A 57,500-nucleotide genomic window follows, 5' to 3' on the forward strand; every position below is an offset into this window, starting at 1 on the left:
TGATCCGCGATTACTAGCGATTCCAGCTTCACGCAGTCGAGTTGCAGACTGCGATCCGAACTGAGAACAGATTTGTGGGATTGGCTTAACCTCGCGGTTTCGCTGCCCTTTGTTCTGTCCATTGTAGCACGTGTGTAGCCCAGGTCATAAGGGGCATGATGATTTGACGTCATCCCCACCTTCCTCCGGTTTGTCACCGGCAGTCACCTTAGAGTGCCCAACTGAATGCTGGCAACTAAGATCAAGGGTTGCGCTCGTTGCGGGACTTAACCCAACATCTCACGACACGAGCTGACGACAACCATGCACCACCTGTCACTCTGCCCCCGAAGGGGACGTCCTATCTCTAGGATTGTCAGAGGATGTCAAGACCTGGTAAGGTTCTTCGCGTTGCTTCGAATTAAACCACATGCTCCACCGCTTGTGCGGGCCCCCGTCAATTCCTTTGAGTTTCAGTCTTGCGACCGTACTCCCCAGGCGGAGTGCTTAATGCGTTAGCTGCAGCACTAAGGGGCGGAAACCCCCTAACACTTAGCACTCATCGTTTACGGCGTGGACTACCAGGGTATCTAATCCTGTTCGCTCCCCACGCTTTCGCTCCTCAGCGTCAGTTACAGACCAGAGAGTCGCCTTCGCCACTGGTGTTCCTCCACATCTCTACGCATTTCACCGCTACACGTGGAATTCCACTCTCCTCTTCTGCACTCAAGTTCCCCAGTTTCCAATGACCCTCCCCGGTTGAGCCGGGGGCTTTCACATCAGACTTAAGAAACCGCCTGCGAGCCCTTTACGCCCAATAATTCCGGACAACGCTTGCCACCTACGTATTACCGCGGCTGCTGGCACGTAGTTAGCCGTGGCTTTCTGGTTAGGTACCGTCAAGGTGCCGCCCTATTTGAACGGCACTTGTTCTTCCCTAACAACAGAGCTTTACGATCCGAAAACCTTCATCACTCACGCGGCGTTGCTCCGTCAGACTTTCGTCCATTGCGGAAGATTCCCTACTGCTGCCTCCCGTAGGAGTCTGGGCCGTGTCTCAGTCCCAGTGTGGCCGATCACCCTCTCAGGTCGGCTACGCATCGTCGCCTTGGTGAGCCGTTACCTCACCAACTAGCTAATGCGCCGCGGGTCCATCTGTAAGTGGTAGCCGAAGCCACCTTTTATGTCTGAACCATGCGGTTCAAACAACCATCCGGTATTAGCCCCGGTTTCCCGGAGTTATCCCAGTCTTACAGGCAGGTTACCCACGTGTTACTCACCCGTCCGCCGCTAACATCAGGGAGCAAGCTCCCATCTGTCCGCTCGACTTGCATGTATTAGGCACGCCGCCAGCGTTCGTCCTGAGCCAGGATCAAACTCTCCGATAAAGTAGTTTGACTGACTACGCACATCGCTGTGCGATTTATTTAAAACTTTGAATTAACAGGTACGTTTTGTCTTGTTTAGTTTTCAAAGATCATTTTGTTCACTTTCTCAAGCAACTTTTTAAGTATATAATAAGTTTCTTTTAAAGTCAACATATTTTTTATAAATGGTGGAGCCTAGCGGGATCGAACCGCTGACCTCCTGCGTGCAAAGCAGGCGCTCTCCCAGCTGAGCTAAGGCCCCGAAGTGGTCGGGAAGACAGGATTCGAACCTGCGACCCCATGGTCCCAAACCATGTGCTCTACCAAGCTGAGCTACTTCCCGATTTTTAAAAATATTATGGCGCGCCCGAGAGGAGTCGAACCCCTAACCTTTTGATCCGTAGTCAAACGCTCTATCCAATTGAGCTACGGGCGCATAACAATGAATGCCGAGGGCCGGACTTGAACCGGCACGGTAGTCACCTACCGCAGGATTTTAAGTCCTGTGTGTCTGCCAATTCCACCACCCCGGCGCGGATGGTATAGTTGGAGCGGAAGACGGGATTCGAACCCGCGACCCCCACCTTGGCAAGGTGGTGTTCTACCACTGAACTACTTCCGCATACAGGATAACTATCCTGTATAATGCGGGTGAAGGGACTTGAACCCCCACGTCATAAGACACTAGATCCTAAGTCTAGCGCGTCTGCCAATTCCGCCACACCCGCGTAACATGGTGAGCCATGAAGGACTCGAACCTTCGACCCTCTGATTAAAAGTCAGATGCTCTACCAACTGAGCTAATGGCTCTTTTTAAAAGACTTATGTTATTATCTTGTCCAAAAATGGTGCCGGCCAGAGGACTTGAACCCCCAACCTACTGATTACAAGTCAGTTGCTCTACCAATTGAGCTAGGCCGGCAAATATGGTGGAGGATGACGGGCTCGAACCGCCGACCCTCTGCTTGTAAGGCAGATGCTCTCCCAGCTGAGCTAAGGCCCCGTATTGGGTAAAGATGGTGGGCCTGAGTGGACTCGAACCACCGACCTCACGCTTATCAGGCGTGCGCTCTAACCAGCTGAGCTACAGGCCCATCTACCATATGAAAGAATCAAAGTTCCTTCAAAACTAAACAAGACAGGGAACGTTCTGTTTATAAGACCCAAGGTCTTATATTCCGTTAAAATCCTTAGAAAGGAGGTGATCCAGCCGCACCTTCCGATACGGCTACCTTGTTACGACTTCACCCCAATCATCTGTCCCACCTTCGGCGGCTGGCTCCATAAAGGTTACCTCACCGACTTCGGGTGTTACAAACTCTCGTGGTGTGACGGGCGGTGTGTACAAGGCCCGGGAACGTATTCACCGCGGCATGCTGATCCGCGATTACTAGCGATTCCAGCTTCACGCAGTCGAGTTGCAGACTGCGATCCGAACTGAGAACAGATTTGTGGGATTGGCTTAACCTCGCGGTTTCGCTGCCCTTTGTTCTGTCCATTGTAGCACGTGTGTAGCCCAGGTCATAAGGGGCATGATGATTTGACGTCATCCCCACCTTCCTCCGGTTTGTCACCGGCAGTCACCTTAGAGTGCCCAACTGAATGCTGGCAACTAAGATCAAGGGTTGCGCTCGTTGCGGGACTTAACCCAACATCTCACGACACGAGCTGACGACAACCATGCACCACCTGTCACTCTGCCCCCGAAGGGGACGTCCTATCTCTAGGATTGTCAGAGGATGTCAAGACCTGGTAAGGTTCTTCGCGTTGCTTCGAATTAAACCACATGCTCCACCGCTTGTGCGGGCCCCCGTCAATTCCTTTGAGTTTCAGTCTTGCGACCGTACTCCCCAGGCGGAGTGCTTAATGCGTTAGCTGCAGCACTAAGGGGCGGAAACCCCCTAACACTTAGCACTCATCGTTTACGGCGTGGACTACCAGGGTATCTAATCCTGTTCGCTCCCCACGCTTTCGCTCCTCAGCGTCAGTTACAGACCAGAGAGTCGCCTTCGCCACTGGTGTTCCTCCACATCTCTACGCATTTCACCGCTACACGTGGAATTCCACTCTCCTCTTCTGCACTCAAGTTCCCCAGTTTCCAATGACCCTCCCCGGTTGAGCCGGGGGCTTTCACATCAGACTTAAGAAACCGCCTGCGAGCCCTTTACGCCCAATAATTCCGGACAACGCTTGCCACCTACGTATTACCGCGGCTGCTGGCACGTAGTTAGCCGTGGCTTTCTGGTTAGGTACCGTCAAGGTGCCGCCCTATTTGAACGGCACTTGTTCTTCCCTAACAACAGAGCTTTACGATCCGAAAACCTTCATCACTCACGCGGCGTTGCTCCGTCAGACTTTCGTCCATTGCGGAAGATTCCCTACTGCTGCCTCCCGTAGGAGTCTGGGCCGTGTCTCAGTCCCAGTGTGGCCGATCACCCTCTCAGGTCGGCTACGCATCGTCGCCTTGGTGAGCCGTTACCTCACCAACTAGCTAATGCGCCGCGGGTCCATCTGTAAGTGGTAGCCGAAGCCACCTTTTATGTCTGAACCATGCGGTTCAAACAACCATCCGGTATTAGCCCCGGTTTCCCGGAGTTATCCCAGTCTTACAGGCAGGTTACCCACGTGTTACTCACCCGTCCGCCGCTAACATCAGGGAGCAAGCTCCCATCTGTCCGCTCGACTTGCATGTATTAGGCACGCCGCCAGCGTTCGTCCTGAGCCAGGATCAAACTCTCCGATAAAGTGTTTGACTGACTACGCACATCGCTGTGCGATTTATTTAAAACTTTGAATTAACAGGTACGTTTTGTCTTGTTTAGTTTTCAAAGATCATTTTGTCTTTCGTTCAAGCGACTTTATTATTATATCTTATCAATCTCTTGAAGTCAACAACTTTTTAAATTTCTTTTTTCGTCAGCGCCTTGTTTAGCGGCAACGAATAATAATATACCACCTCACAAATAATAGTGCAATAGTTTTTTAAAAGAAAATCAAAAAAGTTTTACGAGCGGCTTGTTTCTAAAAAAGCGCCGTACTGCGATAAGCAGAAACGGCGCCTTCCCTTTTATTAGCGTTGTCTCATTTGAGGGAATAATAAAACGTCTCTGATAGACGGAGCATTTGTTAACAGCATGACAAGGCGGTCGATACCGATACCCAATCCCCCGGTCGGCGGCATGCCGTATTCAAGAGCTTCAACGAAGTCTTCATCCATCATATGCGCTTCATCGTTTCCTTCTTCTCTTTCTTTTAACTGCGCTTCAAAGCGTTCCCTCTGGTCAATAGGGTCATTCAGCTCCGTAAACGCATTAGCGTGCTCACGGCCGACGATAAACAGTTCAAAACGGTCTGTAAAGCGAGGGTCCTCCGGATTTTTCTTAGCAAGAGGAGAAATCTCTACAGGGTGGCCGTAAATAAATGTAGGCTGAATGAGTGTTTCTTCAATTTTTTGTTCGAAGAATTCATTGATGATATGACCCACCGTCATTGAGTTTGTGATCTCGATACCATGCTCTTTTGCATGACCGCGCGCTTCTTCAACAGTCATCTCATTCCAGAAATCTACACCTGTCGCTTCTTTGACCGCATCTACCATGTGGAGTCGTTTCCACTCAGGTTTCAGATCAATCTGCTCTTCGCCGTACTGGATTGTGGTGCTTCCAAGCACTTCCTGCGCAATATGTGCAACGAGGTTTTCCGTAAGGCTCATAATATCTTTATAATCGGCGTACGCTTCATACAGCTCGATCATCGTGAATTCAGGGTTATGGCGTGTAGAAACACCTTCATTACGGAACACGCGGCCGATTTCGTAGACTTTTTCCAATCCGCCGACAATCAGGCGTTTCAGGTGCAGTTCAATCGCAATACGCATATAAAGAGGCATATCGAGCGCGTTATGGTGCGTGATGAACGGGCGTGCAGACGCTCCTCCCGGTATGCTGTGCATCGTAGGTGTTTCAACTTCTAAGTATCCATGGTCATCTAAGTATCTTCTCATCGCTTGGATGATTTTGCTGCGTGTGATAAACGTTTGTTTGCTGTCAGGGTTTACGATGAGATCGAGATAGCGCTGGCGGTAACGCTGTTCAACGTCTTTTAACCCATGATATTTATCAGGAAGAGGACGCAGTGCTTTTGTCAGCAGTTCAAAAGATGTCGCTTTGACAGAAAGCTCGCCTACGTTTGTTTTGAAAACTTTCCCCGTGATGCCGATAACGTCTCCGAGGTCTGAAGATTTAAAGATTTCATATTGTTGTTCGCCGACACTGTCTTTTCTTACGTAAATTTGAATTTGACCTTCTAGGTCCTGCAGATGCGCAAAGCCGGCTTTCCCTTTTCCGCGCTTTGTCATCATACGGCCTGCAATGGTCACTTCGATCGCTTTTTCTTCCAGTTCTTCTTTAGAAAGCTCCTGGTAGGCGTCAATGATCTGTTGAGATTGATGCGTTCTCTCGAAACGTTCGCCGAAAGGGTCAATGCCGTTTTCTCTCAGCTGGTTCATTTTATCTCGTCTGACTTGCAGCTGGTCGTTCAATTCCTCATGATTTTGCTCTTCTTGACTCATTGGTATCACTCCGTTACATTTTGATTTCACGAAAAAGCAGAAAAACTGCCAGCGGTAAGCTGGCAGTGAGCAGCAATAGAGGGTGTATATTAACCTACTTTTGCATCTTGAAGCTCTTTTGCCTCTGCTTCGGCGGTAAATGCATCTAAAAGCTGCACAACTTCTTCACGCGTCTCACATTGGTTAATTTCGTTGCGTACATTCGCATTGCCTCTGACACCTTTCAGATACCAGGCAGCGTGTTTTCTCATTTCTCTGACTGCCACATTTTCGCCTTTTAACTTAATCAGGCGGTCTAAGTGCAGTTTGCATACCGACATTTTTTCACGGACTTTCGGTTCGTCTTTTAACTCGCCGGTTTCAAGGTAGTGCACCGTACGGTAAATCATCCACGGGTTGCCGAGTGCGGCCCGGCCGATCATGACGCCGTCAACTCCTGTTTCCTCAAGCATGCGTTTCGCGTCCTGAGGCGTTTTGACATCACCGTTTCCGATGACGGGAATAGAGACGGATTGCTTCACTTCTTTAATGATATCCCAGTTCGCAGTGCCTTCATACATTTGCACTCTTGTGCGGCCGTGCAGGGCAACGGCTTTTCCGCCGGCACGTTCAACGGCTTGGGCGTTTTTCACCGCATAAATGTGCTCTTCATCCCAGCCCATTCTCATCTTCACTGTAACCGGCTTATCAACAGCATCTACTACTGCGGATACCATTTCATAAATCTTATCGGGATCGAGAAGCCATTTGGCGCCCGCGTCACATTTTGTAATCTTGGGTACGGGACATCCCATGTTAATATCAATAATATCAGCAGTCGTGTTTTGATCTACAAACTTCGCCGCTTCCACAAGGGTTTCCTTTTTCCCTCCAAAAATCTGAAGGCTGAGCGGTTTTTCACGTTCATCAATGTAAAGCATCCCCATTGTTCTTGCGTTGTTGTAAAGAATCGCTTTGTCACTGACCATTTCAGCGCATACCAATCCGGCTCCGAATTCCTTTACAGTCAATCTGAACGCTGAGTTGCAGACACCGGCCATAGGGGCAAGCACAACCCGGTTTTTCAATTGAATATCACCGATTTTAAACATTTTTCCCCTCCTTTCATTTGTCTATTTTTCAGGCGGGGCCAATTCGTCCGCACTTATATTTAAAACATCTGCCGCATCTTGAATGATGGCATCTGACGGCAATCGGTTTCCGCGTTCAATTTCACCGACAATAGAAACTGATATACCTAATGCTTTTGCAAATCCTTCTTGAGTATAACCTTTCAGCTTTCTGAATGCACGAATTCGCCTACCCCAGATTTCTGCTTCCATACTCTTACACCTTCTTGGTTTGTTTCAGCGCTTATCGTGATATGATCCGCCTGCGGACATATTTCTTTTAACGGCGCAAGGACAAATAAGCGCTCATACATTCTCGGATGCGGAACAATCAGCCGCTCTGTTTCAATATTTTCACGATTATACAGCAAAATGTCAAGGTCTGCCGTCCGCGGTCCCCAGCGAATCTCTCTCGTTCTGCCTAATTCAGCTTCAATGCTCTGCGTTACATCAAGAAGTTCAAAAGGAGATAACGACGTTTTCACTTCAACCGCCATATTGAGAAACTGATCTTGATCCTCATAGCCCACGGGATCTGTTTCATATATGGAGGACACCTTTGACACCGTCACGCCATGATGCCGGCTGAGCATGGCCACTGCCTGACGCAAATAATGTTCACGGTCGCCCATATTGGAGCCGAGGCCGATATATGCCGTATTGTTCATGATTTCTTTCTCGTCATTTCTATGGCCACTGATTTATAATGGCCGGGAATCGGCGGGTCAGGCTTAACAACCTTTACCGTACATTGCTGCACCGGCTCAAATTTCTTAAGGACGGTGTCTGCGATCCGTTCCGCAAGGGTCTCGACCAAATTAACGGGCTCGCCCTCAACAATGCCGCGGCAGACACTGTACAATTCCGCATAGTTAATGGTATAAGAAAGGTCATCCGTTTTTCCCGCTTTGCTCAAATCCAGTTCGGCAGTCAGGTCTACTTTGAAGCGCTGGCCGAGTTTGTTTTCTTCTTCGAACACGCCGTGATATCCGTAAAACTCCATACCTTCCACATATACTTTATCCATAATGTACGCCTCCTTTGTTCAACATAGCATCCATCATCTTCGTCATTCTTGCGATCTCTTTGACATCGTGCACCCTCACAATATCGCAGCCTTTTTGGACGCCAAGGCATACTGTCGCTCCCGTCCCCTCGGCACGTTCTTCAGGAGGAAGGTCAAGCACACGGCCGATGAACCTTTTTCTCGATGTCGCCAGGAGCAGCGGATAACCTAACCCGCTGAACACCTCCAGCTTGTTCATGACAGCCAGATTGTCCTCATAGTTTTTCGCAAAGCCGATCCCCGGATCCAGAATCATGTTTTCATCTGTGACGCCGGCTTCCGCGGCAATTTTTACGCTTTCCATCAAGTCTGCAAGCATATCAGGAATAAGATCGTTGTAGTTTCTTTCCATGCGATTATGCATTAAGATAATCGGAACCCCGTGTGCGGCGGCTACTGACGCCATGTCAGGGTCACCTTTCGCCCCCCAGATGTCATTAAGGATAGAGGCTCCCGCCTTGACCGCTTCGTCTGCCACGGACGCTTTGTACGTATCGATTGAAAGCGGAATGTCCAGCTCGCTTGTGATCCGCTCTATGACTGGGATGACTCGTGACATTTCCTCATCAGCCGACACGAGTGATGCGCCGGGTCTTGTCGATTCGCCGCCGATATCTATGATATGCGCCCCTTCTTCAGCCATCTTCGCCGCATGCAGAAGCGCCCTTTCCGTACTGTCGTATTTACCGCCGTCAGAGAAGGAGTCTGGCGTTACATTTAATATCCCCATAACGAGCGTCTTCTCTTTATAGGACAGAGCGCCTTTTTTTGTATGAATCAGTTTAGGCTGTTCAATTGTTTGCTGCGCCATTTTGTTCCTCCTCCTGTACATTCGTTTTGTTTATTTCCTGCTGATAATGCTTACGGAGCAATTGCACCGTTTTTCCGCTCACTCCGGGCAGCGGCACTTCCTCTATTTTAGAAAACGGAATGATTTCAAGCACGGAGTTTGTCAACCATGCTTCATCCGCTTCAAGCATTGATTGAAAACGGAATCGGCCTTCGGTGACTTCTGTCCCCTGCCGTTTCAATTCATCAATGACAAACTGTCTCGTTACACCATCGAGAATTCCCGTATCCAAGGATGGCGTAAAGACCTTGTCTCCTTTTCGCCAAAACACGTTGGAGACAATGCCTTCCGCGACATCTCCTTCTCCGGTCAGGAAAATGCCTTCAAGATTGGGATCATTCCCGATCTCCCGTTTAGCATACATGTTGTTTAAATAGTGATGGGATTTTAACCGAAAAGTTCCTTCAGGCGTATTTCTCCTGATAGAGAGAAGCCTGCCTTCTTTTTGAACAGGCAGAGTTTCCGGATTGAGCCGGTTGACGAAACAAAGGACGGTCGGCTTTTCATAAGTCTGCGCGGCAAACCCTTTATCGCTGACGCCTGCCGAGATGTTAAGCCGGACACGCGCGCTGCCGTCCTTGATGTCATTGAGGAGCAACAGTCTCCGGAGCATATCAAGCAGCTCCTGTTTGTTCACCTCATATGCAATCTGCAGATCCCGAAGCGCCCTGTTGAGCCTGGCGACATGCGCATCCGGCAGAAACGGCCGGCCGCTGTAAAGCCTGAACGTCTCGAACGCGCCGATCCCGTACAGATAACCATGGTCAAAAGGAGAAAGCGCCGCTTCTTTCTCCTCTATATATTGACCATTCAAATATATAATCACACCGTCACTTCCTTTTTGCGGTGTGTCTCTATAAAGTTTCTGAGCATCTCTTTGCCGAAGGAGGTCATGATGGATTCCGGATGGAACTGAACACCTTCAACAGGCAGCTCATTATGGCGGATTGCCATAATTTCTCCTTCTTTGGTTTGAGCGGATACCGTAAAACAATCCGGCAGCGTGTCCGCTTTGACAATAAGTGAATGGTACCGGGTGGCGACAAGCGGATTTTGCAGGCCTTTAAAAATCGTCTGTCCGTCATGCATAACTTCTGACGTTTTGCCGTGCATGAGCCGCTCCGCTCTGACGACGTCGCCGCCGAATACTTGCGCAATCGACTGATGTCCGAGACATACGCCGAAAATAGGAATACTGCCGGCAAAATGTTTGATCGCTTCGAGGCTGATCCCCGCTTCATCAGGACTGCACGGCCCGGGTGAAATCATTAAGAAGTCCGGACCCAGCTCTTCAATCTGCTCAATCGTAATCTCGTCATTCCGTCTGACGATCAGTTCCTCCCCGAGTTCACCCAAATATTGAACCAAGTTGTACGTAAATGAATCATAATTGTCAATCATTAAAATCATCTCTGCTCACCTCGTCTGATTTTTTGTCTCTTCTTCGCTCAGCTCTAACGCCTTTTTCATCGCAAAAGCTTTTTTGAACGATTCCTTGTATTCATGCTTCGGAACCGAATCAATGACTACTCCTGCTCCGGACTGCATGAAAGCATGTCCGCCGGCTGCATAGATCGTCCGGATCACAATGTTAAACTGCAAATCTCCGTTGAATCCGAACCAGCCTATAGATCCAGTATAAAGCCCCCGTCTTGTCGGCTCAAGCTCTTCTATAATTTCCATCGTTCTCACTTTGGGCGCTCCCGTGATGGTGCCCCCCGGGAACACCGCATGAATAATGTCTGTCGCGTCATATCCGTCCTGCAGCTCTCCCTGTACGTTTGACACGATATGCATGACGTGGGAATACTTTTCGATCGCCATAAATTCGTTAACCCGCACGGAGCCGTAGCGCGATACGCGCCCGAGGTCATTGCGCTCAAGATCAACAAGCATGACGTGTTCCGCACGTTCTTTTTCGTTGTGAATTAATTCATCAGCCAAAGCCTTGTCTTCAGCATCGTCTTTTCCTCTTGAACGCGTACCCGCGATGGGTCTCGTTTCAAGCTTCTTCCCCTTCTTTGTCACCAATAGCTCCGGCGACCCGCATATCACTTGAAACCCCGGTGTCTCGAGATAGGCCATGTAAGGAGACGGATTGACGTTTCTCAAGTGTTTATACACCTCATACGGATGAACGGATAAGGACTGAGACTGCCTGATGGACAAATTAACCTGGAACACATCGCCGCTCGCGATATATTGTTTAATTTGTTCTACAGCCTGCGAAAATCCTTCTTCAGTGAACGGAGCGGCGTACGATCCGTCCCCATTCCGATTCAGCGGTGAAAAAGGCTCGTCCGCCGTTTGGAGGGAACACCACATGTCCTCTAAGCGGGACAGCTTTTCTTCCGCAAGATCCGCTTCTTCCGCTTCAGTATGGGTAATGAGCCATAACGCCTCTTCCTCATGGTCATAAACGGCCACATCATCAAAAACAAGAAAGTAAATATCAGGTGTTTCCAGATCATCTAACGACAGCATCTTAAAATTCTCAATATATCGGGCGTAGTCGTAACTGATAAAACCAATCGCACCGCCCTGAAAGTCCGGAAACTCAACGTTTGTTTCCGTTCCGAGCGTTCCAAACCATTCATGAAAGGCCCGCAGCGGGTCACCTTCTTTAAACAGTGTTTCCCCCTCATGCTTGATCGTTGTAATTCCGTCTTTCCCTCTGACGGACGCAATCGGATCTAGACCGGCTATACTGAATCTTCCCCCTCTCGCGCTTTCGAGCAGAACATGCCGTTTTCTCGATTTCGAAAGGTTTTCATATCGCTGTAAAAATGCTTGTTTCGTAAAAGGTATTTTTCTTCCTGCCGGTCTGCGTTGTGCCATCATATCAATCCTCTGCTTCGTTTTACTGTAGTTTTATTTTAAAGCAATCACACTGGTGAAAAAAGTGAATTTCACTTCCAACCATAAAATTCGAAACGTTTTTTGGATTTCCGATGCTTCAGGCACAAAAAAACTCCCGGATACAGCCGGGAGCCGTGTGTATGTCTCTATTCAAACTGATAAAGCGGTGTGCTTAAGTAACGTTCCCCGTTACTAGGGATGATCGCAAGCACTTTCTTGCCTTTCCCCAATTTTTTCGCGATTTCCAGTGCCGCGTAAATGGCTGCTCCGGAAGAAATGCCGCCGAGAATCCCTTCTTCTTTTGCCGTTTTACGGGCATATTCAAATGCATCCTCGTTTTTGACGGGAATGATCTGATCATAGATGTCCGTATTCAATGTTTCAGGGACAAATCCCGCTCCGATACCCTGAATTTTATGCGGGCCCGGTTTTCCGCCGGAAAGAACTGGAGAATCCGCCGGCTCTACCGCATAGATTTTTATGGATGGATATGATTCTTTCAGCACTTCGCCCGCTCCCGTGATGGTTCCGCCGGTACCGATTCCGGCCACGAACGCATCAAGCTGGTCGTCACCAAACTGTTCTACGATTTCTTTCCCCGTCGTTTGGCGGTGAATTTCCGGGTTTGCCGCATTGTTGAATTGCTGAGGCACAAAGTATCCGTGTTCCTCGGCAAGTTCTTCCGCCTTTTTAATGGCGCCCTTCATTCCTTCTGCGCCGGGAGTCAGCACAAGCTCCGCTCCGTATGCGCGCAGCAGATTGCGTCGTTCCATACTCATCGTATCAGGCATAACGAGAATGGCTCTGAGACCTTTAGCCGCTGCCACCATCGCAAGACCGATTCCTGTATTTCCGCTTGTCGGTTCAATGATTGTGTCGCCGGCTTTTAATTTTCCTTCTTTTTCAGCCGCTTCAATCATCGCCACTCCGATACGGTCTTTTACGCTGCTGCCCGGATTCATGTATTCAAGCTTCAGATATACATCTGCACTGTTTTCATCCGTCAGGCGATTCAATTTCACAATAGGAGTATTTCCGATTAGTTCAGTAATAGAATTTGCAATACGCACCATGTTGGACACCTCAATTTCCGACTAAATTTATTGGTATTATAAATATAAGTTATCAATTTCAAAATTTTTTGTCAATCATTTAGTTCTTTTTTCCCCGTAGAACCAAGAGACCCCCGCCTCTTTCCACAGCGTTTTGACTGTCGCCTTGTCACCTAATTGATCCATCGCGATCTGGCGTCTGATTTGGCTCTTCACTTCATTATATGAGAAAGTTCTCGATTTAAGCTTTTCTTTCAGCTGAATGACGGCGTATCCTGAAGAAACTTTAATCGGTTCAGCGGACCATTCATCTTCTTTAAGACTTTTAGCTTCTGTGATATATGCCTGCGGGATATTTTCCTGGTTTTCTGTCACAAAGCCGAGGTCTCCGCCATACTGAGACGTATATCTGTCCGTGGAACGTTCAGCGGCGACGGCTTCAAAGCTGGAACCGCCTTTCAAATCAGCAAGCACCCTGTCCGCCTCATCTTTGTTTTTGACGACAATGTGCCGGATTCTGTAGGAATCATCGAAATGGTACAATTCTTTATTTTTATTATAAAATGATTGCATTTCCTTATCCGATATATCGATGTCCTTCGTCAGCAGTTCTTCAAGAAGAATGTTGTAGCGGATCTGGTCTCTCCATTCTTTTTCGGTAATATGGCTGTCTTCATAAAATGAATTATCTACCGCTTTGATTAAAAGAAATTCCCGCTCCAATTCGCTGTTTGAAACTGTAAGTTTATTCTTTTTCGCAAGCTCTTCCACTACTTCCGCATTAATCATGTCTTCCAGAGTTGATTTTCCGTACTGGTCTTCCATCTTTTTCATCCAGTCTTGCCGTGTGATATGTTTATCACCGATTGTCGCGATGGATTCTTCAGATGACCCCGCGGCTTGGGATTTTGTTAACTTATACGCCACTGTCACACTGCATACTAACAGCGCCGCTACAATAATCGTCAAAAGTGTTCTCGATTTCAAAATCTACCCCATCCCTTTTATAAAATAGAACAACCCGCTAAAGAGCTAGCGGGTTGTTTCGTCACGAAGCTCTTCCAGTTCTTCTTTTGTAAATAAATATTTCTCATTACAAAAATGGCAAACCGCTTCGGCTTTTCCGTCTTCTTCTATCATATCTTGTATTTCTTTTTTGCCTAGTCCTAAAATGGCCGTTTCGAATCGATCTTTTGAACAAGAACAGTGAAATTTGACCGGCATTGTTTCGAGAACGTCCGGTTTTTGACCCAGAACTTCTTCTAAGATTTCTTCCGGTGTCAGGCCTTTTTGAATCAATTTTGAAATCGGTTCGATTTGAGATAATTGCTTTTCAATTGTTGAAATGGTTTCTTCATCAGTCCCCGGAAGAAGCTGAATGATGAATCCGCCCGCAGCGAGAATCGTGTTATCAGGATTTACTAGAACACCTACGCCGACAGATGAAGGGACTTGTTCAGAAGAAACAAGGTAATACGTGAAGTCATCACCGAGTTCACCCGAGACAATCTCTACTTGTCCCGTAAAATAATCACGCAAGCCCAAATCTTTTACGACACTGAGTGTTCCGTCAGTTCCGACCGCCCGTCTGACATCCAGTTTCCCTTGTTCATTGAGGTCAAAATGAACGTGCGGGTTTGATACGTATGCTCTTACCTCACCCTTTGCGTTCGCATCTGCGACAATGGCTCCGATCGGGCCGCCGCCTTCTATTTTGACTGTCAGCTTATCTTCACCCTTAAGCATCGCTCCGAGCATCAGAGAAGCTGTCATCGTCCGGCCGATTGCGGCTGATGCCGTCGGCCACGTGTCATGCCTTCTTTGCGCTTCATTAACCATATCTGTCGTTCTGGCTGCATAAGCCCGCACTTTACCGTCATATGCAATTGCTTTAATTAAATAATCCATCGTTTACCTCCTATACGTGACCCACGCGATTTCGCTCATAAATGATTTCCAGCCCTTTCAGAGTGAGAAACGGGTCAACAATATCAATACAGTCTGATTCGTTTGCGATTAATGACGCAAGCCCGCCTGTCGCAATGACTTTCGGTTCCTGTGTTGCCTGCCATTTCATCCGCTTTACAATGCCTTCAACTTGTCCGACATAGCCGAAAAGGATGCCGGACTGCATAGCGCTTACCGTGTTTTTGCCGATGATATTGTCCGGACGGGCAATTTCAATTCTTGGAAGCTTCGCCGCACGTGAGTACAGCGCTTCCGTCGAAATCGTAATGCCGGGAGCAATCGCGCCGCCCATGTATTGTTTGTTTTCATCAATGTAGCAATACGTCGTCGCCGTTCCGAAATCCACAACAATTAAGGGGCCTCCATACTGCTGGATCGCCGCAACGGCATTGACGATCCTGTCAGCTCCCACTTCTTTCGGATTGTCATACTTTATATTTAAACCTGTTTTCATTCCCGGGCCGACAACTTGCGGCTCGATGTGAAAGTATTTTGTGCACATTCTTTCTAAAGAAAACATAATCGGCGGCACCACGGATGAGATGATAATCCCTTCAATCTGTTCAAACATGAGTCCGGAATGTTCAAATAAGGAGCGGAGCAGCATGCCGAATTCGTCTTCTGTTTTGTGCCTGCTCGTTTCTATGCGCCAATGATATTCTAATTCCCCATCATGATATACACCAATCACGGTGTTGGTGTTCCCCACATCTATAACCAGTAACAACCTCTATCACCACTTTTGAATAGTTTCTAATCATAACATTTTCAACATTCTACAATACCATACACGATCTGCGGCTCTTTTGTAAACAAAACGAAACCAGTAAAAAAACCGCCGGTATATGCCGGCGGTTTTCATATCAGAAAGCGAACTATTCTTTCGGCTCGTCTTTCTTTTCGTCTTCTGTTTTAGACAGGATGTTTACTTTCACATCGTCTTTTTGAAGATGGTCATCTGAGAAATTGCGCTCAGGGAGTTTTCCGTGATCCACGAGATGCTTGATTTGTTCCGCATCTAATGTTTCCACATCAAGCAATGTCTGAGCAATCAATTCAAGCTTATCGCGATTTTCAGTCAGGATGGTTTTCGCACGCTCATAACATTCTTTAATGATGCGCTGAATTTCCTGATCGATTTCGTAAGCGATCTGATCACTGTAGTTTTGCTCGTTGTTGAAATCCCGGCCCAGGAATACTTGACCGCCTTGAGATTGACCGAACTGAAGCGGTCCGAGTTTTTCTGACATACCGAACTCTGTCACCATTCTTCTGGCAATGTTCGTTGCCCGCTGGAAGTCATTGTGAGCGCCCGTGCTGACTTCACCGAAGATAATTTCCTCGGCAACGCGTCCGCCCAGAAGACCGACAATTTTATCGAGAAGTTCAGGTTTTGTCTGGAAGTAACGGTCTTCTCTCGGAAGCATGACCGCGTATCCGCCAGCCTGCCCCCTCGGAACGATCGTTACTTTATGAACCATATCGGCTTCATCCAGCACAAGTCCGATAACGGTGTGACCGCCCTCGTGGTACGCCACGATATTGCGTTCTTTTTTCGATATGACGCGGCTCTTCTTCGCAGGACCCGCAATGACACGGTCCGTTGCTTCATCAATGTCGCGCATATCAATTTTCTTCTTGTTTTGACGGGCAGCAACGAGTGCCGCTTCGTTAAGAAGGTTTTCTAAATCTGCGCCTGAGAAACCGGGTGTTCTTGAAGCGATTGCTTTTAAGTTCACCGTTTCATCAAGCGGTTTGTTTCTCGCATGCACCTGTAATACGGCTTCACGGCCGATGACATCCGGACGGTCTACCGTAATCTGACGGTCAAAACGTCCCGGACGGAGCAATGCAGGGTCAAGAATGTCCGCACGGTTTGTCGCAGCGATAATAATGATTCCTTCATTCGCACTGAAACCGTCCATCTCAACAAGCAGCTGGTTCAGCGTCTGTTCGCGTTCATCATGCCCGCCGCCAAGACCTGCGCCGCGCTGACGTCCCACCGCGTCGATCTCATCAATGAAGATCAGACAAGGCGCATTCTTTTTCGCATTTTCGAATAAATCACGCACACGGGACGCACCGACACCGACAAACATTTCAACGAAGTCAGATCCGCTGATGCTGAAGAAAGGAACGCCCGCTTCACCGGCTGAGGCTCTCGCAAGCAGCGTCTTACCGGTTCCCGGAGGTCCGACCAACAGCACGCCTTTAGGGATTCTGGCGCCAAGCTCGGCGAATTTGCGAGGATCTTTCAGAAACTCAACAACCTCAACAAGCTCCTGCTTCTCCTCATCCGCGCCGGCTACATCTTTAAACTTCACGCGTTTCTTTTCTTCCGTATACAGCTTCGCTTTGCTCTTTCCGAAGTTCATGACACGGCTGCCGCCGCCCTGAGCCTGATTGAGCAGGAAGAAAAACAGAATAAAGATGATGACAAACGGAATGATCGTCGTTAAGAACGTCACCCACCCGCTTGTTTCCTGTGCGGGATCAACTTTTACGTCCGTCTTTTTAATTGCGTCAAATATCTGGTCTGCTCCTTTTCCTTCAGGAACATGTGTTAAAAAGTACTGGTCTTTGTCGTATTTTTTCAGCTGTCCTTTTACCTCATAAACACCTCTGACAGGCTGAACCGATACGCTATCAACTTTCCCTTCATCAAGGTTCTTGATAAACGTACTGTACGACATATTTTCTGTTTTCGGGTTTGAAGTCTGGAAGTAACTCACAACCCCGATTACTACTAATAAAATAAGTAAATAAAAAATGGTATTACGGAAGACCCGATTCATTCCTTACCTCCTCCCACAGTAAGCACAACTATGTTCAATAGTACCATAGAAAATCATTCCAATACAACCGATAACCATCTCGGAAGCAGGCAGCCGATCAGCTTTCATAAATCGCCGGTTTTAATACTCCGATGTAAGGCAGATTGCGATAGCGTTCGGCATAATCAAGTCCGTAACCCACAACAAACGCGTCAGGAACTTCAAAGCCTACGAAGTCTGCTTTAATGTCCGCTTTTCTTCCGCTTGGTTTATCCAACAGGGTAACAATCTTAATTGATTTCGCTTTACGATATCGGAAGAGTTCTACGAGATAGCTCAAGGTTAACCCACTGTCGATAATATCTTCAATGATTAAGATGTCCCGGCCTTCTACAGATGTATCCAAATCTTTGATGATTTTGACTTCTCCGGAAGAAACCGTGGAATTTCCGTAGCTTGATACATCCATGAAGTCCATTTCCAAATATGTATCAATATGCTTTATAAGATCAGCCATAAAAGGAAGCGCTCCCTTTAACACACCGATTGCCAACGGAAACGTGTCGCTGTACTCGCTTGTTAATTGTTCTCCAAGCTGTTTTACTTTCTGCTGGATCTCATCTTCTGAGATCAGCACTTTTTCGATATCCTGTTTCATGTTAATGCTTGCCCCCTACACTTTTCATGCTGTCTATATTGTAATACAATGCGGTCACTGTTTGAAATCACAAGATCGTCAAAGATGGATTTTTTCAAGCCAGGCAGCCAGATAATTTCACCGCTCGCATCCGTTACAATCGGCCATTCGTCCCGATCCCGCAGAGGCAGTTTATGATCAATAAATATATCTTTCACCTTTTTCGAGCCATTCATCCCTTTAAGTTTGATCCGGTCGCCGATTTTTCTCGTCCGGATTGTTAAAGGAAATTGCACCTTGTTTCTGCTTGTCATAAAAACAGCATTCCCATTTTTGATATGAGGGTCAGCCTGATCGGCCACCTCTATCATAAAGCCGTTGGGGAGAACAGCAGTCTCGCCTTCCGCTCCTTGCAGCTGCAGCTCAAAGGGAACTTTTTCACATTGCCATTGTTCAAATGTAAACAAACATGTCTGATATGATTTGACCACCTTCAGCCCTTTCGGAAAATCAAGCACTCCCGAGGCGCTTCCATTTTCCGCCCATTCGAGAAACTGCTGTATGTGGCGGGCGGAAAACGACGATGGAACGTTTTCATAAAGATAGTTTAATATTAGTTGAACTCCTCTTCTTTGTAAAGGTATCGGAAGGGCAAGCAATTGAGAGGAATTGACTTCAACCGATGTGTCAGACTTGCTTGTAATAACCTTATTCATTCGTTCTTTCGTTAATGACTGCAGGTATTGTTCGTCTTCTGTCAGTGCTTCACTCACCTTTTGAAACATTTTATGAACGTCAGGTGATTCATGTTTTAAAAAAGGAAGCACGGTCTTTCTGAATCTGTTTCTTGTATAATCGTCTTTTGCATTGCTCTCATCCGTTCTGTAGCTGAGCCCTTCTTGACGGCAGTATTCAAGGATTTCATCCTTTGCCGCATAGAGGAAAGGCCTGATCAGCCAGCCGGATGCAAATTCGCGGACGGGCTGCATTCCCGCAAGCCCTGCCCCGAGCGTACCTTTCGCAAGCCTCATGAGCATTGTCTCAACCTGGTCATCGCCGTGATGAGCCAGCGCCAAAAACTTCGCTTGGTGTTTTGTCATCAGATCTTCGAAAAACTGATATCTGCAATCACGCGCGGCAGCCTGCTTGTTCAGCTTATTCTTCTTTGCGTATGCAGAAACATCAATCTGTACCGTTTCGCAGAGGATGTGTTCCGCTTCGCAATATGACTGCACAAACTTCATATCTTCTTCAGATTCAGGACCCCTGAACTGATGGTCGACATGCGCCGCTATGATAACGGAGGAATGCCCGAAGTGCTTATTCAGCATACTGAGAAGCGCCATTGAATCAGGGCCTCCGGAGACCCCGGCAATAATCGTTTCTCCCTCCGCCTGAAGATGATATGTTTTGAAAAAATCTTCCACGCTTTTCACAATGTCCCCCTCACAATGAGCAGGTTTTTTAAAGATATACATATCCTATCACTTTCATTCCCTCCAAGCAAAGAAGAAGCATGAGCGCAGGCGTCCGGCCGACACTAGATGAGAAAAAAGACGATGTAAGCGAAATAAAGGGCGAGAACGCTGATTAAAATAAGTGTTGTTTCAAACAAACCATTGTGCTTTGCGGGTTTTTGTTTAGGTTTATACCGCGTTTGAGATACAGTGCCCTGCCGCGGTTTTGATTGCGGCGGCTTAGGCTTGGCGGCGGCTTTCCTTTTGCTCCCGGCACTCTGCCCCGCCGTCAGGATGTCATGCTTCATGGCTTCCGCAGACGGATATTGGCCGTTTAAAGCAGAAAACAGAACCTTCTTATACTTATTCAGAAACGGGTGGCCTTCAATGATAGAACGAAGCTGTTCTTTCGGCTGTACTGACTTTTTGCACTCTTTCTTCTGGACACAGTGGATCATGATCATTGCGACAGCAAACAGGTCATAGGATGGTTCTGCTTTTCTTGTTCCATACCCCCAATAGCCCCTGTCGTAAAACTCCGTATACTCTTTAATCGCGCGGCCCTGTTTTGTCGTTCCCCCTACATCAATGCAGCGAATGGCAGCCGGTGGTCCGGTTACAATGAGATTGTCCGGTTTGAGGTCGCCAAAAACCCACCCTTGCTGATGAAGGACTGACAGGCTGGAAAGAAGCTGCACCATCAGCACCGGAATCCACTCCGCTCCCTTACTGCTGATATATTGCGGAAGAAGCGGCCCTTCTATGTACTCCATCACGTAAAAAGAGACATTTTTATTCAGCTGCGGAATAAACGCGTCGTCCGCATCAAAAAAAGAAGGCCCCATCGTTTGCGACCGGGCCTTTGAAAAGGATTTTAAGACATTCACTTCAGAGGTAACAGACATGCTGTCGCTGCTTATTTTCAAAGCGACCTGTCCGCCTGATGCTTCTGCCAGATATACAATACCGTTAGCCCCTTTTCCAAGCTGTTTGAGCAATCTGTAGGATTTGCCGTTCCATTTGCCCTGAATTGCCGTCCCCGGTGCCAGACTACATGCCAAACTCGTTAAAGCGTCGTTCATCATCTGCCAACATGCTCCTTCTTGAGCGGATTCTCTCAAACTGCTGCGTCGCTTCCCGGATAGCGGGGCCCGTAGGGGTGATACCGCCGGTCGACAGCTTCGCAAAGAGTGCAGAAAGGGATTCAAGCTTCGGCGTCCAATTCAGCACAAGCTCAACTTCCTGGCTTTTCCCGGGAAATATACACATTGCAAATTCATTTTGCCCGGCCCGGGAATTTAAACTGATGGAAAGATCGATCAGCGCTTCTTTCACCGTCGGCAGTTTCGGCGCCATACTGGCACTCGTATCAACCAGTACAAGCACTTGCAGATGAACCGTTTCGCCGAGTTCATCAACCACTTCCATCACTTCTCCGCGTTTTTCAGGAGAAAGCTCTTCCATTTCAACGTTTTTCCCTAAGATTTGTTTAAGCTCTTGATTGACGACACCTTGCAGCGTCTGGGTCATTGCTTTTTTCGTCACCATTTGAACCGTCTGAGACAATTGTGACGCATACACAACTTGATGGACGCCGCCTCCGGCCATGGCGATGCCTTCAACTTCCTTCATTGCCTCTTGGTCAATCGCGTTTTCTTCCATAATTCCTATAACATTCACCGTAATCCCCTGCTCCTTGGCGAAAGCCGCCATTGCGATCGGGTCTTCACCATGATTGGAGCAGCCATCTGTAATCAGCAGAACTTGATTTAAATGTCCCTTATTCACATACATTCCTCCCGGTGATACGATTAGTCCCATCTTCGCCAGAAGGAAAGTGATTTATACGAATGGATTAAGAAATCTCCTTTTTATTTTGGAAAACCGCCGGCACCGGTATGGAAGCCCATTTCGGCGTGTTGTGATCAATCCGGACAACAACCACTGTCATATCGTCTTCGATTTGGCCGGAACGCGTTCTGATGACCTCTTCCATTAATATATCAGCGATTTCCTGCGGATCTTCGGTTTTCAGCCCTTTCATTTTCCGCTTCATCCACAGGTCGTGGTTTTCAACGTGCTTCGGCCCTTCAAAAATACCGTCACTCATCATGACGAGCAGATCTCCCGCTTTTAACTGTTCACTTACAACCTCCACATCAAATTCATTGATGATGCCGATCGGCAGATTACTGGCCTGCACTTTCATGACTTGATCTCCCCGCTTGATAAAACTCGGCGTTGAACCGACCTTCAAGAATTTGCAGCTTGCATCCTGAAGATCAATGATAGAAAGATCGAGAGTTGAGTAGATTTCGTCTGTCGTCCGTAAAGACAGAATACTGTTGATCGTTTTGATCGCTATTTTTTCATCAATACCTGATTCGAGAATTTTTTCGAGCAGCTTAATCGTTTCATTGCTCTCATAATGGGCCCTCGCCCCATTGCCCATGCCGTCACTGATCGCGGCCGCATATTTTCTCGCCCCCAGTTCCATCATGCTGTAGCTGTCGCCGGAGACAAGGCCGCCGCCTTTTGCCGCATGAGCCGCGCCTGTCGATACCCGGTACGACTTGGTCGAACCGAACGCAACATGGCTGTAGCCATTCGGATGAGTCGAGTGCTGTTCGCTTTTGACAAGTATCTGCTCCTCAAGAATGTCAGACAGCATCGGGGCGATAATTTTCTCACTCTCGCCGTGTCCTCCGCTGAACGGGATTGTCATTTCGATATCAATATTGCCCTGCTCCAAGCTGTATATCTCGACATGCTGAATCTCGATTCCGAAATGCTGAAGCGCCTCTATCATTTGTTCTTCCTGAATAAAATGCTGCTCCCTCTCCCGTTTTATTTCCCGAGAAAAGTCCGCCATGACCTCAGAAACCCCCAACAGCTGCTCGGCAACAAGCCTTCTGCTGTCCTGAACTTTTCTCTTCAGTGTCAGATGGGCGTGATGGTGGGCAAGTTCGTCCTCAATCAGCTCTTCCACCTGTCTGGATTTGGAACAGTGCTGTTGAAACTCCTTTTTTAATCTGCGGTTTGAGGCATACTGTTTTTCTTCTGTTTCATGCATAACTTGTTTCATTAAGTCATATGTTTTATCAAAGTTTTGAACCCAGCATTTGCTTTTCTTATAGCAGGATTGGCAGGAATGCTCGGTGATTTTGCTTAAAAAGAGATCCACTTCCCCTTCTTCCGCCTGCTCATCAGAAGACGTCTGATGAAAGGTGGCGAAGCTCTCCGACAAGGCATGAAACACATTGGAAAACTGGTCTACTTTCTGGGCGGTGACATCTCTGATTTTCCTCGCGTACTGCTGCTGTTCCTGACTATGCTCAGCAGTGCCCGGTATGTATCGCGCCACCTTTTTCGTAATCGATTGGGGCGTAATCAAAAACAAAACAACGGCAATCAAAGATTCATAAAGAGTGGTCATTAATCCGGCAGACCCTTCTCCATATAATGAAATCAGCAGTGAGCCGATCACTAACCCGACTGCGGCTCCAGCTTTCTTTCCTTCTTTCAGCAGCCCGCCAAGAAGCCCGGAAAACGCAAGCAGACTCATTTGATAGAGATTCCCGATATTCGCAAGCCCGAGGATCAGTCCGGTCACCACACCGACCGTACAGCCGATGCTTGCCCCGCCGACAAAGGAAAAACTCAGCACGACATAGCGGGCCAGGATATGTTCAGCCTGCATTCCCTGAAATGAAACACCGGCAAGCCCGGTTAAAACGGATGCGATCAAGATCATAAAACAGATGATTTCTTCTATTTTTAACGATTGCTTCACTTTTTTGATCGTGAAGATCGGCAGGCTTTGCAAAAAGATCAGCGTCAAAATAAAGGCCAGGCCCGCCTCGACAACAGCCATCACATAATCATAGGTGGTAAAAGCGCCGCTCTCAAAATAAACAAATCCGATTCTCGCCGCAGCCATAGAGAAAAACACCACGATCGGCAGCATCTTCACCCGGTCCTGCACGATATATGTACCGATTTTTGAAAATAGAGTGAAGACGGCCAAAGCTGTGAGAATCAATAAAGAGTGTTTCGGCGAAATGGTTAAAGCGCCCGCAAGTAAAGACAGACAAGCATAGAAGGCTTTATCTCTTCTGATCAAAAGCATCGCTCCGAAAAACGGCAGCGCAAACGGAAGAACCTCAGATAATATGAAAGCCCGTCCAAGTAAAAAACCGATCACGACATAAATGAAACCCTTATAGAAAAAAAGTGAATGCGCTTGATGGACTGTAAGCTTTGCCGCCTTTTCAAAAAACGATTGCAGTTTTTCCAGAGCTTGTCCCGCCATCGGCCCGTTCACTCTTCTTTCCGCTTTTTCCATTGCTCTCATCCCCCACCTGTTTTATTCGTTGCTTGTCATTATAAATGAAAGCCCAGATAGGATTTTGTCAAAAGAAGGTAACAATTCCAAAGAACTCTTCGACGCTTTCTCCCTTGTTCCCCTTTCCTTTCGTATTTCCTCCGACATTTCTCAAAAAGTTGTCTAAATATGAAAAAATCGGCTTCTGCAACAGAAGCCGATTCGCTTGATGACCCGTACGGGATTCGAACCCGTGTTACCGCCGTGAAAGGGCGGTGTCTTAACCGCTTGACCAACGGGCCAGATATATATGGTAGCGGCGGAGGGGATCGAACCCCCGACCTCACGGGTATGAACCGTACGCTCTAGCCAGCTGAGCTACACCGCCATATAAGATGCTTATAAGCACAAGTTATATAATACAAAGGTTTCTTCATTCCGTCAACAGAAACTTTGAAGTTTTAATTTTCTGACTATAATGACGCATACAAAAAAAGCACCCGCTGGGATAGACGGATGCTCCATGTATTTATAGAAAGCAGCAAGTTATCCTCTTCTTGCTCCGCGCCCTCCACGTTTTGATTCCGTGTTTCGTTTTAAAGATGATAAGCGGTCTTCGCTATCTTTAAGAAACTTGTTCATTTTCTGTTCAAAAGATTCTTTCGGACGGAAATCATTTCTAGGTCTGGCTTGCGGACGGTCTTTAGCTTTTTTAATTGATAAACCAATTTTCCCGTCTTTTTCAACGTTGATGACTTTCACTTCAACTTGATCGCCGACTTTTAAATGCTCGTTAATGTCTTTAACATAATTATCGGCTACCTCACTGATATGAACGAGACCGGTTGAGCCTCCAGGCAATTCAACAAATGCTCCGAAATTTGTAATACCTGTTATTTTCCCTTGCAACTTGCTGCCAACTTCAATCGACATAAAAAAAGTGCTCCTCCTTAGGCTTATAAAAAGATCGTTTGTTTAATTATACCTAAATAAAAATTTAAGTGTCAACAAGGCTACTTGCTCTTCTTTTCTACATTGAAGAGTATCTCACCATTTCCTGACATAAACAAGTCTCTTCTGGCAAGCTCTGTGACGTAATCCTCATCCTTTAATTTGGAAATTTCATCTTTTAAATCAGCCTGTTTCGCGTTCAATTCTTTCACTTGTTTTTCCAGCTGAGCTTTCTTTTCTTCGTTTGCGCTAAGGGAAGAGGTCTGTGACCACAGAGAACCCGCTAAGACAATAGCCGTCAACAACACAAGGGCGCCGAATACGACCAACCGTCTGAAAAGCCCTTTCCGCCTTCTTTTCATAAGCTGGGATTGCCGTTCAACCTGCTCTTTATAGTCGTTTTGGATTTCAGTTATTGTACGTTCTCTAGATAGATTCAAACCAGACGGTCCTCCTTTCACCTTTTCAAAATACGTATCATGGTCGATCTGATTGTTATGATTAGTTTCTTGCTCTTTTGTAAAAATCCTGCACTTTTTTGAAAATATCGTTTGAAAGTAAGACGCCACTTTTCAGGAAGAAGTTTCAATAATTGTTTCAACAGGAAAAACAGCGGATACAGCAAAAACGTTACGATCTTAAAAAGACACTTCGCAAAAAAGGCACTCACCCGATAGGAGTATAAAGAAATAACCGTGATCAGCCCGATGAGCAGCTTAAAGAGCAGAAGCACCGGACGGAACAGCACGTGCTGAATGAGCTTTTTTGCGAATTGGTAAAGAGACACCGCAAGATGAATGGCAAATTTCAGTATTTTTATATACATTCGTTTAAACAGGCTTTGGTACGTCGCAATCCCCAGTAAGACAGCCAAGAAAATGTATACCCTGAGTTCCCCTTCATTCACGTTGAGCAGCACATAGAAAAACAGCAGACCTTGTACAATCCAAAAGAGAATGTCATGAATGAATAACAGCCATCTGGCCGTTTTGGCGCGGCTGACAAACAGCCTGTATGTATCAAGCGACGCTCCGAGCCAGGCGCCCATACCGGTCATTGCCAGCATCGTATAAAATTGGGTGGTCAGCGTCATTTAAACAACTTGCTAAAAAACCCTTTAGCTTTATCCCCTTGCTGCTCGTCTAAATATACAAGGTCGAACACCCTGCCTTTTATAGATACAATCCCTTTTTCCACATCAAGATTTTTCATCTGCAGGTTCTCGCCTCTGACGGAAAGCATTCCCATAACCGTTTCCAGCAAAAACTCTTCGTTGTCAAAACTTTCTACATGCTTGACGCCCGAAATGTCTAAATGCTTTCTCCCTTTCATCGTTACATCATGCTGTTCCGGAACAGAAGAAGAACCTTTTTGCTCATAATATGAATTCATCTATTCAGCCCCCATATCCTCGATACTTTTAGCATTATTACTGCATTGTATGAGGCGGGAGCCTTGTTTAGAACAAGCCTATTCGCCGAGTTTTTCTTCTTTGACGATTGTATACATGCCCGCGGCTTCTTCTTTTTTCGTTGTTTCTTTCAATTCGTTTACCTTCACGGTGACAAGCTTCTGGCCGAAGCGGACCGTCAGTTCATCACCGGCTTTTACGTCTGAGCTGGCTTTCGCCTGATTCCCGTTAACGGTGATTCTCCCTTGATCGGCGACCTCTTTCGCCAATGTGCGGCGTTTAATTAATCTGGATACTTTTAAAAACTTATCAAGTCTCATATCAGAATCTCCTCTCCATTTCTTTTGCTTCATCCCACAATTTGTCCATTTCCTCAAGTGACATTGCGGTCAATTCAAGTCCCTTTGCTGCCGCTTCTTTCTCAATATAAGCAAAGCGTCTGCGGAATTTGTCATTTGTCATGGCGAGCGCTTCCTCAGGCTCAATTTTATAGTATCGGCCGATATTGACCAATGCAAATAAAACATCGCCGAATTCAGCTTTTAAGCTGATTTCATCTGCTGATTCGGCGGAAGCCTCTGCAGAAAATTCCTTCAGCTCTTCATTTACTTTATCCCATATATCCTGAACGTCATCCCAGTCAAAGCCGGTTTTTGCGGCTTTTTTCTGAAGCTTGACCGCTTTTGCAAGAGAAGGCAGTGTTTTCGGCACGGCATCCAGCAATGAAGAGGATGTTGTTTGCTTTTCCGCCTTTTTGATTTCTTCCCAGTTGGCGACGACATCATGTTCATCCTGAACCTTAACATCCTTAAACACGTGCGGGTGCCGTCTGACCATCTTCGCACTGATGTCTCTGATGACATCATCAATTGAGAAATACCCCTCGTCTTCTCCGATCTGGGCGTGCAGCATAACCTGAAGCATGACGTCCCCGAGTTCTTCTATCATGTGACCCGTGTCCTCTTCGTCAATGGCCTCAAGCAGTTCGTAGCATTCCTCAATCATATATTTCTTTAATGACTGGTGTGTCTGCTTTTGATCCCACGGACAGCCGTTCGGCCCGCGAAGCTCGCGAATAATACTTCGGAATGCAGAAAATTCCTGGTAAAGGAGTTCTTCTTTTTTAATCGGCGGAACATACACGCTTGTTAAGTTATTTATTTCTACATTGCGGTCAAGCTCAAACAAAGGCACCTTGGTCATCTTTTCTCCCTTGCTTCCGGCTGCCGTGACGATGACCACTTCATAGTCGTCAGGCAATTTCTCCATAAGCGTCAGCTTGACCTCAGAGGCCGTCATTTGGTCATAAACCTGGCAAATGATCAGGTGATGGCGGAGTTCGAGCTCATCCGGCGTCATTGTTTGCGCATCCGTAAATTGAAACCCTTCAATCGGATCAATTCGCAATGCATTAAAAGTGGCATCCAAAAAGCTTTGCCCTCCGGCAGTATGAACAGCTGCCTGTTGTTCTTCCCGGCGTTCAAATAACAGCTGAACGGTTTTCTCAGCGACAAACGGATGCCCGGGCACAGCGTAGACGACATCCTCTTGCTTCGCTTTTTCAAACAGAATGTCCGCGATCTCTTCATAGACCGCTTCAAACTGATCATGTTTTTCATAAATATCATCAAAATACCGAATGTCCGCTTCCGTCTCTTGCTCTAATTCCGGAATCAAAGGGTGGTCTTTCGTTCTTATATATAAATGCTTCGCCTGAGTCAGCAGCTTATGTACGCCCACTGTCAACTGATCCATGTCTCCGGCGCCGAGGCCGACGACCGTAATGTTACCTGCCATGTTTTTCTCTCCTCTTTTTCAATTTGCTTAAAGCACTGCCGAAAGGAAGGCCGCTCAGCTCTTCGTCCGTGAAAATCTTCATTCTTATCATACAATAAATAAACAATAGCCCTCCGATGACTGACGCAGACAGACTCTCACATACAGCTCCGGCCCTGCTGACGGGAACAAATAACTGCCATAGCTTCATATATACGAGCAGAAAGAAGACCATCAGCAGACTGCACCAGCACAGACGGGCAATCACGCCGCCGATATTCGTCAGCCAGCCCTTCGACCAAATTCTCCGGAAATTCAGGCACGCAACTGCGGCAAATGCCAAGACGGTCGCCAGTGCCGCTCCTGTAATACCCCAGCCGGGGACCAGCCAAACATTCAGCACCCATTTCAGCGCCCCTCCCGCCAAAACGGATACGGCGGGGAAAACGGTATGTCCCGCTCCTTGCAGAATCGCGGCTGCCGTAAGCGCAATCGAGGCAAAAAAGATAGATAAGCTGAATATTTGTAAGGTCTGCGTCCCCTCACTGTTTTGGAAAAGCATGATATTCACCGGCTCTAGAATGCAAAAAAGCCCGGCTGATGCACCGATCCCTACCGCAAGGCAGAGCTTGACGGCTGATGTCGCTTTCTCTTTTATGATAAACGGCTTATTCTCATGCACCGCTTTTGAAATTGAAGGAACCAATGACGCGGCGATACTGACGGCAAACACGGTTCCCAGCTGAAGGAGCGGCTGTCCGCGGTCATATATGCCTTTCAGCTGTTTCGCGGCATGGCTCTCCGTCCCGTCTGAAAGCAGTGAATATAAGTTTAAGGCGTCTACAAGCTGAATCAAAAGCATGAGTACACTGCTGATACAGATGGTGACTGAATAAAGCAGCAGCTTTTTTACAATGACGGCCGTTTCGATATGTCCGCCGTCTTTCTTGGTTTCTTCCCGCTTATACCAGAAAACAGCCAATACACAAAGGGCTGCCAAGCTTCCGGCAATTGATCCCGAGGCCGCCCCCGCACCAGCCGCGTATAATGAACGGCCGCTTTTCAAAAGCCAGAAGGATAAACCGAGAAGCACCGCCACGCGAAGAAGCTGTTCCGTAATCTGGGATAAGGCTGACGGCATCATATCATGCACGCCTTGGAAATACCCCCGGAAAACCGCCGTAAACGGAAACAGTATGAAAGCGAACGCCGCGACCCTTATCAGCATCACAAGGCGGGCGTCACCCATAAAACCGGCCAACGGCGCCGCGCCGGCATACATGAGCGCAAACAGAACAAGTCCGGCCGCCGCGACATAAAGGGCGGAAATTTTCAGTATTTTTTGTTTCTGATCGCTATAATCGTTCATTAATTTTGAGATGATAACCGGAAAACCGGATGTTGACAGCATGACCGCGATCCCTAAAAACGGATACACCTGCTGATAAATGTAAAATCCGACGTCACCGACAATATTCTGAAAAGGAACCCTGTACACGGCGCTTAATATCTTCGTTACGATACCCGCAACGACGAGCACAAAAGCACCTTTCCATGCCGATTGCCGCTTGGCGCCAACTGAATCGTTCATCCAAAAGCTCCTTCCAGCCGCTAGAAAATTACGTCTATAAAACGAGCTTATTATATCACAATCCTAACGGCCGAACCGATAGAGAGCACATATGAATATGAAAAAGAACAGCACTTGTATAAGAGCTGCTCTTTCTCCGTTTTCTTATTTCAATAATGGTAATAAGACCTACTGCTCCATTTGTCTCGCCAAAAAACTGGCTGCCGTTTCTACTGCTTTATGTTCTACTTCTCCAAGTGCCTGTTCCTTGGAAAAGATGACCACGGCACCGATAGGATCGCCATTTGCCACGATCGGAGCTATTGTATAGGAGCTCATATCTTCATCAATGTCATTAACAAGCTGCGCGGACTTCACGTCGTTTTCTACCACTGAGCTGCGCTGATCCATCGTTTTTTCGAGCAAATCGCTGATGGCTTTGTTCAGAAATTCTTTTTTCGAACTGCCTGAAACGGCAATATACGCGTCACGGTCGCAAATCAAGACGGAATGGCCGAGACTGTCATACAAAGCATCTGCATATTCCTTCGCAAAATCGCCAAGCTCACTGATAGGAGAATATTTTTTCAATATAACTTCTCCGTCGCGGTCAACGAATATTTCAAGCGGGTCTCCTTCCCTGATTCGCAGTGTTCTCCGAATTTCTTTAGGAATGACGACCCGTCCTAGATCATCAATACGACGTACGATACCTGTAGCTTTCATCTCTCTGGTGCCTCTCTTTCATGTGATGATATTTAAGGGAAAGTACTAAAGCTCTTTACTTTATGTAGCTTCCGCCACTCGCTTGAAATTAGTATCCGTCACATCAAATGTAATATACACCAGAGAGTAACAATTTTTATGAAGACGCGATTGTTTCTTTCTTCACATCCTGAAGGCCTTTCAGCATGCCGAGCACGGTCTCCAGCCACTCTTCCGTTTTGCGGCCTTTCGTCTGTACTGAGATTTTCAGCTTTTTCCCTTCCATTCCCAGTCCGATCTGCCGGCCGTATTTATTGCCGAGTTCGAACAATTTCTGACCGTCAATCTGTGCGCTGGCCTCTTCAGAAATGGTAAATCTGATCGCGTCTTTATCCTGCTTGATGAGTTCGACGCGTTCATATTTTCCGTATACCTTCATCTCAGCAACCGTAAACAGCCATTCAACTTCTTTAGGGTAGCTGCCGAACCTGTCGATGATTTCATCTTGAAGCTCATTTTTCTCCTCAATTGTGGCGATTGACCTGAACCGTTTGTACATGTCGATTTTTTGCTTGCCGTCTTGTATATAGTTTTCAGGAATATACGCGTCAAGCTCGATATCGATTTCTGTCTCAAACTGTTCGCTTTTCGGAATATCGCCTTTCCGCTCTTCAATCGCTTCCTTGAGCATTTGCGAGTACAGGTCAAAACCGACTGAGTCGATAAAGCCGTGCTGCTGGGCGCCGAGAAGGTTCCCCGCTCCCCTGATCGTCAAGTCACGCATGGCGATTTTAAAGCCTGATCCCAGCTCGGTAAATTCTTTAATCGCCTGCAGCCGTTTTTCCGCCACCTCAGTGAGCACTTTGTCTCTGCGGTACGTAAAATACGCATAAGCGACGCGGTTGGAACGGCCGACCCGTCCTCTCAGCTGATACAGCTGAGACAGCCCCATTTTGTCTCCGTCGAACACAATCAAGGTATTGACATTTGGTATATCTACGCCTGTCTCAATAATAGTCGTGCTGACAAGGACGTCTGATTCCCCTTCCAGAAAATTGAGCATGACGCTTTCCAATTCATTTTCGGTCATTTTTCCGTGGGCATATGCCACTTTCGCATCGGGAACAAGCATGGAAATTTCATCAGCCTTCCGCTCGATGTCATCCACGCGGTTGTACAAGAAATATACCTGTCCTCCGCGCGCCAGTTCTCTTTCGATGGCTTCCCGCACAAGCGCGCCGTTGTATTCCACGACATATGTCTGAACAGGGAAACGGTTTTCCGGCGGCGTTTCAATAACAGATAAGTCCCGCACACCGAGCATGGACATATGAAGCGTGCGCGGTATCGGCGTCGCTGTAAGAGTCAGCACATCGACATTGGCTTTGATCTGTTTGATTTTTTCCTTATGCGTTACGCCAAAGCGCTGCTCTTCATCAATGATGAGCAAGCCGAGATCTTTATAGACGACGTCTTTAGATAAGAGCCTGTGGGTTCCGATTACGATGTCTACCGTTCCGTTTTTCAGGCCTTTAATCGTTTCATTGGATTCTTTTCTCGTTCTGAATCGGCTGAGAAGACCGATGTTAATCGGATAGTCCTGGAAACGCTCCATAATGGTTTCATAATGCTGCTGCGCGAGTATTGTCGTCGGCACAAGAAGCGCGACCTGCTTTCCGTCTGCGATCGCTTTAAAGGCCGCTCGGATGGCTACCTCCGTCTTCCCGTAACCCACATCACCGCAAAGCAAACGGTCCATCGGGCGCTCTCTTTCCATATCCTTTTTAATCTCCTGAATGGAACGGAGCTGGTCCTCTGTTTCCTGATAAGGGAAAGCAGATTCGAACTGCCGCTGCATTTCATGATCCGGCGAGAACGCATAGCCCTTGCTTGCTTCCCGTTCCGCATAAAGCTTAATCAGATCATCGGCAATATCCTGAACGGAGTTTTCAACTTTTTTCTTCACCCGTTTCCATTCACTGCCGCCCAGTTTATAAAGCTTCGGTTCTTTTCCTTCAGAGCCGACGTACTTCTGCACCTGGTCGATTTGTTCTACAGGGACGTACAGCTTATCGCTGCCCTGATAATGAATGTTGAGGTAATCTTTATGAATGCCTTTGATTTCTAGTGTTTCGATCCCCAAATACTTACCGATCCCGTGGTTGACGTGGACGACATAGTCACCGACCTGAAGCTCGGAATAGCTTTTGATCCGTTCGGCATTTGTCAGCTTCTGCTTTCTCGGCTTTTTCTTGATTCGGTTTTTGAACAGCTCTTCCTCCGTAATGACGGCCAGCTTCATCAGCGGCAGTTCAAAACCGGATTGCAGCTCGCCTTCCATGACATAGACCTGTCCTTGCACAAGCGCTTTGGAGCTGTCCGTTTTTGCGGCTTCAATTTCGTAATCAGCCAGCACGGATGCCAATCTGTCGGTTCTGTCCTTATTTGCGCCTAAAAAGACGACGGTGAAGTTTGATTTCTTAAAGCGCTCCATTTCACCTGCGAGCACATTCATCTGCCCGTGAAAACTCTGCATCTGCCGGCTTGTCACATTCACGATATTCTGAGGGCTTGTATGCTGGACATGACGCAAAAATAATGAATAATAAATAGCCGGGCGCCGCTTTTCGCTCATAAGCTCCTGAAAGCTGAAGGATAAATGAATGTCATGCAGAATTTTCCCTTCCTCGAGCAGACTTGTCGTAAATTCGGCCTCTTCTTTTTGCAGCTGATCCTCCATTTCATGAATGCGGCTGACCTCGTCTAACAGTAACAACGTGTCTGCCGGTGTATAATCTAGCAAACTAGCAGGTTTTTCGTAAAAGTACGAGAGATACTTCACAAGTTCCTGATCAGTCTGTCCCGTTGATAACCGTTCTTTATCATGTGAGATATTGATATGAAGCATTTCCTTTTGTTTGTCCTGCTTCAGCTTTTTCAGACTGTCGGCAAGCCCTTTATCGAGCCTTTCCATCGCCCGGGCTTTTTCTTCCGCCCTGATGATCAATTCCTTCGCCGGTCCGATCGCCACATGTTTGAGCGTCTCAATTGATCTCTGGTCATCAGAATTGAAGCTTCTGATGGAATCGACCTCCGTATCAAACAGTTCAATTCGCACCGGATGCTCCGACGTCAGCGGATAAATGTCGATAATTCCGCCGCGAATACTGAATTCACCGGGTGCAGAAACCATGTCGGAACGCTCATACCCCACCTCTACAAGGCGCGCGGACAGCTGATCCGGTTCTATTTCGTCTCCGAGTGAAATGACGAGCTGGCTGCTTTTCCACAGCTCCTTCGGCGGAAGCATTCTTCTCACTGCCGCCACGGGCGCCACAACGACCGGCGCTTCTCCGTTTGTTAATCTATTAATGACATCAAGCCGCTGAGCGCGCAGTTCAGGGCTCGCTACCGCAATTTCTGAAGAAATCAATTCATTCACGGGGTATAAAAAAACAGATTGATCCCCGAGTAGCGCCGTCAGATCTTCCGTCACTTTTTGGGCCTGATATAAATTATGGGTGATAAAGAAAATCGGCCTTTTCGTTTCCTGTGCAAGGGCGGAGGTAAAAACAGAACGCGCGGAACCTGACAGACCCGCAAGCAGCTGTTCCTTCAGCCCCTCATGTAAACCGTTGACAATGGATTTAAAATCATCGCTTTCTTTAATAAAGGTTTGAATGTTGTCCATATGGGCCCTCCTCTCTATTTTCTGCAAGAACAGAAAAACGCTTTGGTCTAGAATCTACACCAAAGCTTCTTATTGAATAAATGTGTTGTGTTCATGGTAGTGCGGATTGCGCTCCAGCGCCTCTTGGCAGTCTTCACAAATTGTAAGAACATGGACATCTCCATTGTCTTTATATGAAATCATATCGTTTCTTTCCTCATTTGTTAAGTGCTGAAATCCAAGTGACTGTGTCGGCACCGTCGAATATTCCAGGCTCCCTACCTTAAAGCCGCAGTGGCGGCAGAAATAATGCAAAGCCATACGTTGGACCTCCTGATGTGAAAAAATCATTTTTCCCTAGTATGGTCTCCCATTATTTATCTTATACATTTGCATTAAATTCGTTCATGACTTCTAAAAATGGTTTCGTTAAGGAAGCTTCGCAGGCTTTTACGGTTTTTGAGACGGCATCATTGATATGCGGCGCTTCTTCCTTCGTAAAAGCTCCCAGTACATAGTCAACGACTTTCATTCCGTTGACGGGGCGGCCGATTCCGATTCTGACCCGGTCAAATTCAGGGGTTCCGAGGTGCTGTATAAGCGATTTAATTCCGTTATGTCCGCCTGCGCTCCCCTTCGTCCGGAGCCTGATTTTTCCCGTCGGAAGATCAAGGTCATCGTATATGACTTTCAGATCTTCATGATCGGCATCATAATAATCCAGTAGCGGCCGCAAACATTCCCCTGATAAATTCATATATGTAAGCGGTTTAACAAGTAGAACTTTTTTTCCGGAAACAAAACCGATTCCGTAAAGTCCGTTGAATTTCGTTTTATTCAATTCAATATTCCATTCTTTAGAAAGCTCGTCAATGGCCATAAAGCCGACATTATGTCTCGTGTTCTCATAGGTTTTCCCGGGGTTACCGAGACCGGCAATCACAAGCATCGTAAATCCTCCCTCAACATCGCTGTAATTCTTCTCATTCTAGCACAAAAGACGTAACCTCGGGCGGGTTACGTCTTAAAGCGCTTATTGATTTTCTCCTTCGGGCTCTTCCCCAGGAGACGGTTCTGCATCTTCTTCGAATGCTTCCTGCTTAGGAGGAAGGATGGAAGCCACGACTTCTTCCGGGTCGTTTGTAAATGTATAATTGCCGTCAGCAGTCAGATCTGCGATGGTCAGCACATCATTCATTTCAAGCCCGGAAATATCAACATTGATTGTCTGAGGGATGTCCTTCGGCTTAGCCTTGATCGAAAGCTCATGCAGCGGCTGCTGGATGACGCCTCCGTCTTTGACTCCCTTCGCCTCTCCCGTCAGCTGAATCGGCACCTCGGCCTCCAGCTCCTCACTCATATTCACGACTTGAAAATCGGCGTGCGTCAATTCGTTTTTGAGCGGGTCTGTCTGAAGATCAGTCACCATAACCGATTGCTGATTTCCGTTGACATCAATTGTGATAATCGTGTTTTTTCCTTCGTCCCGCAATGTTTTAAGCAATTCGACACTGTCTAAAGAGACAGGCGTATTCGTTGTTTCTTTACCGTATATAATCCCTGGAACATGTCCTGAATGACGGATTTTCCGAAGCGTCGAACGTTTAAAATCGGTTCTTTCATTTGCTTTTAAAGTTGCCATATTCAGCACCATCCTAATTATCGTTTTATCGTCCTATTAGAACAATACCCACAATAACTGGGATTTAAACCTTAAAGTTTCGGTTTAGCTGAATAAATAGCTGACAGATTGTTTCTCGTGAACGCGGATAATCGCTTCAGCCAGAAGCGGTCCGACAGAAAGCTGCTTAAAGCGTTCGATTTTTTTCTCATCAGGAAGCTTAATGCTGTTCGTTACGACAAGCTCCTTGATTTTAGAGTTATTGATCCGCTCAACGGCAGGGCCTGACAGTACAGGGTGCGTACAGCATGCATACACTTCTGCAGCTCCGTTTTCAACCAGCGCGTTAGCGGCAAGTGTGATTGTGCCGGCCGTATCAATAATATCATCGATCAGAATCGCTGTTTTACCTTCCACGTTACCGACGATGTTCATCACTTCTACCTCATTCGGTCTAGGACGGCGTTTGTCGATAATCGCGATCGGCGCTTTCAGACGGTCCGCAAGTTTGCGGGCGCGCGTCACACCGCCGTGGTCAGGAGAAACAATAACGATATCTTTCAAGTCTTTACCTTCAAAGTAATGGCCTAAAATCGGAACACCCATTAAGTGGTCAATCGGAATATCAAAGAAACCTTGAATTTGCGGCGCGTGTAAATCAAGCGCGATCACGCGTGTCGCACCCGCTGTTTCAAGCAGGTTTGCAAAAAGTTTTGCCGTAATCGGTTCACGTGATCTTGCTTTTCTGTCCTGGCGCGCATAACCGTAGTACGGAATGACAATGTTGATTGTTTTCGCGGAAGCGCGCTTTAAAGCGTCAACCATAATCAGCAATTCCATGATGTGCTCGTTGACCGGCGCACTTGTAGACTGAATGATATAGCAATCACAGCCGCGAATACTTTCTTCTATGTTGATCTGGACCTCTCCGTCACTGAATCTTGTAACAGAGCACTTTCCTAATTGAACCCCTACATTATCCGCGATTTCTTTTGCAAGTTCTGGATTTGAATTCAAAGAAAAAATCTTTAAATTCTTATCTCCGTATTCGTTAGACATGGTAAACCTCCGATTTTAGGATTATTTTTTATGAATGTTTTTCACATAATCTTCTTTATTTACTTGTCTTGCTCTGGCAATGGCAAGCGCTTCGCCCGGCACATCTTCAGTTACGGTTGAACCCGCAGCGACGTACGCGCCTTCTCCCACTGTAACAGGAGCGACCAGATTGGAGTTGCAGCCAATAAAGGCGCCGTCTTCAATTTTGGTTAAATACTTTTTCTTCCCATCATAATTGACCGTGATGGAGCCGCAGCCCAGATTCACATCCGTGCCCACTTCGGCATCACCGATATAGCTTAAATGAGATGCTTTGCTTCGGTCGCCGAATTGTGTTTTCTTGATTTCAACAAAGTTTCCGATCTTCACTTCATTGCCGATTGCGGAATCGGGTCTGATGTGAGCAAAAGGACCGATATTTACATCATTCCCAACTTTGCTGCGATTGACAACGGATTGTTTAATCACAGTGCGGCTGCCGATTGAGCTGTCCTCTATCTCAGTGTGGGGGCCGATGACACATTCATCGCCGATTTCAGCTTGTCCCTTTAACACAGTTCCGGGATAAATAACTGTATCTTGTCCGATACGTGCGTCAGGTGAGATGTACGTATTCATCGGATCGATTAAAGTGACTCCGTTCTGCATATGCCGTTTGTTAATACGCTCTTTCATATACATTTCAGCCTGAGAAAGAGCGACTCTATCATTCACTCCGAGCGTCTCTTGGAAGTTACCAGTCTGGTAAGCGGCAACAGTTTCGCCTTCGTCTTTGAGGATTTCGATCACATCCGGCAGATAATACTCGCCTTGGGCATTTTCATTCGAAACCTGTTCGATGACACGAAAAAGAGCCTCGTTATCAAAACAGTACGTTCCCGTGTTAATTTCTTTCACAAGACGTTCTTGCTCCGAAGCATCCTTGTGCTCCACGATTTTTTGAACGGCGCCGTCTTCACTGCGGATGATTCTTCCGTATCCGGCGGGATCGTCGGCAACGGCCGTTAACACCGTGGCTTTTGCACCTTTGTCTGTATGTTCATTCAGCATGGCTTCCATCGTCTCCGCCGTCAGAAGCGGTGTATCGCCGCAAATAACGATCGTGACACCCTTTTCTCCGTGAAGAAATGGTTTTGCCTGTTTGACCGCATGAGCCGTACCGAGCTGTTCTGCTTGGAGAGCGTAATCGCTTTTCTGTCCGAGCTGCTTCTTCACATCTTCGGCGCCGTGTCCTACGATGGTGACAAGCTTCGCTAAAGATAATTTCAGAGCTTCGTCTGCGACGTGCTCTACCATAGGCTTTCCGCATACCGGATGAAGGACCTTGTAAAGCTTCGATTTCATTCTCGTTCCTTTTCCGGCAGCTAAAATCACTGCAAACCGCTTATCCATTTAATGGCCTCCAATATCCCTTTTATCCATAGAAAAATATATCCTAAATAGCTGTTGATTTCAAGAAGACATCAAAAAGTGCAAGAATTTTCTATGTAATCGCTTTATTACTGAAAAATCAGATTTAAAAAAGGACTGCCGGAAAAGGCCTTGTGTCAGCCTTTATCAGCAGTCCTTACATTTTGTTATGTTTAAGAAGCCCCGGCTTCTTCATATTCTAATGCTTCAGAATCACCCAAACGATGATACTCATTTAAAACAGCATCCTGGATCTTGCCCCGCGTGCTGGAATTAATAGGATGAGCAATATCGCGGAATTCTCCATCAGGGGTGCGTTTACTCGGCATCGCAACGAAAAGACCATTGTTTCCATCAATCACACGAATATCATGTACGACAAATTCGTGATCCAGCGTGATGGATGCAATCGCTCTCATGCGACCATCGGTATTCACGCGGCGTAATCTTACGTCAGTAACTTCCACAGTAGTTCACCACCTTTTCCCTATATAAAAGCATTAGTCTAACAATTCCACGATTCTTTTTAAATTCCTGCACGTTTCAAAAAGTTTTTTTGAAAATATAGGATATACATACACAATTAGGTGATAAACCATATTTGGGGATCATATACTGCATAAAAAAAGTGCTCCCGGAGACCGGAACCACTTTTCTGAGATTTAAGATTTCACCAGCGCAATGACTTCAATTTCCACGAGAGCGTCTTTCGGCAGTCTCGCCACTTCCACACAAGACCTTGCCGGCTTATGTACATCAAAGTATTGTCCGTACACTTCATTCACTTCCGCAAACTGCTCCATATCAGCAATAAACACCGTTGCTTTGACAACCGTCTCGAGAGAAGCGCCCGCTTCTTTCAGCACAGCTTTTAAATTGCTGAACACCTGATGCGTTTGTTCTGTGATATCACCGTTTACCATTTCTCCTTCAGCAGTAAGAGGAATCTGGCCTGAGCTGTAAAACATGTTGTTTACGATGATTCCCTGTGAATATGGCCCGATCGCTGCCGGCGCGTGTTTTGTATGGATTGCTTTTGTCATTTTTCTGTCTCCCCATTCTTTAAATGCTGTTCTTTAAAAAATCGCAGAAAATTGCCGTTTTGAATCTCAATCGTTTTGTCTTTCATATTGATGGTTGAAAGCGTGAGCAGTGACATGTATTCATCGACAAGCCGTTCATTCACTCCCTCGGCTTCAACCAAGACGCCTATTCCCGCGACGTTTGCGTTAAACTCATCAAGCAGGCTGATCATGCCGTTAATGGTGCCGCCGGCTTTCATAAAATCGTCAATAATCAAAACGTTCGAACCCGTAGCCAAACTTCTTTTCGCAAGCGACATCGTTTGAATGCGGTTAGACGACCCTGATACATAATTGATGCTCACCGTGGAGCCTTCCGTCACCTTATTGTCTTTTCGCACGATGACAACCGGAACGTTCAGATAACTGGCCGCTGCGTAAGCAAGAGGGATTCCTTTTGTCGCAACGGTCATCACCACATCAATCTCCCGCTCCGCAAAAACGGAAGCAAAAAGCCTGCCTACATGAGAGAGGACAGATGGTTTTCCTAAGATATCCGTTAAATATACATAACCGCCCGGAAGGATACGCTCAGGATTTACTAAAGACTGTCCCAGCTCCTGTATAAACGCTTCTGCTTCAGCCTGTTTCACTTTCGGAATGTATTTGACGCCTCCGGCAGCTCCCGGCACTGTAAGCAGCGTCCCAATGCCTTGCTGTTCAAAGGTCTGTTTAATAATCGTTAAATCTTCACTGATTGATGACTTTGCTGATTGATACCGTTCTGAGAAAAACGTTAACGGTATTAATTCATGCGGATGGGTTAACAAATAATTTGTTAAGTCCACCAATCTGCCGCTGCGACGAAACTTCATGAACTTACCCCCAAAATCCGAATAATTTAAAAATAATATAACTTAACATACGGATTTAATCAAGAGCATTCTGTTCGCCGATCATCCGCACCGCGTACACTTGATCACAGAAACCTCTTAACCCGTTATAAATCCGCTGCACCTTCGATTCGTATTGAACCAAACCGAATACAGTCGGTCCGCTTCCGCTCATTAACACCGCATCAGCGCCGAAGCGTTTCATTTGATTTTTAATCATCGCCACCTCGGGATGGAGGCTGAGCGTAACCGACTCCAATACGTTTCCTAATTGTCCGCATACCTTTTGGAAGCTTTTTTCTTCAATCGCGTCAATCATCGCCTGCACATCAGGATGCCGAACCTGCTGTAAGTTCAGCCGGCGGTACACTTCGGCAGTCGATACCCCGATCGTCGGTTTGGCAAGCACGACCCAGCAATGAGGCGGAGCACTGATGTGCCTGATCTTCTCACCGCGTCCGGTTGCCAGAGCAGTGCCCCCGTATACACAGAAGGACACGTCTGAACCGATTTCAGCTCCAAGCTCCGCGAGCTCTTCGACAGAAAGCTTTAAATCCCAAAGCCTGTTCAGCCCTCTGAGCGTGGCTGCCGCATCGCTGCTTCCGCCGGCAAGCCCTGCCGCTACAGGGATCACTTTTGTAATCATAATGGAAACGCCTTTTTTGACTTGAAATCGTTCTTTAAGCAGTTTGGCTGCCTGATAAGCCAGATTCCTTTGATCATCCGGAACAAAGCGATTATGCGACGCCACTCTGATAACGTTTTCGGGCAGTTCTGTCAGTTCAATCCGATCTGCCAAATCAATTGTCGTCATGATCATCTCCACTTCGTGATAACCATCCGGGCGTTTACTCGTCACATCGAGGGACAGATTGATTTTGGCCGGCGCTTTTTCTAAAATACGCATAGCTTTCACCTACTTCTCCATCTAAACATAAGTATGAACATTGTATCACATTTGGAGACCCGGAGGTACTTATCCGAAATTGAAGCCGGTTTTGACAGCCGATAGAAAAAACCGGGGAACGGATTGTCCCCCGGGCCACTGCATTATCGGTTATTTTGGTTCTGAGCCGCCATCTGCTGTTCGGCAATCTCAATCGCGCGCTTTACCATATTCCCGGCGTCACGCGCCCGAATGCCTCCCCAGCCCTCGTTTTTCACCGTATCGTAAAAACCAAGGTCCTTCGCCAGCTCATATTTGAACTCATCTGACATAACTCCACGACGTCTGCCCAAACGAAACAACCCCTTTTATAGAATTGATCACCATTCGTGCACGCCACGATAAAACATGTGACACTTATAGCTTCCGTTTAATCGGCTGAAACTTTCGAGGGAATAATTAGAAGAGCTTTAGAAGGCAAAACAAAAAGCAGTAAACAAAAGGTTCACTGCCCATTAAAATGCTACTGAGCTTGCCGCATCGTCATTGAATGTCAATTCAACAGTCTCAGTCAGAATATCAGCATAACTGTATGAAACTCTTTCAAACGAATTCTCGTCTTGATCTAGTTGTATCACAAAAACAGAAGGGTACGTCTCAGCTAAAATGCCCGAACGCTCAATCGTTTTTCGGCGGCCGCCGTTTGCTTTTAACGTAAGCCGTTTACCTAAATTCCCATCAAGCGATCTTTTTATATCGGACAACGTCTTCGCCATTGCATCCACCTCACTACATTTATTGTACAACAAGAGCCCAATTTTGTCAAATAAAATTTAAATTATATCAACGTTAATAAGTCATTGTCAACAAAATTATTTTGACAAAATTCTATTGATTTCTGCGTTATTTTTCACAAGTTCCGGAAATTTATGTATCAATATGTAAAATAATTAACCCGCATAGCGAAATATATGCGGGTTTTATCACTCATCCATTTGATTTATACGGCATACCGACACGCAGCACACCCTTCGTTTCAATTCCTCCCAGCCCTTTCTCTCTCGTCAGCGTATTTCTCAGAACATCCCATACATTGATCCGCTCCATAAACGGAGTGAAGCTGATTTTCGCGACAATATATACCGGGTCAAGCGCGTGGATATTGACGCGTGACGGAGAACTTGCGAAATTCGCGCCCGCTCTGATTAAAGACTCGAAATGAGATTGGCACGCCCCCGCGAATATGACCAGCTGATCCAAATGAGGGACTTTACGCCTCGCTCTTTGAACGGTTTCGACAAAGTGTTTGGAATGCCTGTAGGCGCTTAAATCGTTCACGCCTCCCTTATGCTTGGAATATGCATCATGGCCGGTGATGACTAAAATATCCGGCCTGTATTTATCAAGCAGCTCGTCAATTGATGCCGGCATTTTTTTCTCATGGCAATGAATTCCGTATACCGGCACACCGATTTTTTCATAAAAGTTCAGGCACTTTTTCAAATAGGCCTCATCGCCGTCCAGATGCAATACCTTTCCGGGCATATGAAAGTAGTGCTCCTGATGCTGATATTGATTTGTCGCATAATATTCCTGTTTTTCCCGAAGCAGCTTATAATCCTGGCGGAGCAGCTCGAGAGATTCATTCATCCTGCTTTCATCTCTTTTCTTTCTCATGGCCTGTTCGTCTTTTCTGACAGGCTCCAAATCAGAAAAATCAGCATCCGCAATCAATCTGACTTCGTCACCATGCAGGATGGCAATTGAATTTCCGTTGCTTGTTTGTTCTATACCGATAATGCGAAATAAAACATCCATTTGATAGGATTTCCTGGCTACCATATCTCCTATTTGAAATTGCACGTTACCCACTCCACAAATAGACTAAGCCTCATCATGAAAGAAGTCTTGGCAAATACACCTCTTTCCGCTGCGGCGCTTGATGTTTCAAGCTTTTCTTGCAGTTGAATGAATAAGGTTCTCCTCTAGCCTATGTAGCGGCAGTCCAAGTGGTGACGCAAAACAAAAAGCCCTCTTAGAAAAGGGCTTTATGCAATCCGTTGGACAGGAGCGCGAATTCTTCTATGGACAGGGATTCACCGCGCCGCTTTCCGTCAATATTCGTTTCTTGAAGAACTTCTTCAATTTGAGCTTTTTTCTCTTTTCCGCCCGGAAGATTGTTCACAAGGTTGTTAAGCAAGGTTTTCCGGCGCTGTGCGAAGCTTGCTTTAATCAGCTGGAAGAAAAACGGTTCATTATCGACGTCAACCGCCGGGCCGTCACGAAGCAAGAGACGGATGACGGCAGAATCGACATTAGGCTGAGGCACAAACACCGTTTTCGGGACGGTCATGACGGTTTTGGCCTCCGTATAGAACTGAACCGCAATGGAAAGCGATCCGTACTCCTTAGAGGAAGGATCAGCGGCCATTCGCTCAGCGACCTCTTTTTGCAGCATCACGACAATTCCTTTTAACGGAAGATGTTCTTCCAAAAGCTTCATGATGATCGGCGTCGTCACATAATATGGGAGATTCGCCGTCACCATAATTTCATCACAATCCTGAAACTGCTCTTCAATGACAGATTTGACGTCTGCTTTCAGCACATCTTGATGAATGATCGTTACATTGTCATACGGAGACAGCGTATCATTGAGAATGGGCAGCAGGCGCTGATCAATTTCAAACGCGACGACCTTTTTTGCCCGTTTGGCAAGCTGCTCTGTCAGCGCGCCGATTCCGGGCCCGATTTCAATGACTCCGGTCCGATCCGTAATTTCCGCATGGTCCACAATTCTGTCCAATATATTTGTATCAATTAAGAAATTCTGCCCCAGACTCTTTTTAAAAGAGAAACCGTACTTTTTCAGAATTTCCTTCGTTCTGATAGGTGTCGCGATATCTTTATTGTTCATCCTGTTCCTCCTGCCTCATAGCATCGAGCGCATCAATAAAATCACTTCTTTTGATTTGAAACATTTGCAGCCGTTTTTGAAGCTGCTTGCCGTTTGTATAGCCGATCTTCAGCAGGTCGCCCAATCGTTCGCGGCGTCTTTTGGCAGCCGGTCCGCCGATCAGACCGGCCTGTATGACATCTTCAGCTGAAATCTCACTCGGCTTTGCCTCCATCTCTTCATGCACATTTTCCAGACATGCTCTGATGCTTTCAATGGATGCGTGCTCAACGCCAATGCCGCGCTTGTTTTTCGGTTTGGCAAGATGTTTGGGCAGAAATGCGTGTTTACAGCCGGGTACTGCTTCAGAAATGGTTTTCCGGATCTTTTCCCCCGGAAAATCCGGGTCCGTCAGTACGATGACCCCTCTCGTTTCCTGCGCCAGCCGAATCTGTCTGATGACTTCGTCTCCGATTGCGGAACCGTTTGTCTCGATCGTATCCGCATCAACGGCAAGTTTTATGCGCGCAGTGTCATCGCGTCCCTCGACTACAATAATTTCTTTAATTTTCATTACTTCCTCCAAAAAAACTTTTTATATCCAAAACGAAACCTTTGCTTACATGTCACGTCTAATATACTGAAAATACACTTTACCTATTATAACGAAAAAAACAGAGGGCGCAAAACCCTCTGAGTGAATCGGAATTAATTTAAGATTTTTATTTTGACCTGTTTCTTTCCCCAGCGGTAAGCTGAAGATTTTTCAGGGAAAAAGACATCAATCCGTCTTCCTTTAATGGCTGAGCCTGTATCAGCGGCCACGGCATCCCCGTATCCGTCTACGTGGACTCTTGTGCCGAGCGGAATGACGCTTGGGTCTACCGCAATGACTTTAGCATTCGGATTGCTTGTCAGGTTAACGCCTGTAGCCGTATGGCCGGAACAGCCGCTGCAGCTTGCGGTATAAGCCGTGGAAGACACGGTAATCACTTTACCGGAAGATCCGGTTTCGCCAGAAGATGCCTTCACAGGTGCACTGAGCTGCTCAATCTTGGGACTGTGCCGCTTTGTGCCGACCGCAATGATTTGATCTTTGCTTTTTTCAGATGTTTCTTCTTTAACAAGCTTTCTTGAAACTTCTTTTCCATTTTCTTTGACAACATGAAAATGCTTTTTAAGTTTGCCTTCTTTTCCTTTTTGAACGATCTTTTCTTTCCCGCTGTCGAGAGACGCATCTTCTTTTTCTTTCACTTGATACGCTATTTTTTCCTCAACTACATCGGTGACTTTTTCGATACGAGTGATTTGTATGCCGGCCTGATTTTTTGTGAGCTTTTCGTGTAATGCCGGTTTTACTTTATCTTCGTCTTTCATGTCCATCTTATGCTGCGTTAAAAAGTCAGCGACCGTAGTCGAAGTCGTCCATATTTTCTTTTTCTTTCCCGCATCATTTACAGTGACCCGAAAAGCCGGGTCGACCGTGACTTTCATGCCGTTTGTCACTTTCGTATCTGCTGCTGGATCTATTTTATCGTGCTGATTCACAGGTGTATGCTGTTCATTCAGAAATGCGCCGACTGTTTTTGCCGTTGACCATAAAGTCTTTTCTTCTCCGCCTCTTGTCACACGGATCTGCTTTGCAGCTTCATACACGACATTCATGTTGTCTGCCAATGCTGTCTGCTTAGACGGGGTAATCCGGTCTTCATTTCTCGTCTCTATATGTAAATCTTCCAGAAGTTCCCCAACCGTTTTTGCATGAGTGCGTATTTGCTTTTTCTTGCCGTTGATGGAAACAGAAACTGATTGTTTTGAGAGCTCATGTGCCCCGTATGCAGTCCCGGTTCCGCCCAGCAGAATAATAGCTGCAATAAGAATAACCTTGCTTTTACCAAGCTTTACGGAAAACAGTTTTTTCATTTTTTGTGTGATGAAAAACGCCTCCTTCTCCTCGGAGAGATTATATAGAGTATCTAAAATGCTGTCAACCCTCCCATCTCGAAGATGAAAAACCTTCAGCGTATCCCTCATTATGCAAAAACAAAGCAAAAAAAGGAAGAGAGACATATCGACAACCTATCTTATGAGGAGAAGGAAGCTTGTAGAACCGTTTTACATATCCACTGAATCGGACAAGCCTTTACACGTTACGACAGCGCATTCTGTCAGTTCATGCGGAAAAGTCTTTTTGCGTTTTCAGTTGTAATTGAGGCAATTTCTTCATATGTCAGCCCTTTTAATTCAGCGAGCTGTTCAGCAACATATTTTACGTAGCTTGGCTCATTTCGTTTACCGCGGAAAGGATGCGGTGTCAGGAAAGGACAGTCCGTTTCAATCAGCAAACGGTCATTCGGAATTTCCTTTGCTGCTTCTTTTGGTTTCTTTGCATTTTTGAAGGTAACCGGTCCGCCGAATGAAATATAAAAATTCATATCCATACACTGCCGCGCAACCTCCGCGCTCCCCGTAAAGCAGTGCATAATACCGCCGACTTCTTCCGCCCCCTCTTCTTTCAAAATCGTGACAACATCTTCCGTTGCATCACGATTATGAATGATAATTGGAAGGTTCACTTCTTTGGCGAGAGCGATTTGTTTCCGGAATACTTCTTTCTGAATGTCTTTTGGTGATTTATCCCAGTGGTAATCAAGGCCCATCTCTCCGATTGCCACAACTTTTTCGTGAGAGGACAGTTCCTTAATCCATGATAAATCTTCCTCTGTCATGTCAATTGCGTCTACCGGATGCCAGCCGATCGCAGCGTATATAAAGTCATATTCCTCAATCAGCTCCATCGCACGCGTGATAGTGGGTTTGTCGAAGCCGACAACGACGATTCGTTCAACTTCTTCAGCCTTTGCACGCGCAATGACTTCCTCTAAGTCTGTGTCAAATTGCTCGGCATTTAAGTGCGCATGTGTATCAAAAAGCATCATAAAAACTCCTTTCTTGTTGAAAAACAAAAGGTGTTCGACGGAATGTTACACGTGAAACACCTTTTGCATCTATTTATTTAATTCGAGTGCCTTTCGGTAATGACTGGTCGACAGCTACAACTTTGAGAACGCCGTCTGATTCTCCTGCCAGTATCATTCCTTGAGAAAGCTCGCCTCTCAGTTTTACCGGTTTTAAATTCGTTACACAAATGATCTTCATTCCCACAAGCTGATCAGGTGTGTAATGCTTCGCGATACCTGATACAACTTGGCGCTGTTCAAAGCCCAGATCAATTTGCAATTTCAGCAGCCGATCTGCTTTTTTCACCGGCTCTGCGGACAAGACTTCTGCGACGCGAAGTTCTGTATCCATAAATTGATCAAACGTAATTTCAGGAAGACGCTCTGCTTCTTGCGGCTCTTCCGCCTTTTCTTCTTTAGCAGGAGCAGTTCCTTGCATTTTTTGCTTGATGTAAGCTACTTCCTCTTCAGCTTCAAGACGAGGGAAAAGCGGTTCCCCTTTTTTCACTTTCGCGTTCTTCAATTGACCGAATGTCTGAATGCTGTCCCATGCTTTAAGGGACTGATCCTCAACTCCTAGCTGGGCAAACATTTTTTCAGGCGTTTGTGTCAAGAAAGGCTGGAGCAATACGGCTGAGATACGTAAAGATTCAGCTAAATGATACATGACGGAACGTAATTCTTTTTCTTTTTCCTGATCTTTAGCAAGCACCCACGGAGCAGTTTCATCAATATATTTGTTCGTACGGCTGATTAATTGCCATAGCGTTGATAAAGCGACTGAAAACTCCATGTTTTCCATTGCCTTTTCATAAGCTTTAACCGTTTCACCGGCTACAGAAGAAAGCTCTGAATCAAAATCGGTCACATTTCCTTCATATGAACCAATCTCACCGTCAAAATATTTTTGGATCATTGCAACTGTACGATTCAGAAGGTTTCCTAAGTCGTTCGCCAAGTCATAATTAATCCGTTCTACGAAACCTTCCGGCGTAAAGACACCGTCTGAACCGAACGGTACTTCGCGAAGCAGGTAATAGCGAAGTTCATCCAATCCGTAGCGTTCAATTAACGTTACCGGATCAACGACATTTCCTTTTGATTTCGACATTTTTCCGTCTTTCATCAATAACCAGCCATGCGCGAATACTTGCTTAGGCAGCGGGAGATCAAGCGCCATCAGCATAATCGGCCAGTAAATGGTATGAAAACGGACAATTTCTTTACCGACAAGGTGGACGTCAGCCGGCCAGTACTTTTTGTAAAGCTCATCATTTTCCGTATCATAACCGAGCGCTGTAATATAGTTGAACAGTGCGTCAATCCATACATACACGACATGCTTCGGATTTCCCGGCACTTTTACGCCCCAGTCGAACGTCGTTCTGGAAACGGCCAAGTCTTCAAGCCCCGGTTTAATGAAGTTGTTAATCATTTCATTTTTGCGTGATTCAGGCTGGATGAAAGAAGGATTTTCCTCATAAAACTTCAGCAGGCGGTCTGCGTATTTGCTCATGCGGAAGAAGTATGACTCCTCTTTGATTAATTCGACCGGATGGCCGCTGTCCGGGCTTTTTCCGCCGACAACCTCACCCTTCTCATTTCTTTCCACATCCACCAGCTGTGTTTCCGTATAGAATGTTTCATCAGGGATGCTGTACCAGCCCTCATACTCATCCAGGTAAATGTCACCATTATCAAGAAGTTTTTGAAACACTTTCTCGATAATTTCTTTGTGCCGGCTTTCCGTCGTCCGGATGAAATCATCGTGAGAAATGTCGAGCTGCTTCCATAGTTTTTGGATTTCAGCAACTGCACGATCCACATAAGCTTGAGGCGTGATATTCTCTTCCTCCGCTTTCTGCTGGATTTTCTGTCCGTGCTCATCCGTTCCGGTTAAGTAGCGTACGTCAAATCCTTTTAATCTTTTGTAACGCGCCATCGCATCGCCGGCCACGGTAGTATAAGCATGGCCGATATGTAATTTTCCGCTCGGATAATATATCGGGGTTGTAATATAAAAAGTATTATTGTCTTGCGGCATGTTGCAACCTCCCATTCAGAATGTCGAAAAGCTCACGCCCAAAGGACGAGAGCGGTTTTATTTGATATACAATATTGATATTTGTCCTCTATCTATGATACCATCTTAGCCTTTAAGATCAAGGATATATACGTACTGCGCGTAAAAGAGTAAATAAAATTAAAAATTTTTATTGAAATTAAAAAAAGTCTTAACATGTCGAATTTTGTCGTTTATAATCTACTAATATAAAACATCTTGGTTCGAAAGTCTTGATTTAAAAGGATTTTCAGTAGGATAATAGGTTCGAAAAAGCAGTCAAAAAGCCTGTTATTTCAGGATTTCCAAGGCTTTACTTACTATAAGAACTAATTCTTACAAACAATAGCAAACAAAAAGATTGACGATTATTGGAAACCTTGTTATGCTAGGAATGTAAGGAATTTTGTCGAATAATGACGAAGAAAAATATAAACTACAAATAATTATCTCTCGGGAGGAGACTGTTAATGAAATCTACTGGTATCGTACGTAAAGTTGATGAACTTGGACGCGTAGTTATCCCAATCGAACTTCGCCGTACACTGGGCATCGCAGAAAAAGACGCTCTTGAAATTTATGTTGATGATGAAAAAATCATCCTTAAAAAATATAAACCAAACATGACTTGCCAAGTAACTGGTGAAGTTTCTGACGATAACCTTAAACTTGCCGGCGGCAAATTGGTACTCAGCAAAGAGGGCGCTGAGCAAATCATCTCTGAAATTCAAAACCAGCTTCAAAACCAAAAATAAGCTATTTCATACAAAAACCGTTCTTGTTACGATACAAGAACGGTTTTTTTTATGATTGAATGTGATAAGCGTCATAAATCTCGCGTTTCGGCACGTCCCGATCTACCGCTGTTTGTTTTATGGCCTGTTTGGAAGAAGATCCTTCATTTATGTAATGCTCCACATGTTCTTTCTCAGAAAGCTCCGTCCACCAAGGCTTTTCCTCTTCATCCGGTTCAGCGGTTTGATTTCCTTCGACAACGAGACAGAACTCACCGCGGATTTGATCTTCATTTGCCCATTCCATCACCTCGGCGATGGTTCCTCTGATGAATTCCTCGTACTTTTTCGTTAATTCTCTCGTGACGGCGATGGTTCGATTACCCAAAACATCATGCATTGCTGTTAATGTTTCTTTTAATCTGTGCGGCGCTTCGTAAAATATCATCGTTTCCTGCCGTTTTTTCAGGATTTCGAGTTCTTTCTTCTTTTCTTTTTTCTGTCTGTTTAAAAATCCGTAGAAGAAAAACGGCTGCGGGGTGATGCCTGATGCGGTCAGCGCGGTTAATGCCGCATTAGCACCCGGAAGCGGAACGACATATCCGCCGATTTGGGTGAAATCTCTCACAATCTCAGCCCCCGGGTCGGAAATTGTCGGCATGCCGGCATCACTGACCAATGCCACATTCTTTCCGTTTTTCAGCCATTCAATGATTTTATGGCCGCTGCTTTCTTTATTATGTTCATGATAGCTGATGAGAGATGTTTCTATATCATAAACATGGCACAGCTTTTTCGTCTGTCTCGTATCTTCGGCAGCTATGACATCGGCCGATTTCAGCGTCTCTACTGCACGAAAGGTCATGTCCTCCAAATTGCCGATCGGTGTAGGAACAAGGTACAGAGTTCCCATTTCAGATTTTCCGTTAAAACTCATCTGGCGTCTTAACATATACAGCCTCCTTGCTGCGTCGTTTTTCTTCTATATATTGCTCTTTTTTCTTTCGGGTCAGCTGTTTAAAACGGTATTCCGCCTGCATCGCTTCCCGTTTTGTTTCAAATGATTCCGCATGGCATAACGAAACCGGCCGCCGCGCCCTTGTGTACTTCGCACCCTTTCCCTCATTGTGGGTTTTCAGCCGTTTTTGCAGATCATTTGTATAACCGGCATACAGACTGTTGTCATTGCACAGCAGCACATAAAAGAAATGACTATTTGTCTCCATATAAAATCGTGCGGATCTCTTTCGTATATTCATTTTGTTCATTGTATACGAACAGCGGGGGAAGAATTTTGAGATCAGGGCGGCCGCCTTTAATTCCTTCAACCAAAATGGTATTCGCTTCTTTACCTTGTTTCGGATAAATAAACTGAACCCGTTTCGGTTCTATTCGGTACGCTTTCATTAATTCAAAGATTTCCAAAAGCCTCCCCGGCCGATGAACGAGAGCCGCTTTTCCGCCTTGCTTCAGCAGTTTGCTGCTGACGGAAATCACATCTTCAAGCGTGCAAAGAATTTCGTGCCTTGCGATTCTGAGATGCTCGTTCAGGTTCTGCTCCGCCTCTTTCGGTGTTTTAAAATAAGGCGGATTGCAGGTGACAACATCATATTTATTATGTCCGAGTCTTTCCGGCATATTTTTCAGATCATCATGAATGAGACTGATCTGACCGCCCAGCCCGTTGTATTCCACGCTTCGGAGCGCCATATCATACAAGCGTTCCTGAATTTCAACCCCGGTGATATCGGCTTTTGACCTTGTGCTGAGCAAAAGCGGCACAATGCCGTTCCCCGTGCATAAATCAACGATGTTCCCCTTTTGAATCGGAACGTATGCAAACTTAGACAGCAGCACGGCATCTAATGAAAAAGCGAAAACCGTCGGACTCTGTACTATTTTCATATCCTCTGCTAATAAGTAATCCAATCTTTCATCATCACGTAATGAAACCATAATCTTATTCCTTTCGGCACTCTTTGAAAAAGGCTTCCGACATCAGCGGAAGCCTTTTCCTTATTTTTTATTTAAGAAAGACAGACAAAAAAGGCAATCTCCCTTGCGGACGCTCCCATAATGGACGTTGCAAATATGAAAGCCTTCTTGATACAGCCGGGCCAGATTGTCGTACCCTTCTCCTATATCACTCTGCTCTGCCTTCTGTGTTTTTGTTTCTTTCTGATCGGCTTTGAATTTCTCAATTTGCTCTGTCGTATCATCAAGCCGTTTACGCAAATGCTTATTTTCAAGCTGAAGATGGTGATTCTCTTCAATCATTTCGCCGATATGCTGCTTTAAGTCACCCAGCTGACGGTACAGCGAACCGATTTGTTCCTCCAGGTTTATGACAGTATCAAATAACTCTTTTTTATCCAAGGTTCCACACCTCGTTAATCTGTGGTTTGTGCGGATACGACGCCCTCTTCCAAGAGCTCTTCCCAAGTATATTCTATCACTTTTTCACGATTCTTCAGTTCCACCTGAAGCACCCGTTCCAGAATATTAAGACCGACAACCTTTGCGGGGCCGTTTGCCGTCGTAATCATTTCGCCTAAATCCGGCAGCTGTTCTTTTGCCGTCTCATACTCATCATTTTCGTACTTCAAACAGCACATCAAACGGCCGCACAGACCGGAAATCTTCGTTGGGTTCAACGATAAATTTTGATCCTTCGCCATTTTGATGGACACCGGTTCAAAATCACCGAGGAACGTGGAGCAGCAAAGCATTCTCCCGCATGGTCCGATACCGCCGAGCATTTTCGCCTCGTCCCTCACCCCGATTTGGCGCAATTCGATTCTCGTTTTAAAGATAGAAGCCAAGTCTTTGACCAATTCCCTGAAATCAACCCGTCCGTCTGCTGTAAAGTAAAAAATGACTTTATTGCGGTCAAATGTAAACTCAACATCAACCAGCTTCATATCTAAGCCGTGGTCAGCCACTTTTTTCTGACACACTTCAAAAGCGGACAGGGCCTCCTGTTTGTTTTCTTCTACAATGAGAAGATCGCGTTCATCAGCAACGCGTATGACCTTTCGAAGCGGAAGCACAACATCATGCTCGTCCACTTGTTTATTTGCGATGACAACCTGCCCGTATTCGACACCTCTTACGGTTTCAACAATGACGCAGCTGTCTTGTTCTATATCAAATCCGTTCGGATCAAAATAATAAATTTTCCCCGCTTTTTTAAAGCGGACGCCTATTACGTTGTACAAGCTTATCCCTCCTGCAACGTTAACACCAAGTGCTCCATTAATCCCTGCACATTCACATTGGAATGAAGCCGTTTTTTTGCTTCTAAAACAGCGAGAATTTGGTTCGTAACGCTTTGTTGTGTAAATTGCAGCGCATGCTGTTTTATTGATTGGAATAAGTCTTGATAAATCAGTTTATCTTCATTTCCAATTTGGATGGATAATACATCACGGTATATCAATAAGAGCATATCAAGACCCATTTCTTGATGGGTTTTTTCTTTGAAAAAGGGCACCCACTGATCCTGAATGAAGAAAAAGGCATGTCCTTTCCGCTGATGTAAGACTTCATACAATTTTATCACTTTCGCTCTGGACTCTGCAAACTCATCATTTCGACTTAATTCGACTGCTTCCGCAATATTATTTGTCATATTTGCTAAGAGCCGGGCCATGTGAAGGCTCACTTCCTGTTCAATCAGTCTTTCCTCTATGGCTTTCGGCTGAAGCGGCTGGAACGGAAGAACCTGACATCTCGAAACGATGGTATCCAGTATTCGGTGAAGCTGCTCAGTAATAAGAATTGCGATGGTATCTTGACTCGGCTCCTCTAAAAATTTCAGCAGACTGTTTGCCGCATTTGTCGTCATTTGATCCGCATGGGATATAATGTACAGCTTTTTATGCGATTCCAGTCCTGTTTTAGAAAACTCTTCCTGAAGAGATTGGATCTGAGCCTTTTTAATGGATAATCCGTCGGGCTGAACCACATGGAGGTCGGGATGGTTTCCGGATTCAATACGCTTACAGTTCCGGCACTCCCCGCAAGGCTCAGTCCCGCCTTCAAGGCAAAAAAAGCTTTTTGCGAGAAGCAGTGCGGCATCCAATTTGCCCGTTCCTTTTTTGCCTTCAAACAGATATGCGTGAGAAAGCCTTTTCTTTTCAATGCTGTTATGCAAAAGCCGCATCACTCTGGGCTGCTGCCCGGTCATTTCCTTCCATGATATTGCCATTGTATCACTCTCTATGTGTAAAGGTTAATCAATAAACCTTTTATTTCTCCGATTCGATCCAGCAAATCAATTGCCGGTTTTTCCTGATCTAACATTTCTTCTGTCAGCTGAAGCAGTTTTTCATCTATTTCTTTCACAAGCCCCAGAGTCCGGCTGCTTCCGTACAGGTCAAAGCTTTTCTCCGTCTCATGCGATAATCCGCTGTCTACGGCCTCTTTTACAAAACGTTTTACCAATCCTTTGAATTTCGCTAAGTCTTTGAAGTTTCTCGACTTCGTCAGCCTTTTCCCGAACGTTTCTATATCCGTTAAGAACCTGCTCAGCTGATCAAATTTCAGCTTGCTGCTTTGGCTGTCCATTGAACTTTTAAATGTTCCGGAAAGCTCTGCCGCTTTATAAGCAGGCTGCTGCTTTTTCTCAATAAATGTACGTAAGTCAGAATTTATTTTCACGTCGTCAAATCCTTAAAATTGATGAAATTCATCGACCGGGAGGACAAAGACCGTCGCTCCGCCGACTTCCACTTCGACGGGATATGGAACGTAGGAATCCGCATTCCCGCCCATCGGGGATACCGGGGCAATCATCTGATCACGTTTACAGCCATTCTCTTTAATGAGGCTGAGCGCTTTATCAACACGGATATCTTCCACCCCGATCATAAACGTCGTATTGCCTGATTTAAGGAATCCGCCTGTTGTCGCAAGCTTCGTCACCCTGAAGTTGTGGTCGGTTAATACTTTCAAAAGCCTGTTGCTGTCCTGATCCTGCACCACTGCCACTATTAGTTTCATTCTCTAGGCCCCCTTTAGGTTGGAAAGAACATTATCGTTACATTCATTATAGCAACTTATGAGAAACAGGTCACAACTGAATTTTTTTCAATGCTTCATTTATCACTTGAAGTGCGTCCTGAATGACGAGTTCCTTCTTTTTCGATGCGTCGATTGTATGGAATCTTTCCGGAAAACGCTGCATGACCTTTTGGTATCCTTCCCGTACTTTCGTATGAAAGTGCAGGGCCTCAAGATCGAGACGATTCTTCTCTCTTGAATCATTCGACGTAATCCGTTTCAACCCTTCTTCCGGCTCAATAGAAAAATAGATGGTAACATCAGGCATCGTATCGCCGATTGCAAACTGGTTGATAGAAAGAACTTCATCAATCCCGAGCCCTCTCGCATAGCCTTGGTAAGCCAGAGAACTGTCAATGAAACGATCGCACAGCACAATGCGGCCTTCTTTCAATGCAGGCTGCACCTTTTCGACTAAATGCTGTCTTCTCGCCGCAGCGTAAAGCAGCGCCTCCGTTTTTGCATCCATCAGTGTATTGTTTTTATTTAAGATCACTTCTCTGATCTGTTCCGCAATGTCGATGCCGCCCGGTTCTCTTGTCGCTGTCACCGGGAGCCCCTCTGCCGACAAAATCTCTTTCATTTCCTGAAGCACAGTCGTTTTCCCTGCACCTTCAGGACCTTCAAATGTTATAAATAAACCGCTCATGATTTCTCCTCTTCTATATAGACAAGTAATTGTTCCCCGTTTAACAAGCCTTGAATATGCGCGTCCATGCCGATTAAACGGGAAAGCTTTTGTACGATCTCTTCTGTTATCCGTTCTCCGTCCATGATCAGCGGAATTCCCGGCGGATAAGGAATAATGTTGCCCGCATGCAAGCGCCCGGCCGCCTTATTTATATCTGCAGGCTCTTTTGTAAACTTCCGCATCTCATTTTGCGGGTATTCAAGTGTCGATATGGACGGAAATGTCCACTTCACGGCATCCGGCAATTTATCGGGCGGTGTATTCTCCAGTTTCTGCTGTATGTTTCTTACGGTTGCCTGTTCTATCATCCGCCGGCCGCCTATCGGCAGTACGAGCAATACTTGGTACTCGTCAGCCAGCTCGGCAACAATGCCTTCACTCTCCAAAATCCGTTGTAATGAATAGCCGGAATGTCCGAGCTTTGACCGAAGAATTAATTTTAACGGGTCCGCCCGCAGCCCATATCCGGAAGGCTCGATTATTTCAATAGAAGAAATTGATGCGAACCTTCGTTTGATTTTCTCAATGCGCTCCATATGAACGGGAAGTGTCCCTTTTTCAGCAATATCCTGCACATAAGCGCGCGCCGTATCTAAAGATGCCATAATCGGGTATGACGGGCTGCTGCTTTGCAAACTGCTTACATAATAAGTTAATCGATCTCTGTCAATTCTGGTGCTGTTCAAATGAAAGTAAGACCCCATCGTCATAGCCGGAAGCGTTTTGTGAGCCGATTGAACAACGGCGTCTGCCCCCATAGCCAATGATGAAGGCGGGAAAGGCCGGCCTAACACAAAGTGAGCCCCATGTGCCTCATCCACCAGTACAGGAACGCCGTATGAATGGGCTTTGTTAACTGCCGCAGTCAAATCGGCAGCATGCCCGTAGTAAGTCGGATTGGTCAGAACAAGTCCTTTCGCGTTCGGATATGACGCCAGCGCTTTTTCGATGACTGAAAGGGATACATGTGCCGGCACATGCATGTTTTCATCGATTTCCGGCGCCAAATAAACCGGCTTGGCTCCGGCCAATGCCGCCGCATGGAAAACAGACTTGTGACAATTACGCTGGATCAGAATGGGTTCACCCGGTTCACACACAGCTAAAATCATCGCCAGATTGCCGGCGGTCGTTCCATTGACGAGAAAGAAACTTTCCTGAGAGCCGTAAAATCTGCTCACCAAATCCTGCGCTTCCTTAATGACCCCCGTCGGGTGATGCAAGTCATCAAGACCCGTGATCTCAGTCATATCAATAGATAAAAGAGATTGATATACAGATTTGGCTTCATCAAAAAAGACATCTCCATTGTGATGTCCCGGAACATGAAAAGAATACGTATTTCGGTGCGCATGCTTCATCAGCGCTGTATATAAAGGTGTGTCCATTTTTAAACAAATCCTTTGCCTGTCTTTCTTATTATATCGTGCCTGCGAGCCAACTTAAAGCTAAGACTTTTTGGCATCTAGCCGTTATCCCGGCCGGATCTCATATCAAGCAGCTTCTTTTTTAAATCGCCTTCCATGATAACAAGCTCCTCCTCGGCACGCCTGCGTTTCATCCTGCCTTCTTCTTGAATAGACATGATTTCTTCAAGTGTGCTGACTAAGCTTTCCTGCACTTTTTTGAGGGTTTCTGCCTCAACAAGTCCGCGCTCATTGGCTTTCGCGGTCTCGACTGTACTTGTTTTCAGAAGTTCAGCGTTTTTCAGCAGCAATTGATTTGTCGTATCCGCCGCCTTCTGCTGCACATCTGCCGCACTCCGCTGCCTCATAAGCGTCAGCGCGATGGCGACTTGATTCTTCCATAAAGGAATAGCCGTAACAATGGAGGACTGAATTTTCTCTGCCAGTGCCTGATTTGTGTTTTGAATCAGGCGGATTTGCGGCGCACTCTGAAGCGTAATCTGCCTGCTCAGCAGCAGATCATGCACCCTCTTATCCAGACGGTCGGCAAACTGGCGAAGATCATTCACTTCCTGCGCGGCCATTTGATTGTGTTCTTGTAATTCGGCTTTTCTTGCCGCTTCGGGTATCAGCTTTGTTTTCAGCTCATCTAATTTTAATTCCCCCGCTGCTATATACATAGTTAAATCAGTAAAGTACTG

At 46.2% G+C, this 57,500-nt stretch carries 57 protein-coding genes, 12 tRNA genes and 2 rRNA genes (2 of these 71 running past the window's edge); 1 reads left to right on the forward strand and 70 read right to left on the reverse strand.

Annotation, left to right across the window (positions count from 1 at the left end; genetic code table 11):
- From SB24_RS09215 to metG, 59 genes are all read right to left on the reverse strand, one after another.
- A 16S ribosomal RNA gene (locus tag SB24_RS09215) occupies positions 1 to 1,367 on the reverse strand; it reaches 183 nt to the left of the window's first position.
- A gap of 165 nt (positions 1,368 to 1,532) precedes the next feature.
- Positions 1,533 to 1,608: transfer RNA gene (locus SB24_RS09220), tRNA-Ala, on the reverse strand.
- A gap of 4 nt (positions 1,609 to 1,612) precedes the next feature.
- Positions 1,613 to 1,689 (reverse strand) — tRNA-Pro (locus SB24_RS09225).
- Positions 1,690 to 1,705: 16 nt separating this feature from the next.
- Positions 1,706 to 1,782 (reverse strand) — tRNA-Arg (locus SB24_RS09230).
- An 11-nt stretch (positions 1,783 to 1,793) separates the two neighbouring features.
- A tRNA-Leu gene (locus SB24_RS09235) sits at positions 1,794 to 1,879 on the reverse strand.
- Positions 1,880 to 1,893: 14 nt separating this feature from the next.
- Positions 1,894 to 1,968, reverse strand: a tRNA-Gly gene (locus SB24_RS09240).
- A 24-nt stretch (positions 1,969 to 1,992) separates the two neighbouring features.
- Positions 1,993 to 2,074 (reverse strand) — tRNA-Leu (locus SB24_RS09245).
- Positions 2,075 to 2,080: 6 nt separating this feature from the next.
- Positions 2,081 to 2,156 (reverse strand) — tRNA-Lys (locus tag SB24_RS09250).
- A gap of 36 nt (positions 2,157 to 2,192) precedes the next feature.
- A tRNA-Thr gene (locus tag SB24_RS09255) sits at positions 2,193 to 2,268 on the reverse strand.
- Between the two features lie 5 nt (positions 2,269 to 2,273).
- Positions 2,274 to 2,349 (reverse strand) — tRNA-Val (locus SB24_RS09260).
- Positions 2,350 to 2,363: 14 nt separating this feature from the next.
- Positions 2,364 to 2,440, reverse strand: a tRNA-Ile gene (locus tag SB24_RS09265).
- Between the two features lie 100 nt (positions 2,441 to 2,540).
- A 16S ribosomal RNA gene (locus tag SB24_RS09270) occupies positions 2,541 to 4,090 on the reverse strand.
- A gap of 326 nt (positions 4,091 to 4,416) precedes the next feature.
- Positions 4,417 to 5,916: a lysine--tRNA ligase gene (lysS, locus tag SB24_RS09275; protein ID WP_039252990.1), complete on the reverse strand. Its 1,500-nt coding sequence runs from the start codon at positions 5,914 to 5,916 to the stop codon at positions 4,417 to 4,419.
- 89 nt (positions 5,917 to 6,005) lie between these two features.
- Entirely contained in the window at positions 6,006 to 7,007 is a 1,002-nt protein-coding gene (gene dusB, locus SB24_RS09280) for a tRNA dihydrouridine synthase DusB (protein WP_007409948.1), read from the reverse strand.
- Between the two features lie 21 nt (positions 7,008 to 7,028).
- Positions 7,029 to 7,238 (reverse strand): helix-turn-helix domain-containing protein, encoded by a 210-nt coding sequence (locus tag SB24_RS09285; protein ID WP_003150668.1) that lies wholly within the window; start codon positions 7,236 to 7,238, stop codon positions 7,029 to 7,031.
- On the reverse strand, positions 7,190 to 7,693 hold the full coding sequence (gene folK, locus SB24_RS09290; RefSeq protein ID WP_007409947.1) for a 2-amino-4-hydroxy-6-hydroxymethyldihydropteridine diphosphokinase: 504 nt from the start codon (positions 7,691 to 7,693) through the stop codon (positions 7,190 to 7,192). Before folK ends, SB24_RS09285 begins: the two co-directional genes overlap by 49 nt.
- Positions 7,690 to 8,052, reverse strand: a complete 363-nt coding sequence (gene folB, locus SB24_RS09295; protein WP_022552479.1) for a dihydroneopterin aldolase — start codon at positions 8,050 to 8,052, stop codon at positions 7,690 to 7,692. Before folB ends, folK begins: the two co-directional genes overlap by 4 nt.
- Positions 8,045 to 8,902: a dihydropteroate synthase gene (gene folP, locus SB24_RS09300; RefSeq protein ID WP_007409946.1), complete on the reverse strand. Its 858-nt coding sequence runs from the start codon at positions 8,900 to 8,902 to the stop codon at positions 8,045 to 8,047. The genes folB and folP overlap by 8 nt, the downstream gene beginning before the upstream one ends.
- Positions 8,883 to 9,767, reverse strand: coding sequence for an aminodeoxychorismate lyase (pabC, locus tag SB24_RS09305; RefSeq protein WP_082020262.1), 885 nt, complete (start codon positions 9,765 to 9,767; stop codon positions 8,883 to 8,885). The genes folP and pabC overlap by 20 nt, the downstream gene beginning before the upstream one ends.
- Positions 9,764 to 10,351 (reverse strand): aminodeoxychorismate/anthranilate synthase component II, encoded by a 588-nt coding sequence (gene pabA, locus SB24_RS09310; protein WP_007409944.1) that lies wholly within the window; start codon positions 10,349 to 10,351, stop codon positions 9,764 to 9,766. Before pabA ends, pabC begins: the two co-directional genes overlap by 4 nt.
- Positions 10,352 to 10,357: 6 nt before the next feature.
- The gene (gene pabB, locus SB24_RS09315) at positions 10,358 to 11,779 is read right to left on the reverse strand and encodes an aminodeoxychorismate synthase, component I (protein WP_032870894.1); all 1,422 of its coding nucleotides are present in this window, start codon (positions 11,777 to 11,779) and stop codon (positions 10,358 to 10,360) included.
- 167 nt (positions 11,780 to 11,946) lie between these two features.
- A complete protein-coding gene (cysK, locus tag SB24_RS09320; RefSeq protein ID WP_039253001.1) occupies positions 11,947 to 12,873 on the reverse strand; it encodes a cysteine synthase A in 927 nt (308 codons plus the stop codon).
- Between the two features lie 75 nt (positions 12,874 to 12,948).
- Positions 12,949 to 13,839: a peptidyl-prolyl cis-trans isomerase gene (locus SB24_RS09325; RefSeq protein WP_033575241.1), complete on the reverse strand. Its 891-nt coding sequence runs from the start codon at positions 13,837 to 13,839 to the stop codon at positions 12,949 to 12,951.
- 45 nt (positions 13,840 to 13,884) lie between these two features.
- Positions 13,885 to 14,760 (reverse strand): Hsp33 family molecular chaperone HslO, encoded by an 876-nt coding sequence (gene hslO, locus SB24_RS09330; RefSeq protein WP_004264606.1) that lies wholly within the window; start codon positions 14,758 to 14,760, stop codon positions 13,885 to 13,887.
- Positions 14,761 to 14,770: 10 nt separating this feature from the next.
- Positions 14,771 to 15,547, reverse strand: a complete 777-nt coding sequence (locus tag SB24_RS09335) for a type III pantothenate kinase (protein WP_007409940.1) — start codon at positions 15,545 to 15,547, stop codon at positions 14,771 to 14,773.
- 148 nt (positions 15,548 to 15,695) lie between these two features.
- On the reverse strand, positions 15,696 to 17,615 hold the full coding sequence (gene ftsH / locus SB24_RS09340) for an ATP-dependent zinc metalloprotease FtsH (RefSeq protein ID WP_004264608.1): 1,920 nt from the start codon (positions 17,613 to 17,615) through the stop codon (positions 15,696 to 15,698).
- A 97-nt stretch (positions 17,616 to 17,712) separates the two neighbouring features.
- Entirely contained in the window at positions 17,713 to 18,252 is a 540-nt protein-coding gene (hpt, locus tag SB24_RS09345) for a hypoxanthine phosphoribosyltransferase (RefSeq protein ID WP_004264611.1), read from the reverse strand.
- Entirely contained in the window at positions 18,249 to 19,667 is a 1,419-nt protein-coding gene (gene tilS, locus SB24_RS09350) for a tRNA lysidine(34) synthetase TilS (RefSeq protein WP_015239029.1), read from the reverse strand. The genes hpt and tilS overlap by 4 nt, the downstream gene beginning before the upstream one ends.
- A 104-nt stretch (positions 19,668 to 19,771) precedes the next feature.
- On the reverse strand, positions 19,772 to 20,773 hold the full coding sequence (locus tag SB24_RS09355) for a protein kinase domain-containing protein (RefSeq protein ID WP_039253007.1): 1,002 nt from the start codon (positions 20,771 to 20,773) through the stop codon (positions 19,772 to 19,774).
- Entirely contained in the window at positions 20,739 to 21,476 is a 738-nt protein-coding gene (locus SB24_RS09360) for a vWA domain-containing protein (protein WP_004264624.1), read from the reverse strand. The genes SB24_RS09355 and SB24_RS09360 overlap by 35 nt, the downstream gene beginning before the upstream one ends.
- Positions 21,477 to 21,543: 67 nt before the next feature.
- Positions 21,544 to 24,033, reverse strand: coding sequence for a stage II sporulation protein E (gene spoIIE, locus SB24_RS09365; RefSeq protein ID WP_007409936.1), 2,490 nt, complete (start codon positions 24,031 to 24,033; stop codon positions 21,544 to 21,546).
- A 209-nt stretch (positions 24,034 to 24,242) separates the two neighbouring features.
- Positions 24,243 to 24,314, reverse strand: a tRNA-Glu gene (locus SB24_RS09370).
- A gap of 9 nt (positions 24,315 to 24,323) precedes the next feature.
- Positions 24,324 to 24,400: transfer RNA gene (locus SB24_RS09375), tRNA-Met, on the reverse strand.
- A 158-nt stretch (positions 24,401 to 24,558) separates the two neighbouring features.
- Entirely contained in the window at positions 24,559 to 24,945 is a 387-nt protein-coding gene (locus SB24_RS09380; protein ID WP_004264630.1) for a S1 domain-containing RNA-binding protein, read from the reverse strand.
- An 80-nt stretch (positions 24,946 to 25,025) separates the two neighbouring features.
- Entirely contained in the window at positions 25,026 to 25,403 is a 378-nt protein-coding gene (gene divIC / locus SB24_RS09385; RefSeq protein WP_039253011.1) for a cell division protein DivIC, read from the reverse strand.
- A gap of 17 nt (positions 25,404 to 25,420) precedes the next feature.
- Entirely contained in the window at positions 25,421 to 26,056 is a 636-nt protein-coding gene (yabQ, locus tag SB24_RS09390) for a spore cortex biosynthesis protein YabQ (protein ID WP_007409935.1), read from the reverse strand.
- Positions 26,053 to 26,355, reverse strand: coding sequence for a sporulation protein YabP (gene yabP / locus SB24_RS09395; RefSeq protein WP_004264638.1), 303 nt, complete (start codon positions 26,353 to 26,355; stop codon positions 26,053 to 26,055). The genes yabQ and yabP overlap by 4 nt, the downstream gene beginning before the upstream one ends.
- 78 nt (positions 26,356 to 26,433) lie before the next feature.
- Complete coding sequence (locus tag SB24_RS09400) at positions 26,434 to 26,694, reverse strand: RNA-binding S4 domain-containing protein (protein WP_007409934.1); 261 nt, start codon at positions 26,692 to 26,694, stop codon at positions 26,434 to 26,436.
- A gap of 1 nt (position 26,695) precedes the next feature.
- Entirely contained in the window at positions 26,696 to 28,171 is a 1,476-nt protein-coding gene (mazG, locus tag SB24_RS09405) for a bifunctional methyltransferase/pyrophosphohydrolase YabN (RefSeq protein WP_039253015.1), read from the reverse strand.
- Entirely contained in the window at positions 28,161 to 29,741 is a 1,581-nt protein-coding gene (locus SB24_RS09410; protein ID WP_039253018.1) for a putative polysaccharide biosynthesis protein, read from the reverse strand. The genes mazG and SB24_RS09410 overlap by 11 nt, the downstream gene beginning before the upstream one ends.
- A gap of 168 nt (positions 29,742 to 29,909) precedes the next feature.
- Complete coding sequence (gene spoVT, locus SB24_RS09415; protein ID WP_004264646.1) at positions 29,910 to 30,446, reverse strand: stage V sporulation protein T; 537 nt, start codon at positions 30,444 to 30,446, stop codon at positions 29,910 to 29,912.
- Positions 30,447 to 30,582: 136 nt separating this feature from the next.
- Complete coding sequence (gene mfd / locus SB24_RS09420) at positions 30,583 to 34,116, reverse strand: transcription-repair coupling factor (protein WP_025650339.1); 3,534 nt, start codon at positions 34,114 to 34,116, stop codon at positions 30,583 to 30,585.
- A gap of 69 nt (positions 34,117 to 34,185) precedes the next feature.
- Complete coding sequence (locus tag SB24_RS09425) at positions 34,186 to 34,416, reverse strand: anti-sigma-F factor Fin (protein ID WP_004264650.1); 231 nt, start codon at positions 34,414 to 34,416, stop codon at positions 34,186 to 34,188.
- A gap of 61 nt (positions 34,417 to 34,477) precedes the next feature.
- Entirely contained in the window at positions 34,478 to 35,044 is a 567-nt protein-coding gene (gene pth / locus SB24_RS09430) for an aminoacyl-tRNA hydrolase (protein WP_015239025.1), read from the reverse strand.
- An 84-nt stretch (positions 35,045 to 35,128) separates the two neighbouring features.
- Positions 35,129 to 35,737 (reverse strand): 50S ribosomal protein L25/general stress protein Ctc, encoded by a 609-nt coding sequence (locus SB24_RS09435; protein ID WP_029326252.1) that lies wholly within the window; start codon positions 35,735 to 35,737, stop codon positions 35,129 to 35,131.
- Positions 35,738 to 35,821: 84 nt separating this feature from the next.
- The gene (locus SB24_RS09440) at positions 35,822 to 36,775 is read right to left on the reverse strand and encodes a ribose-phosphate diphosphokinase (RefSeq protein ID WP_007409928.1); all 954 of its coding nucleotides are present in this window, start codon (positions 36,773 to 36,775) and stop codon (positions 35,822 to 35,824) included.
- A gap of 21 nt (positions 36,776 to 36,796) precedes the next feature.
- Positions 36,797 to 38,167, reverse strand: a complete 1,371-nt coding sequence (gene glmU / locus SB24_RS09445) for a bifunctional UDP-N-acetylglucosamine diphosphorylase/glucosamine-1-phosphate N-acetyltransferase GlmU (protein ID WP_004264658.1) — start codon at positions 38,165 to 38,167, stop codon at positions 36,797 to 36,799.
- A 191-nt stretch (positions 38,168 to 38,358) separates the two neighbouring features.
- Entirely contained in the window at positions 38,359 to 38,652 is a 294-nt protein-coding gene (gene spoVG / locus SB24_RS09450) for a septation regulator SpoVG (RefSeq protein WP_004264660.1), read from the reverse strand.
- Between the two features lie 195 nt (positions 38,653 to 38,847).
- On the reverse strand, positions 38,848 to 39,228 hold the full coding sequence (gene ridA / locus SB24_RS09455; RefSeq protein WP_004264663.1) for a 2-iminobutanoate/2-iminopropanoate deaminase: 381 nt from the start codon (positions 39,226 to 39,228) through the stop codon (positions 38,848 to 38,850).
- Positions 39,225 to 40,082, reverse strand: a complete 858-nt coding sequence (gene purR, locus SB24_RS09460) for a pur operon repressor (RefSeq protein ID WP_004264666.1) — start codon at positions 40,080 to 40,082, stop codon at positions 39,225 to 39,227. The genes ridA and purR overlap by 4 nt, the downstream gene beginning before the upstream one ends.
- Positions 40,083 to 40,137: 55 nt before the next feature.
- A complete protein-coding gene (ispE, locus tag SB24_RS09465; protein ID WP_007409927.1) occupies positions 40,138 to 41,007 on the reverse strand; it encodes a 4-(cytidine 5'-diphospho)-2-C-methyl-D-erythritol kinase in 870 nt (289 codons plus the stop codon).
- Between the two features lie 143 nt (positions 41,008 to 41,150).
- Positions 41,151 to 41,339, reverse strand: coding sequence for a small, acid-soluble spore protein, alpha/beta type (locus tag SB24_RS09470; RefSeq protein ID WP_011996172.1), 189 nt, complete (start codon positions 41,337 to 41,339; stop codon positions 41,151 to 41,153).
- 162 nt (positions 41,340 to 41,501) lie between these two features.
- Positions 41,502 to 41,762 (reverse strand): biofilm formation stimulator Veg, encoded by a 261-nt coding sequence (veg, locus tag SB24_RS09475; protein ID WP_003218330.1) that lies wholly within the window; start codon positions 41,760 to 41,762, stop codon positions 41,502 to 41,504.
- Positions 41,763 to 41,973: 211 nt separating this feature from the next.
- The gene (gene yabG, locus SB24_RS09480) at positions 41,974 to 42,849 is read right to left on the reverse strand and encodes a sporulation peptidase YabG (protein WP_004264691.1); all 876 of its coding nucleotides are present in this window, start codon (positions 42,847 to 42,849) and stop codon (positions 41,974 to 41,976) included.
- 172 nt (positions 42,850 to 43,021) lie between these two features.
- Positions 43,022 to 43,903: a 16S rRNA (adenine(1518)-N(6)/adenine(1519)-N(6))-dimethyltransferase RsmA gene (gene rsmA, locus SB24_RS09485; RefSeq protein ID WP_004264694.1), complete on the reverse strand. Its 882-nt coding sequence runs from the start codon at positions 43,901 to 43,903 to the stop codon at positions 43,022 to 43,024.
- The gene (rnmV, locus tag SB24_RS09490; protein WP_004264696.1) at positions 43,893 to 44,456 is read right to left on the reverse strand and encodes a ribonuclease M5; all 564 of its coding nucleotides are present in this window, start codon (positions 44,454 to 44,456) and stop codon (positions 43,893 to 43,895) included. Before rnmV ends, rsmA begins: the two co-directional genes overlap by 11 nt.
- Positions 44,457 to 44,590: 134 nt before the next feature.
- Complete coding sequence (locus tag SB24_RS09495) at positions 44,591 to 45,916, reverse strand: resuscitation-promoting factor (RefSeq protein WP_099686894.1); 1,326 nt, start codon at positions 45,914 to 45,916, stop codon at positions 44,591 to 44,593.
- Positions 45,917 to 46,050: 134 nt separating this feature from the next.
- Positions 46,051 to 46,818, reverse strand: a complete 768-nt coding sequence (locus SB24_RS09500; RefSeq protein ID WP_039253034.1) for a TatD family hydrolase — start codon at positions 46,816 to 46,818, stop codon at positions 46,051 to 46,053.
- 76 nt (positions 46,819 to 46,894) lie between these two features.
- A complete protein-coding gene (gene metG, locus SB24_RS09505) occupies positions 46,895 to 48,886 on the reverse strand; it encodes a methionine--tRNA ligase (protein ID WP_011996169.1) in 1,992 nt (663 codons plus the stop codon).
- A 482-nt stretch (positions 48,887 to 49,368) separates the two neighbouring features.
- Between metG and abrB the strand changes: the two genes are divergently transcribed.
- Positions 49,369 to 49,659, forward strand: coding sequence for a transition state genes transcriptional regulator AbrB (gene abrB / locus SB24_RS09510; protein ID WP_169510469.1), 291 nt, complete (start codon positions 49,369 to 49,371; stop codon positions 49,657 to 49,659).
- Positions 49,660 to 49,708: 49 nt separating this feature from the next.
- Here the strand turns inward: abrB and rsmI are convergent, their stop codons facing one another.
- The 11 genes from rsmI to SB24_RS09565 all read right to left on the reverse strand — a co-directional run.
- Positions 49,709 to 50,590 carry a 16S rRNA (cytidine(1402)-2'-O)-methyltransferase gene (rsmI, locus tag SB24_RS09515; protein WP_039253039.1) on the reverse strand — a complete coding sequence of 294 codons (882 nt, stop codon included), beginning with the start codon at positions 50,588 to 50,590 and terminating at the stop codon, positions 49,709 to 49,711.
- A complete protein-coding gene (locus SB24_RS09520; protein ID WP_007409921.1) occupies positions 50,565 to 50,864 on the reverse strand; it encodes a GIY-YIG nuclease family protein in 300 nt (99 codons plus the stop codon). The genes rsmI and SB24_RS09520 overlap by 26 nt, the downstream gene beginning before the upstream one ends.
- The gene (locus tag SB24_RS09525; protein ID WP_004264717.1) at positions 50,851 to 51,594 is read right to left on the reverse strand and encodes a tRNA1(Val) (adenine(37)-N6)-methyltransferase; all 744 of its coding nucleotides are present in this window, start codon (positions 51,592 to 51,594) and stop codon (positions 50,851 to 50,853) included. Before SB24_RS09525 ends, SB24_RS09520 begins: the two co-directional genes overlap by 14 nt.
- Before the next feature lie 60 nt (positions 51,595 to 51,654).
- Positions 51,655 to 52,014: a replication initiation-control protein YabA gene (gene yabA / locus SB24_RS09530; protein WP_004264720.1), complete on the reverse strand. Its 360-nt coding sequence runs from the start codon at positions 52,012 to 52,014 to the stop codon at positions 51,655 to 51,657.
- A gap of 14 nt (positions 52,015 to 52,028) precedes the next feature.
- Positions 52,029 to 52,856: a competence/sporulation regulator complex protein RicT gene (gene ricT / locus SB24_RS09535; protein ID WP_004264723.1), complete on the reverse strand. Its 828-nt coding sequence runs from the start codon at positions 52,854 to 52,856 to the stop codon at positions 52,029 to 52,031.
- Between the two features lie 2 nt (positions 52,857 to 52,858).
- Positions 52,859 to 53,848 (reverse strand): DNA polymerase III subunit delta', encoded by a 990-nt coding sequence (gene holB / locus SB24_RS09540; RefSeq protein ID WP_033575250.1) that lies wholly within the window; start codon positions 53,846 to 53,848, stop codon positions 52,859 to 52,861.
- Positions 53,849 to 53,859: 11 nt separating this feature from the next.
- Entirely contained in the window at positions 53,860 to 54,300 is a 441-nt protein-coding gene (locus SB24_RS09545) for a YaaR family protein (protein WP_004264730.1), read from the reverse strand.
- A gap of 12 nt (positions 54,301 to 54,312) precedes the next feature.
- On the reverse strand, positions 54,313 to 54,642 hold the full coding sequence (gene darA, locus SB24_RS09550; RefSeq protein ID WP_004264734.1) for a cyclic di-AMP receptor DarA: 330 nt from the start codon (positions 54,640 to 54,642) through the stop codon (positions 54,313 to 54,315).
- A 70-nt stretch (positions 54,643 to 54,712) separates the two neighbouring features.
- Positions 54,713 to 55,351, reverse strand: coding sequence for a dTMP kinase (gene tmk, locus SB24_RS09555; protein ID WP_007409918.1), 639 nt, complete (start codon positions 55,349 to 55,351; stop codon positions 54,713 to 54,715).
- Entirely contained in the window at positions 55,348 to 56,781 is a 1,434-nt protein-coding gene (locus tag SB24_RS09560; protein WP_039253044.1) for an aminotransferase class I/II-fold pyridoxal phosphate-dependent enzyme, read from the reverse strand. The genes tmk and SB24_RS09560 overlap by 4 nt, the downstream gene beginning before the upstream one ends.
- A 77-nt stretch (positions 56,782 to 56,858) precedes the next feature.
- Positions 56,859 to 57,500, reverse strand: the 3' portion of a protein-coding gene (locus SB24_RS09565; RefSeq protein WP_039253046.1) for a toxic anion resistance protein. It continues 477 nt past the right edge of the window; only the last 642 of its 1,119 coding nucleotides appear in the window; its start codon lies beyond the right edge, outside the window — the gene reads right to left on this strand; it ends in the stop codon at positions 56,859 to 56,861.

It is taken from the genome of Bacillus sp. Pc3, from assembly GCF_000815145.1.
Taxonomy (GTDB): domain Bacteria; phylum Bacillota; class Bacilli; order Bacillales; family Bacillaceae; genus Bacillus; species Bacillus velezensis.

What these genes read in the sequence shown, in the direction of transcription:
- pabA (WP_007409944.1), bottom strand. Translation starts at nt 10,351, where the DNA reads ATGATTTTAATGATTGACAATTATGATTCATTTACGTACAACTTGGTT.
- ridA (WP_004264663.1), bottom strand. Translation starts at nt 39,228, where the DNA reads ATGACAAAAGCAATCCATACAAAACACGCGCCGGCAGCGATCGGGCCA.
- SB24_RS09525 (WP_004264717.1), bottom strand. Translation starts at nt 51,594, where the DNA reads ATGGTTTCATTACGTGATGATGAAAGATTGGATTACTTATTAGCAGAG.
- SB24_RS09495 (WP_099686894.1), bottom strand. Translation starts at nt 45,916, where the DNA reads ATGAGGGATACGCTGAAGGTTTTTCATCTTCGAGATGGGAGGGTTGAC.
- folP (WP_007409946.1), bottom strand. Translation starts at nt 8,902, where the DNA reads ATGGCGCAGCAAACAATTGAACAGCCTAAACTGATTCATACAAAAAAA.
- SB24_RS09410 (WP_039253018.1), bottom strand. Translation starts at nt 29,741, where the DNA reads ATGAACGATTCAGTTGGCGCCAAGCGGCAATCGGCATGGAAAGGTGCT.
- SB24_RS09560 (WP_039253044.1), bottom strand. Translation starts at nt 56,781, where the DNA reads ATGGACACACCTTTATATACAGCGCTGATGAAGCATGCGCACCGAAAT.
- folB (WP_022552479.1), bottom strand. Translation starts at nt 8,052, where the DNA reads ATGGATAAAGTATATGTGGAAGGTATGGAGTTTTACGGATATCACGGC.
- metG (WP_011996169.1), bottom strand. Translation starts at nt 48,886, where the DNA reads ATGCCGCAAGACAATAATACTTTTTATATTACAACCCCGATATATTAT.
- darA (WP_004264734.1), bottom strand. Translation starts at nt 54,642, where the DNA reads ATGAAACTAATAGTGGCAGTGGTGCAGGATCAGGACAGCAACAGGCTT.
- SB24_RS09520 (WP_007409921.1), bottom strand. Translation starts at nt 50,864, where the DNA reads ATGGAGACAAATAGTCATTTCTTTTATGTGCTGCTGTGCAATGACAAC.
- purR (WP_004264666.1), bottom strand. Translation starts at nt 40,082, where the DNA reads ATGAAGTTTCGTCGCAGCGGCAGATTGGTGGACTTAACAAATTATTTG.
- ispE (WP_007409927.1), bottom strand. Translation starts at nt 41,007, where the DNA reads ATGCGTATTTTAGAAAAAGCGCCGGCCAAAATCAATCTGTCCCTCGAT.
- ftsH (WP_004264608.1), bottom strand. Translation starts at nt 17,615, where the DNA reads ATGAATCGGGTCTTCCGTAATACCATTTTTTATTTACTTATTTTATTA.
- hpt (WP_004264611.1), bottom strand. Translation starts at nt 18,252, where the DNA reads ATGAAACAGGATATCGAAAAAGTGCTGATCTCAGAAGATGAGATCCAG.
- lysS (WP_039252990.1), bottom strand. Translation starts at nt 5,916, where the DNA reads ATGAGTCAAGAAGAGCAAAATCATGAGGAATTGAACGACCAGCTGCAA.
- glmU (WP_004264658.1), bottom strand. Translation starts at nt 38,167, where the DNA reads ATGGATAAGCGGTTTGCAGTGATTTTAGCTGCCGGAAAAGGAACGAGA.
- mazG (WP_039253015.1), bottom strand. Translation starts at nt 28,171, where the DNA reads ATGGCAGGTAACATTACGGTCGTCGGCCTCGGCGCCGGAGACATGGAT.
- SB24_RS09435 (WP_029326252.1), bottom strand. Translation starts at nt 35,737, where the DNA reads ATGGCAACTTTAAAAGCAAATGAAAGAACCGATTTTAAACGTTCGACG.
- tmk (WP_007409918.1), bottom strand. Translation starts at nt 55,351, where the DNA reads ATGAGCGGTTTATTTATAACATTTGAAGGTCCTGAAGGTGCAGGGAAA.
- spoVT (WP_004264646.1), bottom strand. Translation starts at nt 30,446, where the DNA reads ATGAAAGCTACAGGTATCGTACGTCGTATTGATGATCTAGGACGGGTC.
- veg (WP_003218330.1), bottom strand. Translation starts at nt 41,762, where the DNA reads ATGGCGAAGACGTTGTCCGATATAAAAAGATCGCTTGATGGGAATTTA.
- yabQ (WP_007409935.1), bottom strand. Translation starts at nt 26,056, where the DNA reads ATGACGCTGACCACCCAATTTTATACGATGCTGGCAATGACCGGTATG.
- rsmA (WP_004264694.1), bottom strand. Translation starts at nt 43,903, where the DNA reads ATGAACAATAAAGATATCGCGACACCTATCAGAACGAAGGAAATTCTG.
- pth (WP_015239025.1), bottom strand. Translation starts at nt 35,044, where the DNA reads ATGCTTGTGATTGCCGGTCTCGGTAACCCCGGGAAAACCTATGAGAAC.
- yabP (WP_004264638.1), bottom strand. Translation starts at nt 26,355, where the DNA reads ATGAATTCATATTATGAGCAAAAAGGTTCTTCTTCTGTTCCGGAACAG.
- SB24_RS09440 (WP_007409928.1), bottom strand. Translation starts at nt 36,775, where the DNA reads ATGTCTAACGAATACGGAGATAAGAATTTAAAGATTTTTTCTTTGAAT.
- SB24_RS09285 (WP_003150668.1), bottom strand. Translation starts at nt 7,238, where the DNA reads ATGGAAGCAGAAATCTGGGGTAGGCGAATTCGTGCATTCAGAAAGCTG.
- hslO (WP_004264606.1), bottom strand. Translation starts at nt 14,760, where the DNA reads ATGGATTATTTAATTAAAGCAATTGCATATGACGGTAAAGTGCGGGCT.
- SB24_RS09355 (WP_039253007.1), bottom strand. Translation starts at nt 20,773, where the DNA reads ATGATGAACGACGCTTTAACGAGTTTGGCATGTAGTCTGGCACCGGGG.
- SB24_RS09425 (WP_004264650.1), bottom strand. Translation starts at nt 34,416, where the DNA reads ATGGCTTTGCATTATTTCTGCCGCCACTGCGGCTTTAAGGTAGGGAGC.
- rnmV (WP_004264696.1), bottom strand. Translation starts at nt 44,456, where the DNA reads ATGAAAATTAAAGAAATTATTGTAGTCGAGGGACGCGATGACACTGCG.
- pabB (WP_032870894.1), bottom strand. Translation starts at nt 11,779, where the DNA reads ATGGCACAACGCAGACCGGCAGGAAGAAAAATACCTTTTACGAAACAA.
- mfd (WP_025650339.1), bottom strand. Translation starts at nt 34,116, where the DNA reads ATGGACAACATTCAAACCTTTATTAAAGAAAGCGATGATTTTAAATCC.
- SB24_RS09500 (WP_039253034.1), bottom strand. Translation starts at nt 46,818, where the DNA reads ATGCTTTTTGATACACATGCGCACTTAAATGCCGAGCAATTTGACACA.
- cysK (WP_039253001.1), bottom strand. Translation starts at nt 12,873, where the DNA reads ATGGTGCGTATTGCAAATTCTATTACTGAACTAATCGGAAATACTCCT.
- dusB (WP_007409948.1), bottom strand. Translation starts at nt 7,007, where the DNA reads ATGTTTAAAATCGGTGATATTCAATTGAAAAACCGGGTTGTGCTTGCC.
- SB24_RS09380 (WP_004264630.1), bottom strand. Translation starts at nt 24,945, where the DNA reads ATGTCGATTGAAGTTGGCAGCAAGTTGCAAGGGAAAATAACAGGTATT.
- folK (WP_007409947.1), bottom strand. Translation starts at nt 7,693, where the DNA reads ATGAACAATACGGCATATATCGGCCTCGGCTCCAATATGGGCGACCGT.
- SB24_RS09400 (WP_007409934.1), bottom strand. Translation starts at nt 26,694, where the DNA reads ATGAGACTTGATAAGTTTTTAAAAGTATCCAGATTAATTAAACGCCGC.
- holB (WP_033575250.1), bottom strand. Translation starts at nt 53,848, where the DNA reads ATGGCAATATCATGGAAGGAAATGACCGGGCAGCAGCCCAGAGTGATG.
- spoIIE (WP_007409936.1), bottom strand. Translation starts at nt 24,033, where the DNA reads ATGGAAAAAGCGGAAAGAAGAGTGAACGGGCCGATGGCGGGACAAGCT.
- rsmI (WP_039253039.1), bottom strand. Translation starts at nt 50,590, where the DNA reads ATGTTAAGACGCCAGATGAGTTTTAACGGAAAATCTGAAATGGGAACT.